Annotated in this window: 54 protein-coding genes and 1 tRNA gene (1 of these 55 running past the window's edge); 28 read left to right on the plus strand and 27 right to left on the minus strand. The window is 31.8% G+C overall.

The features are described from left to right. Positions 1-41: 41 nt before the first annotated feature. The 4 genes from yidD to folE all read right to left on the minus strand — a co-directional run bounded on the left by yidD (position 42) and on the right by folE (position 3,026). Positions 42-311: a membrane protein insertion efficiency factor YidD gene (gene yidD, locus K8Z87_RS07515; protein ID WP_227476879.1), complete on the minus strand. Its 270-nt coding sequence runs from the start codon at positions 309-311 to the stop codon at positions 42-44. 77 nt (positions 312-388) lie between these two features. Then, positions 389-1,864: a cysteine--tRNA ligase gene (gene cysS / locus K8Z87_RS07520; protein WP_227476880.1), complete on the minus strand. Its 1,476-nt coding sequence runs from the start codon at positions 1,862-1,864 to the stop codon at positions 389-391. A gap of 53 nt (positions 1,865-1,917) precedes the next feature. Further along, the gene (locus tag K8Z87_RS07525; RefSeq protein ID WP_227476881.1) at positions 1,918-2,277 is read right to left on the minus strand and encodes a four helix bundle protein; all 360 of its coding nucleotides are present in this window, start codon (positions 2,275-2,277) and stop codon (positions 1,918-1,920) included. Between the two features lie 71 nt (positions 2,278-2,348). After that, on the minus strand, positions 2,349-3,026 hold the full coding sequence (gene folE, locus K8Z87_RS07530; RefSeq protein WP_227476882.1) for a GTP cyclohydrolase I FolE: 678 nt from the start codon (positions 3,024-3,026) through the stop codon (positions 2,349-2,351). 258 nt (positions 3,027-3,284) lie between these two features. Here folE and K8Z87_RS07535 point away from each other — a divergent pair, with 258 nt between their 5' ends. Next, positions 3,285-7,970 (plus strand): T9SS type B sorting domain-containing protein, encoded by a 4,686-nt coding sequence (locus K8Z87_RS07535; RefSeq protein ID WP_227476883.1) that lies wholly within the window; start codon positions 3,285-3,287, stop codon positions 7,968-7,970. Between the two features lie 85 nt (positions 7,971-8,055). Here K8Z87_RS07535 and rho read toward each other — a convergent pair whose 3' ends face one another. Further along, positions 8,056-9,717: a transcription termination factor Rho gene (rho, locus tag K8Z87_RS07540; protein ID WP_227476884.1), complete on the minus strand. Its 1,662-nt coding sequence runs from the start codon at positions 9,715-9,717 to the stop codon at positions 8,056-8,058. A 220-nt stretch (positions 9,718-9,937) separates the two neighbouring features. Here rho and K8Z87_RS07545 point away from each other — a divergent pair, with 220 nt between their 5' ends. Further along, positions 9,938-10,348 carry a DUF4293 domain-containing protein gene (locus K8Z87_RS07545; protein ID WP_227476885.1) on the plus strand — a complete coding sequence of 137 codons (411 nt, stop codon included), beginning with the start codon at positions 9,938-9,940 and terminating at the stop codon, positions 10,346-10,348. Between the two features lie 56 nt (positions 10,349-10,404). Here the strand turns inward: K8Z87_RS07545 and K8Z87_RS07550 are convergent, their stop codons facing one another. Further along, positions 10,405-10,896 carry a metallophosphoesterase family protein gene (locus K8Z87_RS07550; protein ID WP_227476886.1) on the minus strand — a complete coding sequence of 164 codons (492 nt, stop codon included), beginning with the start codon at positions 10,894-10,896 and terminating at the stop codon, positions 10,405-10,407. Positions 10,897-11,058: 162 nt separating this feature from the next. Between K8Z87_RS07550 and truA the strand changes: the two genes are divergently transcribed. Both truA and K8Z87_RS07560 read left to right on the plus strand, forming a co-directional pair. Continuing rightward, positions 11,059-11,805 carry a tRNA pseudouridine(38-40) synthase TruA gene (truA, locus tag K8Z87_RS07555; RefSeq protein ID WP_227476887.1) on the plus strand — a complete coding sequence of 249 codons (747 nt, stop codon included), beginning with the start codon at positions 11,059-11,061 and terminating at the stop codon, positions 11,803-11,805. Between the two features lies 1 nt (position 11,806). Continuing rightward, positions 11,807-13,573, plus strand: a complete 1,767-nt coding sequence (locus tag K8Z87_RS07560) for an ABC transporter ATP-binding protein (RefSeq protein ID WP_227476888.1) — start codon at positions 11,807-11,809, stop codon at positions 13,571-13,573. Positions 13,574-13,581: 8 nt separating this feature from the next. Here K8Z87_RS07560 and K8Z87_RS07565 read toward each other — a convergent pair whose 3' ends face one another. From K8Z87_RS07565 to folP, 5 genes are read right to left on the minus strand one after another with little or no spacing between them, the layout of a single operon-like run. Beyond that, entirely contained in the window at positions 13,582-14,370 is a 789-nt protein-coding gene (locus K8Z87_RS07565) for a DUF3667 domain-containing protein (RefSeq protein ID WP_227476889.1), read from the minus strand. Between the two features lie 59 nt (positions 14,371-14,429). Continuing rightward, a complete protein-coding gene (locus K8Z87_RS07570) occupies positions 14,430-15,227 on the minus strand; it encodes a DUF3667 domain-containing protein (RefSeq protein ID WP_227476890.1) in 798 nt (265 codons plus the stop codon). A gap of 2 nt (positions 15,228-15,229) precedes the next feature. Next, complete coding sequence (locus K8Z87_RS07575; protein WP_227476891.1) at positions 15,230-15,997, minus strand: DUF3667 domain-containing protein; 768 nt, start codon at positions 15,995-15,997, stop codon at positions 15,230-15,232. Next, positions 15,997-16,779, minus strand: a complete 783-nt coding sequence (cdaA, locus tag K8Z87_RS07580; RefSeq protein ID WP_227476892.1) for a diadenylate cyclase CdaA — start codon at positions 16,777-16,779, stop codon at positions 15,997-15,999. Before cdaA ends, K8Z87_RS07575 begins: the two co-directional genes overlap by 1 nt. A gap of 46 nt (positions 16,780-16,825) precedes the next feature. Next, positions 16,826-17,650: a dihydropteroate synthase gene (gene folP, locus K8Z87_RS07585; RefSeq protein WP_227476893.1), complete on the minus strand. Its 825-nt coding sequence runs from the start codon at positions 17,648-17,650 to the stop codon at positions 16,826-16,828. Positions 17,651-17,856: 206 nt separating this feature from the next. Here folP and K8Z87_RS07590 point away from each other — a divergent pair, with 206 nt between their 5' ends. The 7 genes from K8Z87_RS07590 to K8Z87_RS07620 all read left to right on the plus strand — a co-directional run bounded on the left by K8Z87_RS07590 (position 17,857) and on the right by K8Z87_RS07620 (position 23,146). Further along, entirely contained in the window at positions 17,857-18,390 is a 534-nt protein-coding gene (locus K8Z87_RS07590) for a DUF1599 domain-containing protein (RefSeq protein WP_227476894.1), read from the plus strand. A 38-nt stretch (positions 18,391-18,428) separates the two neighbouring features. Next, positions 18,429-18,779: a four helix bundle protein gene (locus K8Z87_RS07595; protein ID WP_227476895.1), complete on the plus strand. Its 351-nt coding sequence runs from the start codon at positions 18,429-18,431 to the stop codon at positions 18,777-18,779. A 57-nt stretch (positions 18,780-18,836) separates the two neighbouring features. Further along, entirely contained in the window at positions 18,837-19,934 is a 1,098-nt protein-coding gene (locus K8Z87_RS07600) for a BT_3928 family protein (protein WP_227476896.1), read from the plus strand. Between the two features lie 94 nt (positions 19,935-20,028). Then, positions 20,029-21,105 carry an ABC transporter permease gene (locus K8Z87_RS07605; protein WP_227476997.1) on the plus strand — a complete coding sequence of 359 codons (1,077 nt, stop codon included), beginning with the start codon at positions 20,029-20,031 and terminating at the stop codon, positions 21,103-21,105. A gap of 108 nt (positions 21,106-21,213) precedes the next feature. Next, on the plus strand, positions 21,214-21,963 hold the full coding sequence (gene tpiA, locus K8Z87_RS07610; protein ID WP_227476897.1) for a triose-phosphate isomerase: 750 nt from the start codon (positions 21,214-21,216) through the stop codon (positions 21,961-21,963). 6 nt (positions 21,964-21,969) lie between these two features. Then, positions 21,970-22,812, plus strand: coding sequence for a 50S ribosomal protein L11 methyltransferase (prmA, locus tag K8Z87_RS07615; protein WP_227476898.1), 843 nt, complete (start codon positions 21,970-21,972; stop codon positions 22,810-22,812). Positions 22,813-22,870: 58 nt separating this feature from the next. Further along, a complete protein-coding gene (locus K8Z87_RS07620) occupies positions 22,871-23,146 on the plus strand; it encodes an ATP-dependent Clp protease adaptor ClpS (RefSeq protein WP_227476899.1) in 276 nt (91 codons plus the stop codon). 98 nt (positions 23,147-23,244) lie between these two features. Here K8Z87_RS07620 and K8Z87_RS07625 read toward each other — a convergent pair whose 3' ends face one another. From K8Z87_RS07625 to K8Z87_RS07640, 4 genes are all read right to left on the minus strand, one after another. After that, positions 23,245-24,651, minus strand: a complete 1,407-nt coding sequence (locus K8Z87_RS07625; RefSeq protein WP_227476900.1) for an MBL fold metallo-hydrolase — start codon at positions 24,649-24,651, stop codon at positions 23,245-23,247. 73 nt (positions 24,652-24,724) lie between these two features. Then, positions 24,725-25,522, minus strand: a complete 798-nt coding sequence (locus tag K8Z87_RS07630; RefSeq protein ID WP_227476901.1) for a sulfite exporter TauE/SafE family protein — start codon at positions 25,520-25,522, stop codon at positions 24,725-24,727. Continuing rightward, on the minus strand, positions 25,523-25,933 hold the full coding sequence (locus K8Z87_RS07635) for a DUF6691 family protein (RefSeq protein WP_227476902.1): 411 nt from the start codon (positions 25,931-25,933) through the stop codon (positions 25,523-25,525). Position 25,934: 1 nt separating this feature from the next. Beyond that, on the minus strand, positions 25,935-26,492 hold the full coding sequence (locus tag K8Z87_RS07640) for a YeeE/YedE family protein (protein WP_227476903.1): 558 nt from the start codon (positions 26,490-26,492) through the stop codon (positions 25,935-25,937). 143 nt (positions 26,493-26,635) lie between these two features. Between K8Z87_RS07640 and K8Z87_RS07645 the strand changes: the two genes are divergently transcribed. The 3 genes from K8Z87_RS07645 to K8Z87_RS07655 all read left to right on the plus strand — a co-directional run bounded on the left by K8Z87_RS07645 (position 26,636) and on the right by K8Z87_RS07655 (position 31,461). Next, positions 26,636-26,709: transfer RNA gene (locus tag K8Z87_RS07645), tRNA-Arg, on the plus strand. A 190-nt stretch (positions 26,710-26,899) separates the two neighbouring features. Continuing rightward, positions 26,900-30,754 carry a thrombospondin type 3 repeat-containing protein gene (locus K8Z87_RS07650; protein ID WP_227476904.1) on the plus strand — a complete coding sequence of 1,285 codons (3,855 nt, stop codon included), beginning with the start codon at positions 26,900-26,902 and terminating at the stop codon, positions 30,752-30,754. A gap of 8 nt (positions 30,755-30,762) precedes the next feature. Next, positions 30,763-31,461 carry a hypothetical protein gene (locus tag K8Z87_RS07655; protein WP_227476905.1) on the plus strand — a complete coding sequence of 233 codons (699 nt, stop codon included), beginning with the start codon at positions 30,763-30,765 and terminating at the stop codon, positions 31,459-31,461. Positions 31,462-31,545: 84 nt separating this feature from the next. On the opposite strand, the gene K8Z87_RS07660 is transcribed toward K8Z87_RS07655, so the two are convergent. Further along, complete coding sequence (locus K8Z87_RS07660; protein ID WP_227476906.1) at positions 31,546-32,367, minus strand: OmpA/MotB family protein; 822 nt, start codon at positions 32,365-32,367, stop codon at positions 31,546-31,548. 212 nt (positions 32,368-32,579) lie between these two features. Between K8Z87_RS07660 and K8Z87_RS07665 the strand changes: the two genes are divergently transcribed. Further along, the gene (locus K8Z87_RS07665) at positions 32,580-32,780 is read left to right on the plus strand and encodes a dodecin family protein (protein ID WP_227476907.1); all 201 of its coding nucleotides are present in this window, start codon (positions 32,580-32,582) and stop codon (positions 32,778-32,780) included. Positions 32,781-32,792: 12 nt separating this feature from the next. On the opposite strand, the gene K8Z87_RS07670 is transcribed toward K8Z87_RS07665, so the two are convergent. After that, positions 32,793-32,912 (minus strand): SsrA-binding protein, encoded by a 120-nt coding sequence (locus K8Z87_RS07670; RefSeq protein ID WP_407704200.1) that lies wholly within the window; start codon positions 32,910-32,912, stop codon positions 32,793-32,795. Positions 32,913-33,513: 601 nt separating this feature from the next. Between K8Z87_RS07670 and K8Z87_RS07675 the strand changes: the two genes are divergently transcribed. Then, complete coding sequence (locus K8Z87_RS07675; protein ID WP_227476909.1) at positions 33,514-35,484, plus strand: endonuclease; 1,971 nt, start codon at positions 33,514-33,516, stop codon at positions 35,482-35,484. Between the two features lie 68 nt (positions 35,485-35,552). On the opposite strand, the gene K8Z87_RS07680 is transcribed toward K8Z87_RS07675, so the two are convergent. Both K8Z87_RS07680 and K8Z87_RS07685 read right to left on the minus strand, forming a co-directional pair. Then, positions 35,553-37,781, minus strand: coding sequence for a M56 family metallopeptidase (locus K8Z87_RS07680; RefSeq protein WP_227476910.1), 2,229 nt, complete (start codon positions 37,779-37,781; stop codon positions 35,553-35,555). Between the two features lies 1 nt (position 37,782). Beyond that, a complete protein-coding gene (locus tag K8Z87_RS07685) occupies positions 37,783-38,142 on the minus strand; it encodes a BlaI/MecI/CopY family transcriptional regulator (protein WP_227476911.1) in 360 nt (119 codons plus the stop codon). A gap of 153 nt (positions 38,143-38,295) precedes the next feature. Here K8Z87_RS07685 and K8Z87_RS07690 point away from each other — a divergent pair, with 153 nt between their 5' ends. Continuing rightward, on the plus strand, positions 38,296-39,240 hold the full coding sequence (locus tag K8Z87_RS07690; RefSeq protein ID WP_227476912.1) for a calcium/sodium antiporter: 945 nt from the start codon (positions 38,296-38,298) through the stop codon (positions 39,238-39,240). Between the two features lie 64 nt (positions 39,241-39,304). On the opposite strand, the gene K8Z87_RS07695 is transcribed toward K8Z87_RS07690, so the two are convergent. Beyond that, positions 39,305-40,318, minus strand: a complete 1,014-nt coding sequence (locus K8Z87_RS07695; RefSeq protein WP_227476913.1) for a glutamine synthetase beta-grasp domain-containing protein — start codon at positions 40,316-40,318, stop codon at positions 39,305-39,307. A gap of 182 nt (positions 40,319-40,500) precedes the next feature. Between K8Z87_RS07695 and K8Z87_RS07700 the strand changes: the two genes are divergently transcribed. The 3 genes from K8Z87_RS07700 (at position 40,501) to K8Z87_RS07710 (ending at position 44,617) form a co-directional block, all read left to right on the plus strand. Beyond that, positions 40,501-42,687, plus strand: a complete 2,187-nt coding sequence (locus tag K8Z87_RS07700) for a glutamine synthetase III family protein (RefSeq protein ID WP_227476914.1) — start codon at positions 40,501-40,503, stop codon at positions 42,685-42,687. 263 nt (positions 42,688-42,950) lie between these two features. Beyond that, positions 42,951-44,129, plus strand: a complete 1,179-nt coding sequence (locus K8Z87_RS07705) for an AIR synthase related protein (RefSeq protein ID WP_227476915.1) — start codon at positions 42,951-42,953, stop codon at positions 44,127-44,129. A 74-nt stretch (positions 44,130-44,203) separates the two neighbouring features. Next, complete coding sequence (locus K8Z87_RS07710; RefSeq protein WP_227476916.1) at positions 44,204-44,617, plus strand: TIGR02922 family protein; 414 nt, start codon at positions 44,204-44,206, stop codon at positions 44,615-44,617. 74 nt (positions 44,618-44,691) lie between these two features. On the opposite strand, the gene K8Z87_RS07715 is transcribed toward K8Z87_RS07710, so the two are convergent. The 3 genes from K8Z87_RS07715 to K8Z87_RS07725 all read right to left on the minus strand — a co-directional run bounded on the left by K8Z87_RS07715 (position 44,692) and on the right by K8Z87_RS07725 (position 46,661). Continuing rightward, positions 44,692-45,447, minus strand: a complete 756-nt coding sequence (locus tag K8Z87_RS07715) for a DUF6090 family protein (protein WP_227476917.1) — start codon at positions 45,445-45,447, stop codon at positions 44,692-44,694. A gap of 95 nt (positions 45,448-45,542) precedes the next feature. Then, a complete protein-coding gene (locus K8Z87_RS07720; protein WP_227476918.1) occupies positions 45,543-46,205 on the minus strand; it encodes an ATP-binding cassette domain-containing protein in 663 nt (220 codons plus the stop codon). Between the two features lie 168 nt (positions 46,206-46,373). Beyond that, entirely contained in the window at positions 46,374-46,661 is a 288-nt protein-coding gene (locus K8Z87_RS07725) for a hypothetical protein (RefSeq protein WP_227476919.1), read from the minus strand. A 115-nt stretch (positions 46,662-46,776) separates the two neighbouring features. Here K8Z87_RS07725 and prfA point away from each other — a divergent pair, with 115 nt between their 5' ends. The 4 genes from prfA to K8Z87_RS07745 all read left to right on the plus strand — a co-directional run bounded on the left by prfA (position 46,777) and on the right by K8Z87_RS07745 (position 50,244). Beyond that, positions 46,777-47,853, plus strand: coding sequence for a peptide chain release factor 1 (gene prfA, locus K8Z87_RS07730; RefSeq protein ID WP_227476920.1), 1,077 nt, complete (start codon positions 46,777-46,779; stop codon positions 47,851-47,853). Positions 47,854-47,938: 85 nt separating this feature from the next. Further along, entirely contained in the window at positions 47,939-48,751 is an 813-nt protein-coding gene (gene pyrF / locus K8Z87_RS07735; protein ID WP_227476921.1) for an orotidine-5'-phosphate decarboxylase, read from the plus strand. Between the two features lie 18 nt (positions 48,752-48,769). After that, positions 48,770-49,564, plus strand: coding sequence for an ABC transporter substrate-binding protein (locus K8Z87_RS07740; RefSeq protein WP_227476922.1), 795 nt, complete (start codon positions 48,770-48,772; stop codon positions 49,562-49,564). A 173-nt stretch (positions 49,565-49,737) separates the two neighbouring features. Beyond that, positions 49,738-50,244 carry a hypothetical protein gene (locus tag K8Z87_RS07745; protein WP_227476923.1) on the plus strand — a complete coding sequence of 169 codons (507 nt, stop codon included), beginning with the start codon at positions 49,738-49,740 and terminating at the stop codon, positions 50,242-50,244. A 1-nt stretch (position 50,245) separates the two neighbouring features. Here K8Z87_RS07745 and K8Z87_RS14020 read toward each other — a convergent pair whose 3' ends face one another. Both K8Z87_RS14020 and K8Z87_RS07750 read right to left on the minus strand, forming a co-directional pair. After that, positions 50,246-50,407 carry a Lacal_2735 family protein gene (locus tag K8Z87_RS14020; RefSeq protein ID WP_227476998.1) on the minus strand — a complete coding sequence of 54 codons (162 nt, stop codon included), beginning with the start codon at positions 50,405-50,407 and terminating at the stop codon, positions 50,246-50,248. A 150-nt stretch (positions 50,408-50,557) separates the two neighbouring features. After that, a complete protein-coding gene (locus K8Z87_RS07750) occupies positions 50,558-51,265 on the minus strand; it encodes a DUF4197 domain-containing protein (protein ID WP_227476924.1) in 708 nt (235 codons plus the stop codon). Between the two features lie 261 nt (positions 51,266-51,526). On the opposite strand from K8Z87_RS07750, the gene K8Z87_RS07755 reads away from it, so the two are divergent. The 3 genes from K8Z87_RS07755 (at position 51,527) to K8Z87_RS07765 (ending at position 56,288) form a co-directional block, all read left to right on the plus strand. Beyond that, complete coding sequence (locus K8Z87_RS07755) at positions 51,527-54,967, plus strand: methylmalonyl-CoA mutase family protein (RefSeq protein ID WP_227476925.1); 3,441 nt, start codon at positions 51,527-51,529, stop codon at positions 54,965-54,967. A 160-nt stretch (positions 54,968-55,127) separates the two neighbouring features. Next, positions 55,128-55,595, plus strand: a complete 468-nt coding sequence (locus tag K8Z87_RS07760; protein WP_227476926.1) for a hypothetical protein — start codon at positions 55,128-55,130, stop codon at positions 55,593-55,595. 78 nt (positions 55,596-55,673) lie between these two features. After that, positions 55,674-56,288, plus strand: coding sequence for a DEAD/DEAH box helicase (locus K8Z87_RS07765; RefSeq protein ID WP_227476927.1), 615 nt, complete (start codon positions 55,674-55,676; stop codon positions 56,286-56,288). Here the strand turns inward: K8Z87_RS07765 and K8Z87_RS07770 are convergent. Continuing rightward, a complete protein-coding gene (locus K8Z87_RS07770; protein WP_227476928.1) occupies positions 56,285-56,680 on the minus strand; it encodes a hypothetical protein in 396 nt (131 codons plus the stop codon). The genes K8Z87_RS07765 and K8Z87_RS07770 overlap by 4 nt on opposite strands. A gap of 114 nt (positions 56,681-56,794) precedes the next feature. Here K8Z87_RS07770 and K8Z87_RS07775 point away from each other — a divergent pair, with 114 nt between their 5' ends. After that, positions 56,795-57,238 (plus strand): Lrp/AsnC family transcriptional regulator, encoded by a 444-nt coding sequence (locus K8Z87_RS07775; protein WP_227476929.1) that lies wholly within the window; start codon positions 56,795-56,797, stop codon positions 57,236-57,238. A 2-nt stretch (positions 57,239-57,240) separates the two neighbouring features. Here K8Z87_RS07775 and K8Z87_RS07780 read toward each other — a convergent pair whose 3' ends face one another. After that, positions 57,241-57,671, minus strand: partial view of an amidohydrolase family protein gene (locus K8Z87_RS07780; RefSeq protein WP_227476930.1) — the 3' portion only. Its footprint extends 1,153 nt past the window's final position; only the last 431 of its 1,584 coding nucleotides appear in the window; its start codon lies off the right edge, out of view — the gene reads right to left on this strand; it ends in the stop codon at positions 57,241-57,243.

A 57,671-nucleotide genomic window follows, 5' to 3' on the forward strand; every position in this document is an offset into this window, starting at 1 on the left:
CATTTTTAGTGAATGTGCGAGCATGCGCGTGAGGGAAATTTTTAGTTGTCATCCGTTTTTTTAGGCACAGGATCATGGCCAGAACCTCCCCAAGGATGACAACTAAAAATCCGTTTTATAGCCAATCGACCTCCTTTAAAAAAACCATGAGTCTCTAAAGCTTCTTTCGCATAATGCGAACAAGTTGGCTGGTACCGGCAAGTGGCAGGGGTTAATGGAGATATTAGAGTTTGATAAACCTTTATCAGTAATAGAAACGGGTATGTGAGTAGTTTTTTAATGGGTTTGTTTAGGTGTTTAGATGTAATCATAATTAATGACTACTAACTAGATGATACATTTATGGAAATAGACAACTAACGACAATACAACTTAACGATTTACAAAGTTAATTTGTGGTAAACGTAGTGCCTTCTCTACCATCTTTGAGTGTAATACCTACAGCAGCCAATTCATCTCTAATTTTATCTGATAAAACAAAATCTTTATTGATACGTGCTTCTTTTCTTAAGTTAATTAAAATTTCAACAGCTCCATTAAGTTTATCAGTGCCTGTTTCAGATTTGGCAGTGTCTTCTAATCCTAAAACATCAAATGTAAATGTATGTAATGTTGCTTTTAAAATTTCTAAATCTTCAGCTGTAATTGACGCACTTCCGTCTTTAATTTGATTAATAAATTTAGAGGCTTCAAATAATGTTGCAATTAAAATAGGTGTATTAAAATCATCATCCATAGCATCGTAACAACGTTGTTTCCAATCCAAAACATTAAATGAAGACGTATTACATACATTTAAATCATTACTATATTTTATGGCTTCCATTAAACGGTAGAATCCTTTTTCACTGGCTAATAGTCCATCATCTGTTAAGTCTAAAATACTTCTGTATGACGACTGCATCATAAAGAAACGTACCACACTTGGAGCATACGCTTTAGACATAATAGTGTTTTCGCCCGAAAGTAACTCAGCAGGATTAATAGTATTTCCTGTACTTTTAGACATGCGAGCTCCATTAAGTTCAAGCATATTGGCATGCATCCAATAGTTTACAGGGGATTTTCCTTTAGCAGCCTGGTTTTGTGCAATCTCACATTCGTGATGAGGAAATTTTAAGTCCATTCCGCCGCCGTGAATATCAAATTGTTCACCAAGATATTTAGTGCTCATCGCAGTACATTCTAAATGCCAACCTGGAAAACCATCACTCCATGGAGACGCCCAACGCATAATATGTGTAGGTTCTGCTTTTTTCCAAAGTGCAAAATCTTGTGGGTTACGTTTGTCACTTTGTCCGTCTAACGCACGTGTGTTATGAATTAAATCTTCGAGCTTACGCTTACTTAAAATACCGTAGTTATTAGTTTCATTGTATTTATGAACATCAAAATATACTGAACCATTCACTTCATAAGCAAAACCATTATCTATAATGGTACTAATAAGTTCAATCTGTTCAATAATATGTCCAGTAGCGGTAGGCTCTATACTTGGTGGCAGAAAATTAAATTGATCGAGTACATTATGAAAATCAACAGTATAACGTTGCACAATTTCCATAGGTTCTATCTCTTCTAATCGCGCTTTTTTAGTAATTTTATCTTCGCCAACATCTGCATCATTTTCTAGATGACCAGCATCAGTGATATTTCTTACGTATCGTACTTTATAACCTAAATGTTTAAGGTAACGAAAAATCATATCAAAAGACATAAACGTCCTTACATTACCTAGATGTACATTACTATAAACCGTAGGTCCACAAACATACATACCAATGTGTCCGGCATTAATAGGTTTAAAAACTTCCTTTTCGCCAGTAAGGCTATTGTATATTTTTATAGTATGATTTTGATACATTACTGCTTGTCTGTTTGTCTGTTTGTCTGTTGTTTGTATTTTGTAAAGTCGTTTTATTTTAGAAAATGATTTCTGAGTGCATTTATTTTATTGGTAATAGATTCTATATTTAATCTAATACTGTTGTAGTGATCTTCAGAAATAAACTTCAATTCATATGAAATTATAGCTTGATTTAATAATTCTATAGCTGAGCTATATGCAATAGTCATAAAATGAGCCTTGTCTTTTTTTGTTAGTCTAGATGTTCCCTCTGCAATATTTGAAGATACTGAAACAGAACATCTTCTCATTTGCGAAATTAAACCAAATTTTTCTTCATTTGGATATTGATTGGTTATTTTATATACAAAGATTGCTAATTGATTAGCTTCTTTCCAAACGTCTAATTTTTCAAATGAATATGTGTGCATAGTAGTAAACTCTTACTATATGATTAACGGCTCAACATCTCAACATCTCAACAACCTAACATCTCAACAACTTAAAATTGAGTATTTAATTTAATATAGTCTAAAAACTCACGACGCGTATCTTTATTTTTAAATTGACCACCAAATTCTGAAGTAATGGTGCTGCTTTCAATATCTCGGATGCCTCTAGAGTTAACACAAAGGTGTTTGGCATCTATAACACAAGCCACGTCTTCTGTGCCTAAAACTTCTTGAAGTGCTTTAACTACTTGTATTGTTAAACGTTCTTGTACTTGCGGACGTTTTGCATAATAATCTACAATACGGTTCATTTTAGAAAGGCCAACTACAGTGCCGTTAGAGATATAAGCAACATGTGCTTTACCTACAATTGGTAATAGGTGATGCTCACAAGTAGAATAAACCGTAATGTTTTTTTCTACAAGCATTTCTCCATACTTGTACTTATTATCAAATGTTGAAGCTTTTGGTTTTTTATCAGGATCTAATCCACCAAAAATCTCATTGACAAACATTTTAGCAACACGGTTAGGAGTTCCTTTTAGGCTATCATCGGTTAGATCTAAACCTAAGGTTTCCATAATGTGTTTTACATCTTCTTTTATACTTTCAATTTTTTCTGAATTTGATAATTCAAAAGCATCATCGCGCATTGGTGTTTCACTAGCAGAAGAGACATGGTCATCGCCAATAGTATCTATAACATTAAAATTGTTATCTAATTTCATAAGGTTTTGTTTTTAATTCAAAAGTCAAATAAGGTGCTAGTTTTACACAACATCTTATTTGCAAAAACGTTAATTATCTAAGGTAAACTTAGAGGGCAAAGATAGTTAATAAAAACAGCATATATAGGATAGGGGTTTTATAAATCTACTTGTTATAACGTTAAAAGTGTTATAATAATCGGATGTAGCGTTAAAATATATGCTATTCGTTAAAATTTTATTAATTTTCAAACCGCTCTAATATAGTATAAGTAGGTTATGGTAAAAAAGTATATCAGTTTTTTAGTAATGCTTTTCTTAATTGGTCTTCAGTTTATTGAAGCACAAGCATGTCAAACAATTACCTCCCAAATAGATTCTTTTTCTATTACTCCAAATGCAGATGGGTTTATACAAGTCTGCCCCGGAGATGAGATTACATTAACGGGTAGTGGTATCTTTTCTGATAATGGAACTGGCGCTACTTTTGAATGGGATTTAGGAGATGGTAACACAATTACTGGTCAAACGGCAACATTCTCTTATACACAACCAGGGATTTATTTAATTAATTTAAATATAAGAGATACTAACATTGCTAATGACCCTTTAGGTTGTCCTAATACAAATTTGCTTAACCAAGTAGTCCAGGTAAGCACTGATATAGATTTTACAGGAACACAGGCTCTAGAAAATGAAATATGTTTTGGGGATAGTGTTGAAATAGAAGGTGTTTTTAATACACAAGAAGTGATTTTTGATTGCACACCACCAGTCAGTGAAGTTACATTTTTACCAGATGGATTAGGGGCTTCTTATACATCTTCAATTACAGTAAATTGTTTTGGTTCAGGCCAAACATTAACTGATATTAGTCAGTTAACAAGTATCTGTTTAAATATGGAGCATTCTTGGGTAGCAGATTTAACTATAGAAATTATTTCACCCAACGGACAATCAGTTATTTTACATGATATGGGAGGAGGTTCAGCAAATTTAGGAATTCCATGGGCAACAGGAGTTTCTGATGGTGATAGTGAAAATACTACTCCAGGCACTGGATTTACATATTGCTTTGTGCCTAATAGTTCTAATCCAACTTTAGAAGGAGGAGTACAATCAGGTGGGACATTTCCTTTTGGTGATGGAGCAACAACTTATACTGATGATTTTATACCTGCAGGAGATTATAGTTCGATTAACCCATTGAGTGGTCTTGTAGGTTCCCCTTTAAATGGGGATTGGACGATAATGGTCACAGATAACTTTGAACGAGATAATGGTTACATCTTTGAATGGACGCTTGATTTTGATCCAAGTATATTACCGCAAGATGCTACCTTTACACCTGTTGTTGTATCTGCAGCTTGGGATACTGATCCTTCGATTATCTCAACTTCTGGAAATAATATTACAGTGCAACCGACAACTAGTGGACAAAACTGTTATACTCTTAGAGTGATCAATGACTTTGGATGTGAATATACAGAACAAGTTTGTATAGAAGTTAGACCAGAAATAGTTGCCAATCCAATTCCTGATCAATTCGTATGCGATGATGACAATGACGGTTTTTCTACTTTTAATTTAACGTCGTTTAATGCTACTGTTTTAGGTGGGCAATCTACTGCAGATTTTGTGGTCAGTTATCACAATACTATGGCAGATGCGGAAGCCAATACCAACCCTATTACAGGAAATTACACTAATGCTGTTGCATTTACACTAGAAACTATTTTTGTAAGGGTAGAAAATATTAATAATCCAGATTGTTTTGCAACCACAAGTTTTGATATTAATGTGCTTGCTACGCCAGTGGCCAATACGGTTAACGATCAATTGCTTTGTGATGATGATAATGATGGCTTTTGGGATTTTGATTTAGATGCACTAAGAGCTACGGTTTTTGGAGGACAATCAACGACCGATTTCACCATAACATTTCATGGTTCTACGGCTGATGCTGATGCAAATTTAAATCCTTTGCCAGATGTTTATACCAACCAAGTGGCAAACACTCAGGAAACCATTTTTGTACGTATAGAAAATAACAGTAATACCGATTGTTTTTCTACCATAAGTTTTAATATTAATGTGTTTGATTCACCTATAGCAAATACGGTCAATGATCAATTGATTTGCGATGATAATAACGATGGCTTTTGGGATTTTGATTTAGCAGCATTACAAACGGCAGTACTAGGTACACAAGCCCAAGCAGATTTTACCATTACCTATCATAGAACACAAGCCGATGCGGATAATTCTCAGAATGCTTTACCTGCAGTTTATACCAATGAAATCGCTTTTCAAGAAGAAACTATTTTTGCACGTATAGAGAACAATCTAAATGCTACATGCTTTGATGCCACTAGTTTTTTAATTGATGTTTTTGATCAGCCTACGGCAACAGCATTCACTTTTGAATTATGTGATGACGCTGTTGATGGAGATGACACCAATGGTTTTGTGGTTTTTGATTTAGCGTCTATTAATGCACAAATATTAGGGGCACAAGACCCTACACAATTTACGGTAACCTATCATACAGATCAAGCCAATGCAGATGCTAATACAGGAGCGTTACCAAATTTATATACAAATGTTACAACCAATGCAGATCAAATAGTGGTTCGGGTAGAAAATAATGACAATACCAATTGTTTTGAAACTGCTTTAATCGATTTGGTAGTAAATCCATTACCAGTAATTACAGCATCCGTAGAGTTATTTCAGTGTGATGATGATACCGATGGTTTTACCGATTTTAACCTTACTGAAGCTAATATTTTAATCTCTGCAAATGCAGCAAATGAAACGTTTAGTTATTACTTAAGCATGGCAGACGCGACTAATGCCAACAATCCTATTCCAAACCCTATAGCATACACCAATACGGATCCGTCATCTAACCCAGATATAGTGTTTGTTCGTGTTGAAACGAATAATGGATGTTTTAGAATTGCACAACTCGATTTATTAGTTTCTACTACACAAATTCCTGCGAATTTTGAATTATTATTTGAGGCCTGTGATGACGATTTAATAGATGGAGATAATACCAATGGCATTACTGCTTTTGATTTTAGCACCGCTACAACTCAAATCTTGGCTTTATTTCCAGCAAATCAAAATATTACAATTAGCTATTATGAAACCGAAGCAGATGCTTTAGCGGAAACCAATGCAATTTCTGATATATCAAATCATAGAAACGACACTTCACCTTTTGATCAAGGCATTTATGTTAGGGTAGATAGCGATTTGGATAACGCGTGTTTAGGTTTAGGAGTGCATGTGCGTTTGCAAACTATTAACCCTACACCTAATTTAAATCCAGCAGATATTATACTATGTGATGATACCAATCCAGGAGATTTGATAGAAACTTTCAATTTAACACAGAATGAAGCTTTTATCTTTAACGGAGATCCTAATGTTAGCGCAACCTATCATTTAACTTTCGCTGATGCAGATGCAGGTACAGCTGCAATTACTAATCCTGCAGCATATATAAATACAGATCCAACGGAAACGATTTATGTTAGAGTCGAAAACATAACGACAGGATGTTTTGCAACGGTTGATTTTGATATTATGGTAAATCCATTGCCAGATGCCAATATTACTATTACCGATTTCTTTGAATGCGAAAACAATACCGATTTTATTTTCGATTTTGATTTATCTACAAAAACGAATGAAATATTAAATGGACAAGATCCTTCCGTCTTTGCAGTAACCTATCATGAAACGCAAGCAGAAGCAGATAATTTAACAGGCATATTGCCATTGACGTATACCAATACCAGTAATCCTCAACAGATTTTTGTAGCGATTACCAATACAGTAACGGGTTGCTCTATAAGTACATTAACATTTAACATAGAAGTTACCGAAGGCGCCAATGCAAATCCTGATGGTGAGCCTTTAATATTTGAAATTTGTGATAACGTTGCAGATAATGATGGTTTTGGACAGTTTGATTTAGCCACACAAGATGCCGAAATTTTAGACGGACAAGATCCTATGATGTTTACCTTAACCTATCATGACGATCTTAATGAAGCAATGAATGGAACAGATGAAATTCCTACATTATATGAGAATACATCTAATCCTCAAATTATCTATGCACGTGTCAGTAATAATATTGCAGCGCAAGATTGTTTTGAAGTTGTAGAAATAATGCTGCAAGTTAATTTGTTTCCAGAGTTTGAGTTAGATCCACTTTATGTATTATGTGTAGATCTCAATGGAACAGAAGTTGTGGATGTACCACCAGTGATAGATACAGGGTTATCGGCAACAGATTTTAGTTTTCTATGGACGTTAAATGGAGCTATTTTACCAACAGAAACAGGTCCAAGTCTTGTCCCTACACAAGGAGGTACTTACGAAGTTACCGTAACAGACATTACAACATCTACGTTAACGATGTGTGAAACTATTGCAACAACTCAAGTTATTGAAAGCGGAATACCAATAGTAACTGCAGAAGTCACCTCTGAAGCATTTTCGGGAAATAATACCATTAGAGTTACGGCCACTGGTATAGGAGATTATGGATATAGTTTAGATAATGGCCCATACCAAGATAGCAATGTTTTTGAAGATGTATCTGCAGGAGACCATTTGGTTTTAGCAAGAGATATTAATGGTTGTGGTATTGCATCGACAACAATAACCGTTATCGACTATCCAAGGTTTTTCACTCCTAATGGAGATGGCAATAACGATCAGTGGAATATTGAAGGTATAGATTCTCAACCTGGAGCACGGATTTTTATCTTTGACCGTTATGGGAAGCTATTAAAACAAATAAGCCCTACTAGCTCAGGCTGGGACGGAACTTTTAATGGCAATCTTATGCCTACTAACGATTATTGGTTTAGCCTCGAATATCAAGAACCTATAACTGGAGAAACCAGAACGTTTAGAGCACATTTTACGTTGAAGCGATAAACTCTTTTTCTATAAAATAAGAATAAATAAAAATGCCTTGAATTTCTTCAAGGCATTTTTTATAGTCTAAAATTTTAATGTCTAATTAACTATTCATAGAAATTAAAAACTCTTCGTTATTACGAGTTTGTTTAAAACGATCGTTAATAAACTCCATAGCTTCAACAGGGTTCATGTCTGCTAAATATTTACGCATTACCCACATGCGTTGAATGGTATTTTGATCTAATAATAAATCATCACGTCTTGTACTTGATGATGTTAAATCTATAGCAGGGAAAATTCTACGGTTAGAAATCTTACGATCTAATTGAAGCTCCATATTACCTGTTCCTTTAAATTCTTCAAAAATCACTTCGTCCATTTTAGAACCTGTTTCCGTTAATGCTGTAGCAATAATGGTTAATGAACCACCATTTTCAATGTTACGTGCTGCACCAAAGAAACGTTTTGGTTTATGTAACGCATTAGCATCAACACCACCAGATAATATTTTACCAGAAGCAGGTTGTACTGTATTATAAGCTCTTGCCAAACGTGTAATAGAATCTAAAAGAATAACAACATCGTGTCCACATTCTACTAGGCGTTTTGCTTTTTCTAATACAATATTAGCAATTTTAACATGCTCGTGTGCCTCTTTATCAAAGGTAGAAGCAATAACTTCTCCACGAACATTACGTTGCATATCTGTAACTTCTTCAGGGCGCTCATCAATTAAAAGAATCATCTGATATACTTCAGGATGATTTGCAGCAATCGCATTAGCCACATCTTTTAAAAGCATGGTTTTACCCGTTTTTGGTTGCGATACAATCATACCACGTTGTCCTTTTCCTATCGGAGAGAACAAATCCATAATACGTGTAGAAATGGTACTTTGCTTTTCGGCAATATTAAATTTCTCTTTAGGAAATAACGGAGTTAAATGTTCAAAAGCCACACGGTCTCTAACCACTTGCGGACTTAAACCGTTAATTTTACTTACTTTAATTAAAGGGAAATATTTTTCACCTTCTTTTGGTGGACGAACATGTCCCAGAACCGTATCTCCAGTTTTTAAACCAAACAAACGAATTTGCGATTGTGATACATAAATATCATCAGGAGAGGTTAAGTAATTATAATCCGAAGATCTTAAAAACCCATAACCGTCTTGCATAATATCTAAAACGCCTTCACTTTCAATAATAGCATCGAATTCAAAATCGGGCTCACGGTAACGGTTTCGGTTATCCTTATTGCCGTTATTTTTAGAGTTTTGGTTGTTGTGGTTTTTGTTGTTATTATGATTGTTGTCTTTAGAACGTTGTTGACGATTGTCATTATTTTGGTTCTGCGGACGACGATTATCATCTTTATTATTTTGAGGCTTTTTTTGCTCTTGTTTTTGATCTTTATTAGAATCAGAATTTTGTTGAGGAGCTTTAGCTGTATTCTCTTTTTTAGGTTCTTCTTTTTTATCCTCAAACTTCATGGTTTGCTGTTCTTTCTTTTCTTGAGGTTTTTGAACACGAGCACGTTTTTGACGTTGCTGTTGCTGTTGCGGTTGTTGAGTACTCTTTTCTTGAGGCGCTTCAGATTTTGCAACGGCCTTTACAGCATTAGGGTTTGCAGCTTGATAGTCTAAAATCTGATATACAAGGTCTAATTTTTTTAAACTGCGGTACTTTGGGACATTAAGTTGTTTCGCTATTTCCTGTAGTTCAGGAAGTTTCTGAGCTTTTAACTGTGAAATTTCAAACATTATGTATGTATTGTTGTATAGTATTATAATTATGACAAAGATTAATTCAGGATTTTCTAAAAAATAAATAAGAAGAAAAAGTGAAATTAAATCGGAAGATAGTTAAGAGCAATCCTTAGATTGATATATAACCACTGCAATAATACAATATTTTATTTAAAAATATAGACATCAATTAAAAATAAACTGTTAATTTTGTTGCTCAAATTTTTAGAATTTAATGATTCAGAGAATACAAACCTTATACTTATTAGTTGCTGCCATTATATCTGGCGGACTTATATTTGTATTTCATTTATGGACTGATGGCTCCGAAGCTTTAGTCTATGCAAAAGAAGATTACACATTTTTAGGATTGTTTTTGGGCTCAGCTTTACTATCATTAATTTCTATTTTTAAATATAAAGCTAGAAAATCCCAATTTATATTGGGACGACTTAATATAATATTAAACTTTATTTTACTAGGAGTATTCGTTTATCAATCTCTAAATTTATCTGGAGAAACTAACGTTTCTGAGAAAGGTATTGGGATGATTCTTCCTGTTTTTTCTATCGTGTGTTTGGCCTTAGCAAATAAGGCAATTAAAAAGGACGAAGATCTCGTAAAATCTGTAGATCGATTACGATAAACCTAACATCTTAGTAGTATTAGTGTGAAAAACCCAGAGTGAAAACTTTGGGTTTTTTATTTTTTAAATTCAATAACTTCTAAGTTTTCAATTTTAGAACCATCAATAGTAAAACGAAGCATAGTACGCACTTTATGAAATCCATGTTTGCCAACAGCACCAGGATTCATATGTATAAGGTTTAATTTTTTATCTGGCATTACTTTTAATATGTGAGAATGTCCGCAGATAAATAAGCGTGGTGGATTTATCTGTAAAGCTTCTTTGGTTCGGGTATTGTATTTTGGTGGATAACCACCGATATGCGTTATCCACACATCAACATCTTCGCACATAAAGCGATTATGTTCAGGGAATTCTACACGAACTTTAGCATCATCAATATTACCATAAACACCGCGTAATGGTTTTATCTTTTTTATAGCATCCGTAACTCTTAGATCTCCGATATCACCAGCATGCCATACTTCGTCTGCCTGTTCAACATATTTTAAAATATCAGCATCGATGTAACTATGAGTGTCAGATAATAATAGTATGCGTTTCATTGAGTTAAAATGCTTTGTTTATGTGTAAAAGACAGTTCATTAATACTTTAGTTTTTATGGGTTATTTTAATGAATGAGATTCTTGCCTTGCTGAAATAAACACAGTACAAATCGCAGGAATAAAACTATCTTTGTGGTTTAAAACAAAAGTAAAGGTTTAGATTGAGATATTTTATCCAATTATCATATAATGGAGCAGCGTATCATGGCTGGCAAATTCAGCCTAATGCAAATACAGTTCAGGCGACTATTGAGAATGCTTTGTCCACATTATTAAATAGTAAAATAAGCATAGTTGGTGCTGGTAGAACGGATGCAGGTGTGCATGCTTCTGAGATGATTGCACATTTTAATTTTGATGCAAAAATTGATACTACAGATCTTAGATACAAGCTTAATTCGTTTTTACCAAAAGATATAGCTATTGCTTCAATATATAAAGTTAACCCAGATGCTCACGCTCGTTTTAATGCAATACAACGCACATATAATTATAGAGTTTCTACATTAAAAAATGTATTTGAATATGATTACGCCTACTATATGCATTTGCCTTTAAATATAGAAAAGATGAATGCTGCTAGTGAAATTCTATTAACCTATAGAGATTTTCAATGTTTTTCTAAAGTTAATACAGATGTAAAGACGTATAATTGCGCTATAAAAAAAGCGTTTTGGGTAAAAGAAAAAGATCAACTTATTTTTACCATTAGTGCAGATCGCTTTTTAAGAAATATGGTAAGAGCTATTGTTGGAACGCTAATTAATATTGGTTTAGGTAAAATAGAGGTAGAAGAGATGCATATTATTATTGCTTCAAAAAAACGAAGTGAAGCCGGATATTCTGTGCCAGCACAAGGCTTATATTTAACAGAAGTGAAATATCCCGAAGATATACGAATACACTAGAATGGCAGAAAAAGGAAGAGAAATATTTGATGTAACGTTGTTTAAAAGGTTATTAACCTTTATTAAACCCTACCGATTAATATTTATTGTCTCTATACTCTGCGTTGTAGGTTTGGCTGTTTTTGGTGCATTAAAACCAAGGGTTTTACAAGAAGCTATAGATACCCAAGTGGCACTTAAAAAGTATGATGGGTTTGTTTTCTATATAGGCATTATGCTTGGCTTATTAGTGTTAGAAGTGATTTGTCAGCTCTTTTTTATTTACTATGCAAGTTGGTTAGGCCAATCTGTTGTAAGAGATATTAGAGTGAAGTTATTTAAGCACATGCTTAAATTTAAAATGACATATTACGATAAGTCTTCAGTAGGTGTTTTAATTACAAGAGCAGTGACTGATATGGAGCGTATTGCAGATATATTTGGTCAAGGACTTTTTATGATTTTCAGTGATATACTGAAAATGGCAGTTGTTGCAGGTTTTATGATTGCTATGAATCTAAAATTAAGTTTAATCGTATTTATAACATTACCGTTAGTAGTTGTAGCTACTAAAATTTTTCAGCGTTATATGAAGCAAGCGTTTGAAGATGTACGTACTGAGGTTTCTAATTTAAACTCTTTTGTACAAGAACGAGTTACAGGTATGAAAATCCTTCAATTATTTACAAGAGAAGCTACTGAATACAGAAATTTTAAAACCATTAACGAACGTCATAAAAAAGGATGGTTAAAAACAGTATGGTATAATTCTATTTTCTTTCCTATTGCAGAATTTTTGTCTTCTCTAACAATGGGAGTAATTATTTGGATAGGAGGACTTAACGTGGTAAGTACACAAACAGCATCTGTTGGTGAGTTAATGGCTTTTATAATGTTTATACCAATGTTGTTTAGACCATTAAATCAAATTGCTAATAAGTTTAATACACTACAAATGGGTATGGTTGCTGCAGATCGTGTATTTAAAGTATTAGATACGGAATCTCAACTTGACGATACGGGTACTGTTGAAGCCACGCATTTTAAAGGAGACATAACGTTTAATAACGTATATTTTTCATACATAGAAGATGAAGAAGTACTTAAAGGAATATCTTTAAACATAAAAGCAGGTGAAACTGTTGCTATTGTTGGAGCTACAGGAGCAGGCAAATCGACGATTATAAATTTGTTAAACCGTTTTTACGATATTAATTCTGGTGTTATAAAAATTGATGACATTGATATTAAAGATATGCGATTAGCAGCTTTAAGAAGTCAAATAGCAGTAGTATTACAAGATGTTTTTTTGTTTGCAGATACGATTTTAAATAATATCACTTTAAACAACCCAGAAATATCTGAAGATGATGTTATAGAAGCAGCGAAAGCAATCGGGATACATAAATTTATATCTAGCCTTCCTAACGGTTATCATTACAATGTAAAGGAACGAGGTGTAATGTTGTCTTCTGGTCAACGTCAACTCATTTCGTTTTTAAGAGCCTATGTCACCAATCCAAGTATTTTAATTTTAGATGAAGCTACTTCTTCTGTAGATTCGTATTCAGAACAGCTTATTCAAGATGCTACAGATACCATTACAAAAGGCAGAACATCTATTGTTATTGCGCATCGTTTAGCTACCATTCAACAAGCAGATAAAATCATTGTTATGGATGCAGGTAAAATTGTAGAACAAGGCACACATCAATCACTTCTAGAAAAAGACAATGGGTATTATAAAAACCTATATGAAGTTCAGTTTTTAAAGGCTGAAGCAGTTTAAGAATGTTATTATGGAGCTAAACTTTTAAACATGTTTATAATAGCCTCCTTACCTTCAATAAAATAAATTAGAACTAAGACGATAATAGCTATTATAATGTATAATACCATATACACTACAAAGGATAAAAAAGTTCGTCCTATAATCTCAGCGATATTGAGTTTGTATAAACGCTTAAAACAATACGAGATATATAAAACTTGAATAAATGAATTTATGTAGGTTACTGCACCAATATCATAGCCAAGTGAAACACAAATTATATTTAAAACAGCACCTATTAATGATATTACGGCTAACATGTATGTGAAAGCAGCAATATGTTCCGTGTAATTATACTTTTTATTGTCAAAAAACACGATTCTAGATATAATAGCGTATATAGGAACAAATAACATCATTATTATAGAACTGTATTTTTGAAAAAGGTCAATAAAGTCTTCTAGAAATGTCTCATCTCCATTTAATGAAATAGAAGACATATTTATTAAATTAGGAAAAAACTTCTGAAGAATTAGCCACTCTAAACCTATAACTGTTAGTGTTAATCCAAAAAAACTAATAGGATTTACATAACGTTTTCTAACACCATTAATATATCCTCCAATGACAACTTCAGGTTTTTTAAACAGATCTATAAATGTTCTTAATAGCTTATTATCATAATTAAAAAAAGTTTCAGAAAGATGCGAAAACAGGTTTCCAAAAGTCAATCGATTTCTAATTATACGACCACCACAAGCACTACAATAACTGTTGTGTTCTTCTAATTTTTGATTACAATTTTTACAATTCATAATTACTTAAAAAAAGCTAAAAAAAAAAGAATATTAAATAATAGCATTACTATTATAGGTTAAAATTTCCCTGTTGCAAAAGCATAGATAACTATAACTAGAACTATTAATATTGAAATAATACTAAAGGCAATTAAATATATAAAGAATGCTCCTAAAAACCGTATAAGAGCATTAAAGTACGATATTTTATGAATTCTTTTAAAAATATAACTTGTGTAGCCAATAACTAAAGGAGTAGTAAGTAATGATGCTGTTAAAAAGTCAGAGAATCCTATAATAGCAAATAATATTATTAGAACAAATGTTATAAGAAGTATTTGAGCATTAGCATATAAATTAATAACTAGATGTTCGGTATAATTGTGCTTGCTTTTATCTATAAATGTTAACCAAGTACCAAGGGCCCAAAAAGGAACAGTTATAGAGGTGACGATACTAATATAATCGTTCATTTTATCCATAGATTCCACAAGTAGGTTGTTGAAATTAGGAATTTCTTGATTTTCAGGGAGATTTTCTAATAATGCATTAGTTTGTGATGTAAAAAAATCGACAAACACATTTTGCAATAAAAAGTATTGAAACCCTAAAACGGTAAGTGCTAAAGCATAATAAGGGATAACACCAATATAGCGTTTTCTTGTGCCATTGATGTAACCATTAATAACAGATTCAGGTTTTTTAAATAAAGCTATAAAAGTTAATGCAAATTTATTATCCACAGTCCAAAACTCTTCATTCACTTGTTGAATAAGAATCTTAGGAGTAAGTCTGTTTCTTATAATTTTAGCACCACACTTATTACAGTAATCACTTTCTTCTAAGAGTTCTTTTTTACAATTTTTACAATTCATAATCATTTAAAAAAACTAAAATATATTAGAGCTATAATGCCAATAATAGGCACTAAAATGATAAAACACATAAAGGAATATAGTGTAATGCTAACAATTAGCCGCCAAAATGTTTCCCAAACAGATAATTTATATAGACGTTTAAAACCATACCCAATGTATCCGTAGCTTAATATAGTCATTAAAGTAAAACTAATATTTACATTAATATTAAAAAGCATTAAAAAGAAGAAAGAAAACACAAAAAGTATAGTGTATTGAGCTGTTATAAATATATTTATAACAATATGTTCTGCGAAATTATGCTGTCTATTATTAGAAAATAAAAGATAAGTGGAAATAGCAAGAAGAGGTATAGTTGCTATGCTTATAAAGCCTATATAATCACCTATGTTTTCAGTACTTGTTTGAATTAGTTCATCAAATTCTTTAAGACCTGTAGATTCAATATCATTGTTAAATCCTTTAGAATAAAATTTTTGAATGAGATAGAACTGAAATCCAAATAAAGATAAAGAAAGCATTAAATAACTAATAACATTTACATAGCGTTTTCGGATGCCAGATAGATAAGACTCTATAACTATTTCGGGTCTTATTAATAAATCCTTAAAAGTGCGTAGTAATTTATTATCAAGACTAAAAAATTCTTCATTGAATCTCGCAAAAATTCGTTTTATTGTAACTCTACTTGTTTGTGTCTTTTCTCCACAAATAGAACAAAAGACACTGTGATCTAAAATTTTGGATTCACAATTTTTGCAAACCATTACACCAAATCTTTTTTAATTTTATTGATGAGCTCTTCCATGTCTTTATACATTATAAATTCACCATTTTTTATATAAGATATTTGCCCCGTTTCTTCACTTACAGCTAATGCTAGAGCATCTGTTTTTTCCGTAATACCAATAGCAGCCCTATGCCTTAACCCAAAACGATTAGGAATGTTTTTTTCGTTATTTACAGGCAATATTACACGCGTTGCCTTCACTATATTATTATCTATAATTATAGCGCCATCATGCAAAGGACTATTTTTAAAAAAGATACTTTCAATAATAGGTTGCGATACCGAAATATTCATTTCATCACCAGTATTGGTTAAAAAATCGAGATTATTATTGCGCTCAATAACAATTAAAGCTCCAGTGTTGTTTCTTCCCATTTGTACACAAGCTTTAATAATAACATCAATATCGGTAGTTGTTTCGCTATCGCTTTTTAAGAATTTAAAATTTTTAAAAATCCGCTTTTTGCCTCCTAAATTAGTTGAACCTACCATGAGCAAAAACTTTCTAATTTCTGGTTGAAAGACAACAATTAAGGCAATAATTCCAACCTTCATAAACCCATCAAAAATACGATGGAGGAGATGCATGTTTAAATAATCTGTAACTAACCAAACAATATATATAACAAGAATACCTATAAAGATATTAATGGCAACAGTACCTTTTACGAGTTTGTATACATAATAGAGTAGGATAGCAACGAGGAAGACGTCAACAAAATCTATAAATCTAAAATTCCAAAATTGTAAATTATCCAAGGTGGTTGCTTTTTGCTAATTTAATAATTTAGTATTAATAAACACATTAAGCTTTAAGTTGATTATGAAGAGTAATACATTCCATAGCTTCTTTAACATCGTGTACTCTTAAAATAGAAGCTCCATGCTGTAAAGCAATCATGTTTAAGGCTGTTGTTCCATTTAAAGCAGATTTAGCGGATATATTTAAAGTTTTATAAATCATAGACTTTCGAGAAACCCCTGCCGATACGGGTTTGTTAGCTATATCTAAAAGATTTAAATTATTCAACAACTGGTAATTCTGTTCTAAAGTTTTAGAAAATCCAAACCCAGGATCTATGATGATGTCTTTAATTTGGACTTTATGAGCAGCAGCTATACGTTCTGAAAAATAAAACAAAATATCTTTTACTAAATCGTCATAACCTGTGTGTTGATTCATGGTTTGTGGTGTGCCTTTTAAATGCATCATTATATAAGGAACGGATAGTTGACCGATAGTAGTAAGCATATTTTCATCTAAATGTCCTGCGGAAATATCATTAACTATAGCAGCACCAGCAACAATACTTTTTTTTGCAACTTCACTTCTAAAGGTGTCAACAGAGATTATAGTGTCAGGGAAATGTTTAATAATTAATTCTACAATAGGAACGACACGTTTTAATTCTTCATCTAAAGAGACTTCGTCAGCACCAGGTCTAGAGCTATAACCACCAACATCAATAAAAGTTGCACCTTCATTAAGCATTGTTTCAACTTGTCTTAATAATTCAGATTCGTTTTTATAGATGCCACCATCATAAAATGAATCTGGAGTTACATTTAAAATCCCCATTACTTTAGGTGTAGATAGATCTATAAGTTGCCCTTTGCAATTAATTGTCATGCTATAATTTTATGTTACATCTATTGGTGAAAAGTGCTGTGTAAAACTTTAAACCTTAAACTTTGAACTTCTAATTTATTTATGCGAAATTTACGCAAATTTTACTCGATAATCGAGATTTAAATATATCGAAATCCATTTCAGAAATCATATATTTAATAACTATAATCATGTAAGTGTGCTTGCATGATGTTAATTTTGAATAGATGCAAGATACCTCAAAACAATATGATGCTATTGTTACAAAATGCAGAACGCTTTTTGTGAATAAAATGAGTGATTATGGAAGCGCGTGGCGTATATTAAGATTGCCTTCGCTTACCGATCAAATATTTATAAAAGCACAACGTATTAGAAGTTTACAACAAAATAGTGTACGTAAAGTTGATGAAGGTGAAGTAAGTGAATTTATAGGCATAATAAATTATTGTGTTATGGCATTGATTCAACTAGAGCATGGAGTGGTTGAACAGCCAGATATGGATACAAAAAAAGCTACAACATATTATGATGAAAAAATTGCAATAACCAAACAGTTAATGCTCGATAAAAATCATGATTATGGTGAAGCATGGAGAGATATGCGCGTGAGTTCGTTAACAGATTTAATTTTACAAAAATTGCTTCGTGTAAAACAAATTGAAGATAATGCAGGTAAAACTATTGTTAGCGAAGGTATTGATGCCAATTATCAAGATATGATTAATTACGCTGTTTTTGCTTTAATTCATTTAGATTAATATACAAATAACAAAAACTAAATTCCAAAAAAAGGAGAATGCCAAATTCAAAATCGTATAACTTAGAAGAGAGGACGTTTGAATTTGCTAGAGATTGTAGGTTATTTGTAAAGAAATTGAAGAAAACGGTTTCAAATATTGAAGATGTAAAACAATTAGTTAGATCTTCGGGTTCTGTAGGAGCAAATTACATAGAAGCTAATGAAAAACTTGGAGAAAAAGATTTAAAATTTAGATTAAAAATCTCAAGAAAAGAAGCAAAAGAAAGTAGATATTGGTTGCGGTTATTAAAAGCACTTAATAAAGAACATGAAGAGGAGATAGAGTCATTAATTATTGAAGCTGATGAGCTTAGAAAAATTTTGTCAGCAATTATTAATAAAATATAATTTTGAATTCTTTATTTGGAATTTGGAATTTAAAAATTGAAATTTATAGTATAAATTATGAAATATTTAGTTGCAATAAGTAGGCTATTAGTAGGTGTATTATTTATCATTTCTGGTTTAATAAAGCTTAATGATCCGCTTGGGTTTTCGTATAAACTACAAGAATATTTTAGTACAGATGTTTTAAATATTCCTTTTCTAGAACCATATGCATTAGGTATTTCAGTATTAGTTGTTGTCTTTGAGGTTGTGCTTGGAGTTTTTCTGCTTATAGGTTATAAACCAAAATTTACGGTTTGGAGTTTATTAGGGATGATTGTCTTTTTTACTTTTTTAACCTTTTATTCAGCTTATTTCGATAAGGTAAAAGATTGTGGTTGTTTTGGGGATGCTTTAAAATTAACACCATGGGAAAGCTTTACTAAAGATGTTGTATTACTTTTCTTTATTCTAATATTGTTTTTTGGACTAAAGCACATTAAACCCATATTAGCAAAAATGCCAAATGCTATCGTGGCTGTGTTAAGCTTATTACTTTCATTGTGGTTTGGGTATCATGTATTAATGCATTTGCCAACTAAAGATTTTAGAGCGTACAAAATTGGAGATAACCTCCAAAAGAATATGGAAATTCCTGCTAATGCAGCTAAACCAATTGTACAGCACACATGGACATTTAATATTAATGGTGAAGAAAAGGAATTTATAACTAACGGGAGTTATCCTTCTGTAGATAATGGTGAATATGTAGGAGTAGAAACGAAAGAAATTGATCCAGGGTTTATTCCTAAAATTCAAGATTTTAGTATAGAATCTAATGACGAAGATTTAACCACATACTTTTTAGAGAAAGATAGATTGGTTATTGTAGCGATGTATAATATTTTAAACTCTGAAGCAGATGGTCTAGCAAAGCTAAAGCGTTTTACTGATAATGCTATTGATAAAGGATATACAGTAATTGGTTTATCTGCATCTGGCGATGTGGCAAAACAACAATTAAAAACAGATTATAATTTAAGCTTTGATACGTACCTGTGTGATGAAAAAGTGGTAAAGACTATAGTAAGAGCAAATCCTGGTATTGTTATTTTAGAGAAAGGAACAGTAGTTAACAAAGCTCACTGGAACGATATAGAAGATATAGAGTTGTAAACTAAAAACTCGATTTCTCTCTATAAATTAAATAATTTGATGTTTAGAATTACATGAATAATTCACCTAACACCTAACACCTAACACCTAACACCTGATAAAATATATACTACATAAAGTTTTTTACGCGTTTCTTACTTTAATAGGTGTAGTTACTGTAATTTTCTTTTTGTTTACTATTCTTCCGGGTGATCCTGCTAAAATGATGCTGGGCCAAAATCAAACGGCAGAACAGGTGGATGCCGTGAAAAAAAAGTACGGGTTTGATAAGCCTATAAGCACACAGTATGCCTATTATATTAATGATTTATCACCTATTTCTTTTCACTCAATATTAGAAAATGATTATACGTTTCTATCCGAAAATAAATACAAGGTATCAAAACTTTTTACCGTTGGTAAAACGACAATAGTTATAAAATTACCTTATTTAAGAGAGTCTTTTACTAAACAAGGTAAAAAAGTAAGTCAGGTGATAAAAGAGACTTTACCCAATACATTTGTACTTGCAGTTTCGGCAATATTAATTGCTATCGTTTTAGGTGTTATTTTTGGAATTGTATCGGCATTATATAAAGATAAATGGATAGATAAAAGTATTCAGATATTAAGTACTTTGGGTATGAGTGTACCTTCCTTTTTTAGTGCTATTTTATTTGCTTGGTTATTTGGTTTTGTATTGCATAAATACACAAATTTAGAAATGACAGGCAGTTTATATGAGTTAGATGATTTTGGCGAAAAGGTAAATGTAAAATGGAAAAATCTTATACTGCCAGCAATAGTTTTAGGAATAAGACCTCTAGCAGTTGTTATACAGTTGATGCGTAATTCACTTCTAGAAGTAATGAACCAAGATTATATTAGAACGGCTAGAGCTAAAGGACTTAGTGAATTTCAAGTCATAAAAAACCATGCGGTTAAAAATGCTTTAAATCCTGTGATTACAGCAATTTCTGGTTGGTTTGCTTCTATGTTGGCAGGAGCTGTTTTTGTCGAATATATCTTTGGGTGGAATGGACTTGGGAAAGAAATTGTAAATGCATTAAACACATTAGACCTTCCAGTAATTATGGGTTCTGTATTAATTATAGCCACAAGTTTTATTATAATTAATATTGGTGTAGATTTAATTTATGCGTGGTTAGATCCTAGAGTGAAATTAGATTAATTTATAAAGTTCCATCTTCAATAATACCTTATTTTTGTATAACATTAAAGCTTTTGCTTTGTAGAGATTTAGATTAATAAAACATTCCGTTTTAGCGGATTATATACTATGAGAAAACATATCGTTGCAGGGAATTGGAAAATGAATAACAATTTATCAAAAACCGAAAACCTATTAAATGAACTAAAAAAACAAACCAAATCTTCTGATGCTGAAGTTATGGTAGCACCAACATTTGTTAATTTATCCCATGCTTTTAAAACTTTAAAACAAACAGATATAGAAGCTGTTGCACAGAACATGCATTTTGCAGAAAATGGCGCCTATACTGGTGAAATTAGTGCAGACATGCTTAAAAGTATCGGAATAAATACAGTTATTTTAGGGCATAGCGAACGCCGTGCGTATTACAATGAAACAGATGCTTCATTAGCGAAAAAAATAGATGCGGCATTAGCCAATAACATGCGTAGTATTTTTTGTTTTGGAGAAGAATTAGCAGATAGAAAATCGGGGAATCAAGAAACGATTGTAGCTTCTCAAATTAAAAATGCATTATTTCATTTAAAAGCTGATGCTTTTACAAACATTGTTTTAGCTTATGAGCCTGTTTGGGCTATAGGAACAGGCGAAACCGCAAGCCCAGAACAAGCTCAAGAAATGCATGCATTTATAAGACAGTTGTTGTCTGATAAGTATGGAGATGCTGTAGCTAACTCGGTTTCTATTTTGTATGGAGGAAGCGTAAAGCCTAATAATGCTAGAGAAATTTTCTCAAAACCTGATGTTGATGGAGGTTTAATTGGTGGAGCTTCGCTTAAAGCAGAAGATTTTTATGCCATTGTTAATGCGTTTTAATTAAACATGTCAGATAATATATATATAGGTTATACATTTGAGGTAGAACCTTTGCAGCCTGCTACAGAAATTCTTATTGCAGAACTTGGTTATGCAGGGTTTGAAAGTTTTGTAGAAAATGACAAAGGAGTTATTGCTTATATACAAAAAGAAGAATGGTACGATGCTATTTTAGAAGATATTCAAATATTGAATTCATCTGAATTTCATATTTCATATAACGTTGAAGAAATTGCACAAACCAATTGGAATGCCGAATGGGAAAAGAATTTTCAACCTATTGTAGTTGATGATATTTGTACGGTTCGTGCTCCATTTCATAAAAAACCAACAACAAAATTTGATTTGGTTATAGAACCCAAAATGAGTTTTGGAACAGGTCATCATGAAACCACACACATGATGATTCAGCATATTCTAAAAAACGATTTCCAAGACAAATCAGTTTTAGATATGGGTTGTGGCACAGGTGTTTTAGCCATTTTAGCTGAGAAAGTTGGAGCAAAAAATATAGATGCTATAGATATAGATCATTGGTGCTATTTAAATAGTTTAGAAAATGTAGAAAGGAATTTCTGTAAAAATGTTTCGGTTTATCAAGGTGATGCTACTTTATTACATGGAAAAGCATATGATATTATTATTGCTAATATTAATAGAAACATATTATTAAATGATATGGCAACTTATGCTAAGTGCTTGAATAAAAATGGTATTTTATTTTTAAGTGGATTTTATGAAAACGATATCTCTATAATTGAGGAAGAATGTCAACGGCATATGTTAAAATTGAAAGAAACCATAAAAAGAGGATCTTGGGTTTCATTAAATTTTTTTACATTAGATTAAAATTGAATGGCTAAGAACAACCTAATAGGAAAAAAGGTTGTAAAAGCAAAAGTATAATATGAGTACTAAAGAAAAAGTATTAGAAGATTTACTTGTCGAAGAAGAGACTATTAAACAAAATGAAATTGTATTGTTTAATGACGATGTTAATACATTCGATCATGTTATCGAATGCCTAATGCATGCCTGTGATCATACACCAGAGCAAGCTGAACAATGCTCGATAATTGTACATTATAAAGGAAAGTGTACGGTTAAAACTGGCGCATACGACGATTTAAAACCACGTTGCTCTAAATTATTACAAGCCGGACTAAGTGCCGAAATTGTTTAAATTATTTGTAGCTAGATCTACGCTTCTCTCAATAGTACATCAATTAGAATAAGTTAATAGAACTTACATTTATTAATACACCAGCAATACCATTGAAATTATAAGGTACTTGGGCAAATAAAATCTGTTGTCTTTAAATTTGTTTTTTTAATAGCCCCGAAACCACCAGCAACATCAACTAATTTATCAAAACCTCTTGCTTTTAGTATAGAAGCAGCTATGACAGAACGATAACCACCAGCACAATGTATGTGATACATTTTATCTTTGCTAACAGCATCCATATTGTTGTTAATATAATCTAAAGCAAAATGCTGAGCATTTTCTAAATGCATTGTTTTATACTCGCCATCTTTTCTAACATCTAATATGTTTACCTCTCCATTATTAATTCGTGTTTCAAAAACTTCAGCAGAAATAGATTCTAAAGTGTCTGTTTCTCTTCCAGAAGATTTCCAAGCCTCAATTCCTCCTTCTAAATATCCTAAAGTGTTATCATAGCCCACACGAGAAAGCCGTGTTACTGCTTCTTTAGATTTGCCTTCAGGCACAACAAGAATAATAGGCTGTTTTAAATCTGTAATTAAAGCACCAACCCACGGAGCAAATGATCCATTTAAACCAATAAATATAGAATTAGGAATATGACTTTCTATAAAATCGGATTGTGGTCTAACATCTAAAACTAGAGCAGATTCATGATTTGCCATTGCTTCAAAAGCATCAGAACTTAGTGGTATATCTCCTTTTTCTAAAACAGCTTCAAAATCGTCATATCCCATTTTATTAAGCATAGCATTTTTAGCAAAATATTGAGGTGGCGGCGCTATACCATCGAGCACTTCTTTAACAAATTCTATTTTGGTCATGTCAGCCCTTAACGCATAGTTGGTTTCTTTTTGTTCTCCTAAAATACCTACAGTTTCTTTACTTAAGTTTTTTCCGCAAGCAGAGCCAGCTCCATGCGCAGGATAAACAACAACATCGTTAGATAAAGGCATAATTTTGTTACGTAAGGAGTCATAGAGCATACCTGCTAAATCTTCGCGCGTTAAGTCAGATTTTATAGCTAAATCTGGTCGACCAACATCTCCTAAAAATAAAGTATCACCCGAAAAAATAGCGTGATCTTTTCCTGTTTCATCAATAAGCAGATAAGTTGTAGATTCTAAGGTATGACCAGGAGTATGTAACACTTTAAAAGTAAGTTTGCCTAATGAAAAAGTTTCATTGTCGACAGCAGAATGGATATTGTATTCTGTTTTAGCTTCTGGACCGTAAATAATAGTTGCTCCAGTTTTTTTAGCTAAATCTACATGGCCAGAAACAAAATCTGCATGGAAATGCGTTTCAAAAATATACTTAATCTTTGCATTGTTTGCTTCAGCTTTATCAATGTATTGTTGAGTTTCACGTAAAGGGTCAATAATTGCAACTTCTCCTTCAGACTCAATATAATATGCTCCTTGTGCTAAGCATCCTGTATATAATTGTTCAATCTTCATAATCGTTTATTTTTATTTTTCATTTCAAATTTACAAAACTTCGTTTTTAGTCAATGCCAAATTTTTCATATAATTATATGAGCTCTTTACATATAATATAAAACGCCATAACTAAAATAAAATAACCAAAGCCTTTCTTTAATTTTTTACCACTAATGTATCTTGATAAGTAAACACCAAGGATTATACCTATAATGGATAACGCTGTAAAGCTTAATAAAAAGACCCAATCAATATCAATATTATTAAGATCTCCTAAAAAGCCTATTAAAGATTTTATGGCAATGATAAAAAGAGAAGTTCCTATCGCTTTTTTCATAGGTAGTTTTGCTAGTAATACTAAAGCAGGAATAATTAAAAATCCACCACCAGCACCAACAAGTCCTGTGAGTAAACCCACAAGAATACCTTCTAATGCTATTAAAGGAAAATTATAAGTAACTTTAGATACAGTGTTATTATTATCTTTTCTGCCTCGTATCATAGATAGACTTGCAAGTAGCATAACTATTGCAAATAATAACATTATAAAAATGGTATTAGTGACTTTAAAATTACCGATACTAAATACTACATCAGGTATTATAGGAACAAGAAAACGTCGAGTTAGGTAGACAGCAATAAATGCAGGAATTGCAAAAATAATTGCTGTTTTAAGATCTATAAATCCTTTTTTAAAATTTTGAAAAGCTCCTATTGCAGAAGTAACACCTACAACAAATAAAGAATATGCTGTAGCAACCAGTGGGTTTAAACCAAATAAGTAAACTAAAATAGGAACAGATAGTATGGAACCACCGCCACCAATTAAACCTAGAACGAGACCCGCTATGACAGCTCCAAAATATCCTAAAATAGTAGCTATATCCATTTAATGAGGTAGTTTATTTTTTAATAGACCATATACAAAAGTACCAAGTATTGCAGATGCTATCATTATAAGTACTGAAAATGATCCTGTGCCTACTAATATGTACATTGGTCCAGGACATGCACCAGAAAGCGCCCATCCGAGTCCAAAAATTGAACCTCCAATAATATAGCGAAAAACTCCTTTTTCTTTAAGCGGAATGTTAATGGTTTTGCCTTCTATATTTTTTGTTTTCTTACCAATCAGTAGTAGTAAAATACCTGTGCCTACTGCAGTGCCGATAATTCCATACATATGAAAAGATTGAAATTTAAACATCTCAAAGATACGATACCAAGACACAGCTTCAGATTTCACTAATACAATTCCAAAGAAGATACCGACGACTAAAAATTTTAGATACTTTGCCATGTTAAAATAGTATTGGAAAAATTAAATGAATCATAATTAGACCTCCAATAAAAAAACCAATAACAGCGATTAATGAAGGTAACTGTAAACTACTTAAGCCTGTTATAGCATGCCCCGAAGTACAACCTCCAGCATAACGTGTGCCAAAACCGACAAGAAAACCGCCAATAATAAGGATTAAAAACCCTCTAATGCTTAATACAGCATCACAACTATAAATTTCGTTAGGGACTAAGGTTTTACCAGCATTTTCAAAGCCTAAAACACTTAAATCTGAAACGGTCTGTTGACTTAAATTAATGTCTGTAGGACTTGATAAGAAATGGTGTGCTATAAATCCTCCAATAACAGCTCCTAATACAACAGTAAGATTCCAACGTTGTGCTCTCCAATCGAACTTAAAAAAATCTGAATATTTAGAAGCTCCCCCAATGGCACAAAGTGTTTTTAAATTAGAAGACATGCCAAAGGTCTTTCCAAAATAAATTAAAATAAACATAATGCCTGCTATAAGTGGGCCAGAGATATACCATGGCCAAGGCTGAAGAATATATTCCATAATTAAATTGTTTAATACAAAAATAGAAGATTAGAATTTAGTTTATATTACAAATGTTATTAAAACACAGATATTTCAATTTTTGAAATAAATAGTTTGGCTGGTTTTTAATATTTGTGTTATATTTGCACCCACTTAAAAACGGCCATGTGGCGCAACTGAATAGCGCACTTGATTACGGCTCAAGAGGTTCCAGGTTTGAATCCTGGCATGGTCACAAAAAGCTTACCAATTTGGTAAGCTTTTCTGTTTTATAAAATCTGATGAAACGTGCTAGATTTTGTTTTTTATATGTTTATAGATTATCATGAATAATAAAGATAATTAGTTTTCTGAATTAGCACCACTTACAAAATTTTGTGTTGCATGATAATAATTTAATTGCATATATTTACAAAAAAAAAAGAATGAAAAGAAAAACGCTTCTTGTACCTCTAGTACTTCTAATATTAGTGACTTTCTCTGTTATGTTTACTAATAAAAATAGTGAAGAAGAAATTAAAAATCAAGAAATCACAAAGCTTAGAGAAAAACACAAACAATTTTTAAAGAATACAGCTTATAAAAAAAACAGAAAGCTTTCAAGGACAGAACGTAAAGCTAAAGCTTTACCACCTAATGCTTTTTATGAACAATTATGGGAGAGAACAATGGATCCTAATTTGGGTTATCCAGATTTAAAAGAAGGGTTGAGAGTTCAGCATGAATTAATTAAAGCTAGAAAAGATCAAAATATAGTAGCTAGAGTTCCAGGGCAAGATGAAGATAATGCTTGGGTAGAGCGTGGGCCTAGTAATTTTGGTGGAAGAACAAGAGGAGTTTTGTTTGATCCTAATGATTCTAATAATCGACGTGTTTTTGCAGGCGGTGTAAGTGGTGGTGTATGGGTCAATGATGATATTACTGATGCTAATTCTGTTTGGCAATTGGTGCCTGGTGTTCCTGAGAATATAGCAGTTAATGTTTTTGCTGTAGACCCTAATAATACTAATATAATATATATAGCTTCCGGGGAAGAATATACAAATAACGCATCTGTAGGAAATGGAGTATATCGTTCTGTTGATGGAGGCGAAAATTGGGAAATGATTTTTGGTGGACCTGAAGGTACATCTACGCCAAATGGTAATAATATTTTATTAGATGGAATATTTCAAGTCAATGATATTATTACAAGAAATGTGGGCGGAGCAACAGAAGTGTATTTTGCTGCAACAAATGGTGCATTCACTCAAGGTGGGTCGCCAGTAGCACTTCTCGGGGTAGAACAAAGAGGAGTATATAGGTCATTAGATAATGGAGATACTTGGGAGCAATTAGATATTATAGATTCTTCTGCGAACGTACAAATTAATCCTAATGATATAGAATTAGACGCTAATAATAATATATGGGTTGCTACGGCAAATTCAAGTAGCGGTGGTACTTCTGTTACAAATGGAGGGCAAATCTATATGTCATCAAACGGAGTAGATTTCTCATTTGTTAATAGTATAGGTAATAATATTAATAGAACTGAAATAGCAGCTTCATCTCAAGATTCTAATTTATTTTATATGGCTGTAAATCAGGGTGGCCAGGCTAACTTATTTATAACCACAGATGCTTTTGAAACTATAGAACCATTGAATGAACCAGAAGATGCTGATGGTGGTATTCCAGCTAATGACTATACTAGAGGGCAAGCATTTTACGATTTACCTATTGAAGTTGACCCAAATAATGACGGCATATTATATGTTGGAGGGATTAATTGGTTTAGAGGTGTTATGGATCAATCTACTGGGGATATTGATTGGGATCAAATCTCAAGATGGAATACAGGTATAAATATTAATGTTCCTTTAGTTCATGCAGATATGCATGCACTTACATTTCGACCAGGAAGTTCAAATCAAGCTATTATAGGAACAGATGGCGGAGTGTATTATGCAAATAATTTACTTTTGAGTTCTTTTACTACTAACGCTATAACTCCTAGAAATAATGGTTACGCAGTAACACAGTTTTACTTTGGAGATATTAATGATGTAGATGGTACTGTAGGTGGTGGCACTCAAGATAATGGTACACCGTTTAATTTAACAGGAGATGCAAGTAATGGTGTAGAACCATTTTTTGCAGTTAGAGGAGGAGATGGAGCCTACGGTCAATTTGATGATGATGGGGATTATTTCATTCATTCTATACAGAATATCAGTTATACTTTTACAAATACACCTATTAGTGGTGGAACTAATGCTTTTGGAGGTGCTGCTATTCCAACAGTTGGCAATACTGGATATGGTATAACGAGTAGGGCACAAAATTCTGGCGAAGGTAATTTTATTAATGAAGCAGATGTAGATACTAATTTAGATATTCTTTATATAAATTCAAGTGTTCCAGGTGGTCAATTTAGAATAGGTGTATATGGTAATTTAGAAGGTGGGTCTAGTGCAGCTATTACTGAAGATTTCTTAACCAATGGTATTTTTGGTAGTGAGCCTTCTGCATTACAAGTGTCTCGTTTTACAACTGACGCTACATTGTTGATGATAGGGACGGATACAGGTCAACTATTGCGAGTAGAAAATGCAAATGAGGGTTCTGATGATTCTCAATTTACAGATATTAGGGGTTCTGATTTTGTTGGCTCGATTTCCGATATTGAGTTTGGGGAAAATGAAAATTCAATAATGGTCACTATGTCTAATTATGGTGTAGATAGTGTGTTTTTTACAGAAGATGGAGGAGCAACTTGGGCATCTAAAGAAGGGAATTTACCAAACATTCCAGTATATGCAATATTACCAAGTCCATTTAATCCTAACGAGGTTATTTTAGGAACACAGTTTGGAGTGTTTAGAACAGATAACTTTTTAGATGCAAACCCAATATGGCAACCTTCTTTTAATGGTATGAGTAATGTGCCAGTAAGAGATTTAGATTTACGTCCGTCTACTAATGAAGTTTTAGCAACTACTCATGGTCGAGGAATGTTTGTGGGTCAATTTATAGATTCTTTTGATCCTAATGGTGATGATGATGGCGATGGCATATTAAATGGCGTAGATAATTGCCCTGATAATGCTAACCCAGATCAAGAAGATATAGATGGTGATGGTATAGGAGATGTATGTGATAACTGCATGAATAATGCAAACCCTAACCAAGAGGATTTCGATAATGATGGAATAGGTGATGCTTGTGATGATAGTGATGGTGATGGAATTAATGATGATGTGGATAATTGTCGAAATAATGCAAATCCAGGACAAGAAGATGCCGATGGTGATGGCATAGGTGATGCATGTTCTGATAGTGATGGTGATGGTGTAATAGATGTAGAAGATAACTGCCCCGATAACGCTAATCCTGAGCAAGAAGATTTTGATGGTGATGGTATAGGTGACGTGTGTGAAGATAGCGATGGTGATGGAATTAATGATGATATAGATAACTGTCCAGAGAATTCAAATGCAGACCAAGCAGATACAAATGGAAATGGCATTGGTGATGTATGCGATCCAGCACCAGAAGCTCCAGATAATATATCTATTCAAACAATATCAGAATCCTGTCCAGGTTTAGATAATGGAGATATATTAGTTACCGTAAATGAAACATTTGTAAATTATACGGCAATCTTAACGGATAATTCAGGTACACAGATTGGTGATTCAATAAGTTTCAATACTACTGCAAGTTTTGAAGAATTGCCAGTAGGTACGTATACATTGTGTGTAGCAATAGATGGTAGAAATTTTGAAAATTGTTTTGAAATTAATATAGAAGCTGCACCTGAATTAGATATTGATTTTAATTCACTTCCAATACTAAATAGAGTTATAAATAATACATATACCTTTAATATAAATACTGGAACTAGTCCATTTGAAATTCGTTTAAATGGTGATTTATTACGTACTACAAGTGAGAGAAATATAGAAATTGAAATAGAAGATTCAGGAGTATTAGAAATTATATCATCTAGATTGTGTGAAGGTATATTTTCAATAAATATTGAGCCAACAATACAAGATGTACGGGCATTTCCTAATCCAGTAATTAATAATCTTTTAGTGACAATACCTGGGAATGTAGATACTGTTCCAGTTAGCGTTTTTAGCATAACAGGGCAATTAGTATATCAATCTAATAGTGTTGTGTCTTCAAATAGAATAAGTATACCATTTGTTAATATGTCTGAAGGTGTGTATTTTGTAAGATTGGATATGCAAGGACAAGATGAACCAGTAGTATTAAGAATAATAAAATAAAAATAGCAATGAATAGATTAAATAATAAATATATAGGACTATTAATAACAGTAATATTATTCTCCTGTGGAGGTGGTGATGATGGACCACCACCAAATCAATTACCTGGACTTATTGGTACGGTACAATTTCCAACAGCTAATTTGTTATGCATAGATAATAATATAACGTTTGATTGGAATGATGCTACAGACGCTGAAGATGGTAATAATGTTACATATAGAATTACTATTGCAAGAGATAGAGATTTAACAGATATAGTTGAAACACGTATAGTAGCAACAAGTCAAGTTACAATTTTGTTAGATCGTAATATGGCTTTTTATTGGAATGTAGTAACAAGAGATAGTGAAGGTTTAGAGAGCGAACCATCCCCAACATTAGCCTTTTTTACAATGGGAGATGGTGAAACTAATAGTGTGCCGTTTACAGCGGCATTAGTTGCGCCTGGCGATGATGCTAATGTACCTTCAGGTACGGTGACGCTATCATGGTTAGGTGGTGATGCTAATCCAAATGATATATTAATGTATGATGTATTTTTTGGAACAAATCCTAATCCACCAATGATCTCGTCAGATATAACGGATGAAACTTTTGATGTTATGGCGCCAGACGCAGCAACGACATATTATTGGAGAATTAATACAACTGATGGTTCTGGCTCAAGAAGTATAGGTAGAGTATGGCAGTTTATAACAAATTAGAATTTGTAAACAAAATCAAAAAAAGCGATTACAATTAGTAATCGCTTTTTTTGATTGCATGTCTCGTCCTGAAATAGCGTTACACTAAAATTTATTCTTCATGTACTCACTAACCAAAGTGTAAAAGGCACTATAGTTAGGATCGATAATAATCCGAGTTACTGTATCTACACCTGTAGTGGCATATTCACTTTTACCCATTGCATTCATACGTTTAGGGTCGATAGAATACTGGTTTTGTAAAACTCTAACAACAGAGGCAGCTTGCCTAGAGCTGAGATCCCAATTATCGATTGATGTTTTGTCTTCAAACTTTATAGCATTACTGTTGCCCTGAACAGTAATTTTTATTTCAGGGTTATTATTCATTAATTTTGAGAGTTGTTCTAATGCTTTTTTTCCATTTTCATTAACTTCAAAATTTTTATCAGTATTTTCAAAAAGTAATGTGTTTGGAATACTTAAAGTTATAGTTTCATTGTTAAGTTTTACGGAAATACTGCTGTTAATTAATTCTTTTTTTAATTGAGTAAGTGTTATTAGTTTTAAAGAATCTCTTTGCGCTAATGCTTCCCCTATATATTTTATTTGATTCTCTTTTTCTTTTAAACTTTGTAAAGTATTACTAACATTTTCAGACTTCTTTTTAGAAGCTTCAGTTAGTAAAGTTATATTTTTTAAAAAAGAAGCATTGGTTTCTTTTAATTGAGAATTTTGTTCTTTGAGCGTTAATAATTTAGCTTCATTTACTTTTTCATTTCTTTGAGAAACTGCCAAATTTTCTTGCATTTCATTTAATTCTGATTTAAGCATTTCAATTTTTAATAGTAAATCTTTTTTCTTTTGGGCAATAGCAATCATTCCGATTAAAGAAAACGTAATAGTAAAAAAAGTAACTTTCTTCATAAGATGTATTTTTGTGCTTAATATATGAAATCACTTAGTAGTGAAGTACTGTGTTATTTTAAGATCAAAAATAAAACAATTAGAAATAAGAATCTACATTGAAAACAAATTGTGCATAAAGAGTGGAATTGTACAACTCACTTTTTAAAATTATGTGACTTTTATAATTATTTTGTATCTTAATACTATATAACTTATTAAAATTTAAAGATATGTCAGTAATGAAAGTCATTGAAGTATTAGCAAACTCAGAAAAGAGCTGGGAAGATGCTACTAGAAAAGCAGTAAAACAAGCTTCAAAAAGTGTGAAAAATATTAAATCCGTTTATGTGCAATCGCAAAGTGCAGTTGTTAATGACGATGAAGTAACTGAGTTTAGAGTAAATATAAAACTTACTTTTGAAGTTAATTAAAATACTTAACATTTACCCTAAAGCATTTTTAGTAACATAAGTGCGCCAACCAATAATAGCTAATTGAATTTTAGAAGCTTTAGAGAGATCTAATTGTCTTTTAGAATAGCAAGGGAAGATAACTTTATTCATCTTAGCTAAAATTTTAAATAAAGATTGCCTCATAAATATTAGTTGTATTGATGGTATAAAAATAACAAAACCTAATCGTTTCCGATTAGGTTTTTATTATTTTGATTGGTTGGTGTTATTTTTTTAGAATAAAGCAAAAATAAATTCAACAATAATTTTTACGACTGTCAGCATAATTTTTCGGTTTAATAAGGTTAATATTTTATAACGTTTTTTAGATTGAGTTTTCAATATATGTTAAGCTTTAACCTATTGCCAAATGATTTTATATAAATCAATGATATTGAATTCTATTTTGTAAGTGAAAAAATGAATAATATTACATATTAAAACGCAATGTCTTCAAAAAAGTTTTTATATATAACTATAAAGTGAATTTATGATTTCAATTAATAATAATTGTAGAGTGTTTTAATAAGGAGTTTTAAAAACCAAGGGGAAGAAATCGTTAAAAAACAACTTTTTTTAGCATTTCATCTTTTATAATAAAATGATAATTGATTATTAGACTTTAATTATTTGAAATGTTTTTCAGCAATTTTATGGCAATTTATTAATTACACATCCTAAGTTATTAATGTATATTTACTAAAAAAAAGCAATGTTGAGATACTTTCTTTTAATTATACTATTATTTTCAACCTTAATAAGTATAGATGCTCAAGATTTGATAATTAATGAGCTAGATGCAGATACACCGGGAGTGGATAATCAAGAGTTTATAGAGCTTAAGTCAATAACTCCAAACTTTTCTACAGATGGGTTTGTGCTTGTTTTTTTTAATGGCTCTACCAGCGGTGGTGACACTAGTTACTTGGCTTATGATTTATCTGGTTTTACAACGGATAGTAATGGATTATTAGTTTTAGGAAGTACTGGTGTATCTCCATTTCCACAGATAGTTATTAACGAAAGTGTAATACAAAACGGAGCTGACGCTGTTGCTATATATAGCGGTACATTAGATATGTTTCCTGGAGGAACTTTAGCTACGCAAACTAATTTAATAGATGCATTGGTCTATGGTACTAATGATGCAACAGATGATGGCTTGCTAGCGCTTCTTGGGAAAACTATTCAACATAATGATAATGGAACCAATGCAAACCCTAAGTCGATACAACGATTTGTAGATGATATGGGAGATGTTATATTTTCTGCAGAACTTCCAACACCTAGGATGCCTAACGATGGAAGTGGTATTGTTTTTAACCCAGTTTCAATAACGGTAGACCAATCTGACTATAATGAAGGAGATAGTTTTACAATCACTTTTACATCAGAGACTAATGTAACCTCAGATTTGAACTTTAATATAAATTTAGATAATGGTACTTTTAACATCTCCGATTTTTCGGGAGATACAAATTTAACTATCCCTAATGGTCAAAATACAATCAGTACTACAATTACACTTACAGACGATACCATTGATGAAGGAGATGAGGTATTGCGTATTCAATTTATTGACCTTGTTGAACCAATAATAGCATCTAATAATTTAGTAGAAGTAAGAGTTGTTGATAATGATTTTACAACTGCAGCATGGGGAACACCTGTAAATCCAACTTTTGGTTTGGTGACTAGCACACAACCTAATGGTTATTACAATAGCTTAGATGGATTAGCTGATTTAGATTTGCGGCAAGCGATACAAGATATTATTGCAGATCCAAATGTGGTAAGAGCTCAGACTTATGCAGATGTTATAGATATTTTAAAGTTGGCAGATCAAAACCCAGAAAATAGTAATGAGGTTTGGTTGGTATATACCGAAGAAGGGCGCTCCAAATTAGATTTTCAAACCTCATCAAGTAATGTGGGAAAATGGAATAGAGAACATACGTTTCCTTTGTCTAGAGCTGGTTACAATGGTATAGACGCGGATGATATAGCCGATGGTATAGATGTATTTTTCCTAACAGAAGCTGATTCTTTACGACATGGTTATTCAGATGCACATGCATTAAGAGCTGTTGATGGTTCAGAGAATAGTTCTAGAGGAAGTAGACATTATGGTGCTGGAGAATATATTGGACCGTCTGGTACATTAGGCAGTTTTAGAGGTGATGTGGCTCGAGGAGTTCTATTTTTAGAATTACGTTATAATGGATTGGAGGTAATAGATGGATTTACAACATCTACGGGACAAATGGGTGATTTGGCAACTTTATTAGATTGGCATAGAAATGATCCGCCAGACGATTTTGAAATGAATAGAAATAATATAGTCTTTGAATGGCAAAAAAATAGAAATCCTTTAATAGATCAACCGCTTTTAGTGGAATTTATCTGGGGAAATAGAGTAGGAGATGTTTGGCAACAAACGCTGAGTGCAAATGAAAATAATACATTAAATATAGATGTTTATCCAAACCCAACAGATGACCGTATTTTTATAAAAGGCTTAAATGAACCAGCAGAAATAAAAGTGTTTTCCGTTGAAGGAAAAGAACTGCTCTCTGAAACAGTTAGCAATAATACTATGGATTTAAAATTGAGTTCAGGTTTATATCTTATAGAAATAGTGACGGACAAAGGCTCTGCTATAAAACGAATAATTGTAAAATAACGATATAGCATAATAAAAAACTCGAAGAATTGTCTTCGAGTTTTTTGAAACCTATTTAGCTTTAATGCTTATTGTCTAATAAATTTATTACGGATTTTTTGTTCTCCATCGTTTAATTCAACGATATATGTACCTCCTTTTAGTTTAGAGACATTAATACGTTTAGAGGCTTTACCAGAAGATACTTCTTTGCCTGTAATATCAAATATTCTGTAAGATATCCGTTTGTTTTTTATAGATTGAAAGTTTAAAAAATCTCCTTTAACAGGGTTTGGATATATCTTTAAATCTGAAACATTATTTAATTTCTGAGTTTCGTCATTATTTAGATACTCTATAATGGATTCTTCTAAATCATCCTTTACTTTAATCTTTTTCTTATTGACTTTAGTAAATATAACTATAGCACCATCTTTAGCATCATCTCCATAGAGTTCTATAGCTTTTTCACCTTTAATAACATTTACAGATAAAATATCATTAGGATTTAAAGTTTTAAACGTTTTCTTTTTTATTTTTTTACCATCTAATATAAATAATAGATTAGTAGTGAACTCTGAACGTACAACTACTTTGCTGTCATCATTTTCACGAATTTCTATTTTACCATCGCTGTCTATAGTTTCAATAACAACAACACCATTTTTGCCTTCATTTCCATATAGTTCTACGGCTTTAGTGTTTTTTATAACATCTACTGATTTAATTTTGTCAGCATTTGTTTTTTTTAACTCACTTTCTTCAACTTTTTTACCATCTAAAATATATAATGGCTGTGTATTAATCTGCACATTACTAGCTTTAACTGTTTCTTTATTTGGTATAGTTTCAATATATATACTATCTCCAGAAGTGTAAGTGTAGTTTCCTCTAATGACTACATTGTTTTTGATACTATCATAGTTATATTTATAAGCATCTTTAACAATCTTAGCGCTATCTGCATAAATTACATTATTTGTACCTATTGTATATGGGTGCTTTAAAACTATAGTGTCTTTAATTTTTTTATAGTTATTGGAATAAGCTGATGTAATGGTCAAGACATCTTTAATTTTATCACTCTTTTCCTTTTTGGATTTATCGTTCTTGGATTCATACGCTTTAGCAAAATCTTTGACAAATTTATCATAAACAGGAGTGCTATTTAATGGTCCTACAGCAATGCTACTTTCATCATTCTTGAAATAAAAAGAATTTATACCATCTTCTTTTTTATCGGAATTAAAGCTGACAAAGCCTGTTTTAGTTTCAAATTTAACGCTGATTGTAGTGATTTTACCTTTGCTATTCCTATCAATATTATTAATAGTCATAGTAATACCTTTAGCTTTTAAATCAGCTTTTATTTTATTTAACTCTTCATCAGTCATATCTTTATTAAATGCGACTTCGGTTAGCTCTGGAGTATCAATGCTATTAACGACATTAAAACTTTCTATTGGTTTTTCAATGAAAACCTCTTTGGTATTAGCACTCATTAAAAATAGAGCAAGCAAAGGAAGAATAATGGCAAACTTCCATTTGCTATTCGATTTTGATCTTGATTTGTGTAACATAAGGATTCGTTTTTTGATTAATGAATTGTAAAAGTTATTAGCCAAGTCAATATGTTGATTAGCAATACTTGTCTTTAATAACAACCGTTGGTAGTCTTTTTCACTGTTTGTTTCTCTCTGTGTTTTGTAATCTGCAATGTATTCTAGATTTTGTTGAATGTCTTTTTTGTAAAACCAGATAAAAGGGTTAAACCAAAAGATGACGCAGGCTAAGCGAGTAAGTATAATGTCTACAGAATGGTACTGCCGTACATGTACTTTTTCGTGATTAATAATAAGGTTTAATTCGTCATTATTATATAAATCAGGGTTATATACTATCCATTTAAAAAATGAAAAAGGAGACACCTTGTTTTTTACGATAATGTATGTATATATGCCTTCTTTGTTTTTTGGGTTTTTTAGTAATAATAGAATTAATGACCCAAATTGAAGTATAAATTGAATGAAGAAAAGTATAAATCCAATACTATAAACAATAGGTAAAAGGTCTAACCATTGAAATGTTTTTTTAGGTTGCGTCGTAATAGTATCAGCTATTAGTAGATTTTCAGGAATTATAATAGGTTCTACTTCTATATATATAGGAATAATAATGTTAGGTAAAACTAAAGCAGTTATTAATCCTATAAGTAGAAACCAACGGTTATGCTGAAAAAAAGTGTCGCGTTTTAAAAATATAATATAGCACAGATAGAATATAACCAGTACTACACTAGCTTTTAATAAATACTCCATGTTATTTTTTTTGTTCTATTAATGTAATAATTTCTTTAAGTTCTTCGATACTTATCTTTTCTTCTTTGGCAAAAAATGAAACCACATTTTTGTAAGAACTATTAAAATAATTATCTATAGCATTATTAAAAAAACGTTTACGATAAATTTCTTTTTCTATAATAGGAAAGTATTGATGTGTTTTTCCGTAAGCATTATAACTAACATAACCTTTGTCTTCCAAATTTCTAATAATTGTAGATAATGTATTGTAATGTGGCTTATCTTCTTTTATCTCAGCTAATACATCTTTTACAAAAGCTTTTTCTAGCTTCCATAATATGTGCATTATCTCTTCTTCTTTGTTTGTTAATTTTTGCATAATAAAAACGGTTTTAAAACTTAAAAACAAACATATAACTATTTTTGTAGTTATACAACTATTTTGATAGTTATTTAACGAAATTTTAGTTTTTGGTTTCTATAGAAAGGTTGTGTTATCTTCGCATTTAAATAAATTAGAAGCTGAGTTTTAATGAGTGTATTGTTAATAATTATTGGATTGCTATTGCTAGTTGTAGGTGGTGAGTTTTTGGTAAGAGCATCGGTTGCTTTATCCTTTAAGTTTAAAATTTCTAAATTGGTTATTGGTATGACGGTGGTTTCTTTTGCTACATCGGCACCAGAACTTTTAGTAAGTATACAAGCTGCTTTAGAAGGAGTTAGTGATATTGCCTTAGGTAATGTAATAGGGTCTAATATTGCTAATATAGGATTGGTTTTGGGCATAACAGCTTTAATTTCTCCATTGGCAATCGATAGAGAATTTTACCGATTAAATTGGCCAATGCTAATGTTAATGTCCTTTGGGTTGTACTTCTTTTTAAAGAACGATAAAGTGTTGTCCGCTGTAGAAGGCTTAATATTATTTGTGTCGTTAATCATCTTTTTAATCGTTTTAATTAAAGATTCAAGGAAGAAAACAAAATTAAATTTAGCGGAAGTAGATGATAGTTTAGCTGTAACTTCTAACTTCAAGGTTTTTATTTGGTTACTTATAGGTGCTTTAGGATTGTATTACGGTTCTTTATGGTTGGTAGATGGAGCAAAAGACTTGGCAACGTCTATAGGAATCAGTGATTATGCAATTTCTGTAACTGTTATTGCTATTGGTACTAGTGTGCCAGAATTGGCGGCATCAGTCATGGCAGCATTACGAAGAGAGAAAGCAATTTCTCTGGGAAATCTTATAGGTTCAAATATTTTTAATATTGCTTCTGTATTAGGATTAACCGCTATTATAAAACCAATAACTGTTGAGTCATCAAAAATATTATCAACTAATATTTTTTGGATGATTTGTTTTGCAGCCATTTTAATTCCTCTTGTATTTATTCCTAAACGTTTTCAAATAACTAGATATAAAGGGCTTTTGCTTTTTGGGGCTTATATAGTATTTGTTATAATGGCGTTGGTATAAAAAAACGCCTACTTATAAAAGTAGACGTTTTCCAATTTTTAATAATTTATAAAATGATTAGTGCTTAAGATATATTTGCACTTTTTACAGTTTTAACAATTCGTCCTGCAATTTTATAAGGATCACCATTAGAAGCAGGTCTACGATCTTCTAACCAACCTTTCCAGCCTTTTTCTACTGTGATAATTGGAATACGAATAGATGCACCTCTATCAGAGATACCATAACTAAAATCGTGGATTGAAGCGGTTTCGTGTAAACCAGTTAAACGTTGATCATTAAATTCTCCATATACAGCAATATGTTCAGCAGTTACAGGTCTAAATGCTTCACAAATTTTCTCATATACTTCTTGACTTCCGCAAGTACGTAGTGTTGTGTTAGAGAAATTAGCATGCATACCAGAACCATTCCAATCTCCTTTTACAGGTTTTGGATGATATTCAATATAATAACCGTATTGTTCTGTTAAACGATCAAGTAAATAACGTGCAATCCATATTTCATCACCTGCTATTTTTGCTCCTTTAGCAAATAATTGAAACTCCCATTGTCCAGAAGCCACTTCTTGATTAATGCCTTCAAAATTCAAGCCAGCTGCTATGCATAAATCAGCATGTTCTTCTACAAAGTCACGACCATGAGTATTTCGTCCACCAACTGAACAATAGTACATACCTTGTGGGCCAGGATAACCTCCAATAGGGAATCCTAAAGGCAGTTGTGTCTCTCTATCCATAATAAAATACTCTTGCTCAAAACCAAACCAAAAATCATTATCTTCATCTTCAATCGTTGCTCTCGCGTTAGATTCGTGTGGAGTACCATCAGCATTTAGAACTTCGGTCATCACCAAATAACCATCTTTACGTGCTGGATCTGGATATATGGCTACAGGTTTTAATAAACAATCAGAAGAACCACCTACAGCTTGTCTTGTAGAAGAACCATCAAAAGACCATATTGGGCAATCCTCTAATTTTCCGCTAAAATCTATTTCAACTTTAGTTTTACTTCTCATGTTTTGGGTTGGTTTGTAACCGTCTAGCCAAATGTATTCTAGTTTAGATTTACTCATTACTTTGTAATTTTTAATTTTAAAGTGCAAATATTAATATTTTTATTCAATACTCAAAAAAAATAGGGGTATAACTCAATATTTATTATTAACAATTGTTAATACCCCTAAAATTTATAGGGTATATTAATTTATATTACAATTATTGATTATTTTTGCCATACAATTTATAATGTATAGATATGTCTACACTTAGATTTCATGCTGTAAAAGCATCTTTAGAAAGAACTCCTATAAAAATTAAAGAACCCAACCGCCGATCTTCGATATTTGGAACTAATGTTTTTAACGAAACAGCAATGCGCCAGTATTTAACTAAAGATGCATTTGTAAGTGTTTTAGAAGCGATTGAAAAAGGAGCGAAAATAGATCGTGTTATCGCAGATCATATTTCTACAGGGATGAAAGAATGGGCGCTTTCTAAAGGAGCAACGCATTATACCCATTGGTTTCAACCCTTAACAGGAGCAACAGCTGAAAAACACGATGCTTTTTTTGAAACCATAAGTGGAGGAGTAGCTATTGAAAAGTTTGATGGAGGACAATTAGTACAGCAAGAACCTGATGCGTCTAGTTTTCCTAATGGAGGAATTAGAAATACGTTTGAAGCTCGTGGTTATACCGCCTGGGACCCAACGTCTCCTGCATTTATATATGGCACTACACTTTGTATACCTACAGTTTTTGTAGCATATACAGGTGAGGCTTTAGATTACAAAACCCCATTATTAAGAGCTTTACAAGCGGTTGATAATGCAGCAGTGGCAGTTTGTAAATATTTCGATAAAAATGTAAAAAAAGTTAACGCATCATTGGGTTGGGAACAAGAGTATTTTTTAATCGATAGTGCTTTGGCTGCATCACGACCAGATATTTCTTTAACAGGGAGAACATTATTAGGACACTCATCAGCTAAAGGACAACAATTAGACGATCATTACTTTGGTACCATTCCTAACCGAGCTATGGCTTATATGCGCGATTTAGAAACCGAATGTATGTTACTTGGTATTCCTGTGAAGACAAGACATAATGAAGTCGCACCCAATCAATTTGAATTAGCACCTATATACGAAGAAGCTAATTTAGCTGTTGATCATAATTCATTATTAATGGATGTGATGCATAAAGTTGCTATACGTCATAATTTTAAAGTACTGTTGCATGAAAAACCTTTTGCAGGTGTTAATGGCTCAGGAAAGCACAATAATTGGAGTTTAAGTACTGATACAGGAGTAAATTTATTATCTCCAGGAAAAACACCAATGAGTAATCTGCAATTTTTAACCTTTTTTATTAATACTATTAAAGCGGTAAGAGAGAATGAAGAATTGCTGAGAGCAGCTATTGCGTCAGCGAGTAATGATCATCGATTAGGTGCTAATGAAGCTCCGCCGGCTATTATATCTGTATTTATAGGCGATCAGTTGACTAAAGTTTTAGAAGAATTAGAAACAGTAACTAAAGGAAAACTGTCACCACAAGAAAAAACGGATTTAAAGTTGAATGTGGTTGGTAAAATTCCAGAAATACTCTTAGATAATACGGATCGTAATAGAACGTCTCCATTTGCATTTACAGGTAACAAATTTGAATTTAGAGCAGTAGGCTCAACAGCAAACTGTGCAAATCCTATGACAGTATTAAATACAATTGTAGCCAAGCAATTGATTGATTTTAAAGAGGAAGTAGATGCGTTGATCGATAAAAAATCCATGAAGAAGGATGATGCTGTTTTTAATGTATTGAGGGAATACATTAAACAATCTAAAGCGATTCTGTTTGAAGGAAATGGATATGGAGATGCATGGGAAAAAGAAGCGAAAAAACGTGGGCTAAGTAATAATAAAACGACACCCGAAGCTTTAAAAGTAAAAATATCAAAAGCATCTATTGCACTTTTTGAAGGATTAGGTGTGATGAATAAAGTAGAATCTGAGGCACGTTACGAAATTGAAATGGAAGAATACATTCTTCATGTGCAGATAGAGAGTCGTGTTTTAGGTGATATTGCTCGTAACCATGTAGTGCCTACAGCTGTACGTTATCAGAATGTGTTGATAGAAAATGTAAAAGGACTCAAAGAAATTTATGGAACAGGTTTTAAAAAATTAGCGAAAGAGCAATTGACTTTAATTGAGGAGATTTCAGAACATATTGAAGCTATAAATTCAGCCGTTACTAATATGACTGCGGAGCGTAAAACAGCAAATAACTTATCAACTTTAGAAAATAAGGCATCAAATTATTGCGATAAAGTAAAACCATTTTTTGAAGTCATCCGTTACCATTGCGATAAATTAGAATTACTTATTGATGACGAACTTTGGCCGTTAACAAAATATAGAGAGTTGCTCTTTACTAAATAAAGTGAGTTCTGTATAATTAATTTAATAAAATGTTATTTGTCAGTTAATTATTAGATTACTGTCAGGTTGAGCGCAGTCGAAACCTATTAAAATATAGTTATACAGAGACCTTTCGACTGCGTTCAAGGTGACATGTATTCATTTTATTGATAATTTTTGCATGTAATGTATAAGCTTATATTTAAACTCACGTAAAATAGAAAAAGTCATTATGAGTTCAATAACTATTGTTACTTTTGCAACATCATTTTTAAGTCGTACCAATGAGTAAACCAGTTAGTGATAGATATGCGCAGCGCGGAGTATCTGCTTCAAAAGAAGATGTACATAATGCTATCAAAAATATAGACAAAGGCTTGTTTCCTAAAGCGTTTTGTAAAATAGTGCCAGATTACCTTACTAACGATGACGATTACTGTTTAATTATGCATGCAGATGGTGCAGGTACTAAATCAGCATTAGCCTATATGTATTGGAAAGAAACAGGTGATATCTCTGTATGGAAAGGCATTGCGCAAGATGCCTTAATAATGAATATAGACGATTTACTTTGTGTCGGTGCTACGGATAACATTATGCTATCATCTACAATTGGTAGAAATAAAAATTTAATTCCAGGAGAAGTTATTTCGGCAATTATTAATGGTACTGAAGGACTTATAGAAGATTTAAAATCGTTTGGGGTTACTATACATTCCACAGGAGGCGAAACCGCAGATGTTGGTGATTTAGTGCGTACAATAATCGTAGATTCTACAGTTACGGCACGTATGAAACGTAGTAATGTTATAGATAATGCCAATATACAAGCAGGTGATATTATTGTAGGATTAGAATCGTTTGGCCAAGCCACTTATGAAACCGAATATAATGGCGGAATGGGAAGTAATGGATTAACCTCTGCGCGTCATGATGTGTTTAGTAAATATTTAGCCAATAAATATCCGGAAAGTTTTGATGCAGCTGTACCTAGTGATTTGGTATATTCGGGACAAACAAAACTCACAGATACAATAGAAGACTCACCAATAGATGCGGGTAAATTGGTGTTATCTCCAACACGGACATACGCACCAATTATTAAAGCTATTTTAAAAGAATATACTAGTGATTCTATTCATGGCATGGTTCATTGTAGTGGAGGTGCGCAAACAAAAATTTTGCATTTTATAGATAATGGACATATTATAAAAGATAATTTGTTTCCAATTCCACCTTTATTCAAATTAATACAAGAACAATCTAAAACAGATTGGAAAGAAATGTATCAAGTTTTTAATTGTGGGCATCGTATGGAGCTTTATGTTAAGCCAGAAGTTGCTGAATCTATTATAGCTATTTCTAAATCATTTAATGTTAATGCTCAAATCGTTGGTCGTGTTGAGGAGTCATCAAATAAAAAACTGACGATAAAGAGTGAATATGGTCATTTTGAATATTAATTATTATGAGATATCTTAAATATACCTATTTTATAATTTTTCTTTTTACACTTAATTTAACATTTAGTCAAAGTATGAAACAGGATAAAATGAAGGTGTTAAATTATATGGTTGGCGAATGGATTGGAATATCTAAATCTTATAAAAATGGTGTTGTAGATAAACAAGTATCGGCTTTTGAAAAGATTAAATACGATTTAGATAAACACATTATTGTTATTGATTTAAATTCTGAGTCTCTTCAACTACATACTATTATCTATTACGATGATGAAGATAATACCTATTACTACAATCCGTATTCTAAATCAGGTTCACGTCGATTGCCAGCTAGCTTTAAAGATGGTAAATTTATTGTCGCAGCCAATGCAACCACGAGGTATGTGTTTACAACGGATGAAGAAGGTAATTTTAAAGAATATGGAGAACGTCTTCAAAATGGAAAATGGACAAAGTTTTTTGAGGATACTTTTAAAAAGTCTAAGTGATTTTTGCCAAAATATAGATAAGGTATTTTAATACTTTTACTTTCTGTAAATTGCTAATAATACTCAAGAAGAAATCAAAGAGATTTCTGTTCTTCAGCAATCATTTTTTTTAATTCTTCAGATTTTTTAATAATGCCCTTTAACTTATTTAAGATTAACTCGCTATGAATTTTGACATAATTTACAAATTGCCTAAAATAAATATAATCTTTAGCTCTCGGGTTAAATAACCACTGGTGATATTTTATAGCATTCTCAGGATTTTGCCTATACATATATTTAAAATCATACCAACCTTCATTACATTTATCTAAAAGACTATTCGCTCTATCACTATAATTTAAATTATAAAACGATTCTCTATCACATAATTGATAGTAGCGTTGAATTTCGGTGACTAGATGATCTGATCCTATAGAATAAAGGCTTGCAGTATTTTTTAATTCTTCAAATACAGAGGTGTTTAAATTAAAGGTATTAACATAGAAAATAAGCTGACTCTGCATATAATCTAAGTCCTCTATTCGAATGCCTCTATCTAAAATATTAAGTAAACTGTCAGAAAAGATTAGTCGATCTCCAAAACTATCGCCGGTAGTATCTAATAATATTGCACGTTCTATGTTTAGATCTAATTCCTTAGATAGCTTTATTAAAAGCTCATTATTACGCTTGTCATTTATTCTTTGAGTATTCCAATTATTTATAGCAAGTGCTATAAGAATACCAATGACAACTAGAATAACTTCTCCAATGGCATATTTAAAGTATTTACCGCTTTTATTTTCAGAAATGAGCTTTTGACGAATTTTACGGAAGAATTTTATCATTGTTAATTGGTTAGTAATCAAAGATAGTTAAAAAAGAAAAGTACTATTATAAAACTCACTTTTAGCAGTTTTATAAAAATTGATGTGTTTTAATATTATGAAAGACTTCCAACACTCAAATACTTATAATCTTCAAGCTCTTTAATATTATCAATTAATTTTGTTGTGCTATTTTTAAGAAGATATATAGCATCAGATAAATCTATAATATGCCGATACATATGATCGCTAATAATAATAGCTTTGTGTTGTTTTTCTTCAATAATTAATTGCTTAATGCTTTCAATATGTAATGGTGCTAAATGAGAAAAAGGTTCATCTAATAATACTATTTTACTTTCGCTTTTTAAGATAATGTAGGTTTCTATAAGCCGTCGTTCACCACCAGATAGGTTTATGAATTTTTGATTTTCAAAACCAGTAAAGATTTCAAATTTAGATATAAAATCTTTCCAATTTAATTGAAACAATTGAAAGGCTTTTTTAAGTTTCATACCATTTGGTATAAAATGATGTTGAGGTAAAAATTTTACTAATCCTGTATTATATAATGGTTTTATAATGGGTTTGCTGTCTAATCTAATAAGTTGATATTTTGCTTTAAGATTGCCAAATGCAATATTTAATAAACAACTTTTTCCGCAGCCATTACTTCCTAAAATACCAGTAACCATGCCAGTTTCTGCCTTTAGGTAAATGCCATTTAAAATGCGTTTGCTTTTAAAGTAAAGTTCTACATTATCGAGTTCAAATATCATTATGAGTTTGAGTTTTTTCTAGAGAAAAACTACAGATTTTGGTTTTAGGCGAAAAAGAAAAATTAATCATAGCTAAGTTATGGTTTATTTTTATTTTGAAGCATCAAATAAATAGATGCATTTTTTAACAGAAAATAATTTAAACTCATAATGATGAGTATTTATTAATTAAGTAAATTCCTTAAAAACTAATAGAAAGCTAATCGTTAAGATAATATCCACTAAAAATAAGGAAGAAAATAGCTTAAAAGTAGAAATTCCTAAATTTTTATAAAACGTAAGCTTGCGTTTGGCGTTAGTTTCACTTACATAATACCATACAAAAACCGTAAGGAACAATTTAGTCACTATAGCTGGTGCAAGATGCGGATTAAAAAATCCCATTAGTGCATTAACAGCAAATGACCAAACTACAAATGGTTTGTAAAATGCAAGTATAGTTAGGAGTCTCTGCATATACATGTGTTAACGCTTATTCTTTATAATTATTTTTCACTGTTGATATGTGCTTAAAACAGGCAATTTAAAATTGATAAATTATCGTACTTTTGCGTAACAATTTTGTAGATAAATGTTAGAGAAAATTCAGATCGTAAAGCAACGTTTCGATGAGGTTAATGACCTAATTATACAACCAGATATAATTTCGGATCAAAAACGATATATAAAACTTAATAAAGAGTATAAAGACCTTAAGATTATTGTAGATAAAGGCATTATATATAAAGAGTTATTAGATAACATTACAGAAGCTGAAGAAATTATTGCCGATGGATCTGATGCTGAAATGACAGAAATGGCAAAGATGCAGCTAGAAGACTCTAAAGCACAATTGCCAAAAATAGAAGAAGATATTCGCTTTTTGCTAATTCCTAAAGATCCAGATGATGCTAAAAACGTTGTAGTAGAGGTACGTGCAGGAACAGGTGGTGATGAAGCAAGTATTTTTGCAGGGGATTTATACCGTATGTATTCTAAATATTGCAGTGATAAAAAGTGGAGTGTAGATGTGGTAAATATGAGTGAAGGTACTTCTGGTGGATTTAAAGAAATTATTTTCGAAGTTTCAGGAGAAGATGTCTATGGAACTATGAAGTTTGAAGCTGGTGTGCATCGTGTACAACGTGTACCACAGACTGAAACTCAAGGTCGTGTGCATACTAGTGCGGCAACGGTTATGGTTTTGCCAGAAGCTGAAGAAATCGATTTTGAATTAGATATGACCGAAGTTCGTATAGAGCGTACAACATCAACAGGCCCAGGAGGTCAGTCAGTAAACACTACATATTCGGCTATTAAGTTACATCATGAACCTACGGGAATGATTGTAAGTTGTCAAGATCAAAAATCATCGCATAAAAACTTAGAAAAAGCACTTAAGGTATTACGTTCTCGTTTATATGAGCGTGAGTTAGAAAAACAACGTGCAGCAGATTCTGAGAAACGTAAAAGTATGGTGTCTTCTGGAGACCGTAGTGCAAAGATTAGAACCTATAATTATCCCCAAGGACGTGTTACAGATCATAGAATAGGGTTAACTCTATATGATTTGTCTAATATTATAAATGGGGATATTCAAAAAATAATAGACGAATTAATGTTAGCTGAAAACACAGAGTTGTTGAAGGCTAATGATGATGTGATATAGATCTGTCATTCCTGCGAATGCAGGAATCTCATAATAGTATTAAGTTTTAAATAATTAGATTCCTGCATTTGCAGGAATGACAAAAATGACAACAAACCAACTCATAGAACAAATCCAAAAAAAACAATCCTTTCTCTGTATAGGGTTAGATGTAGATTTAAATAAAATCCCAAAACACTTATTAAAAGAAGACGATCCCATTTTTGCTTTTAATAAAGCGATTATAGATGCAACACATCATTTATGCGTAGCCTATAAACCAAATACAGCATTTTATGAAGCTTATGGCATTAAAGGTTGGAAAGCTTTAGAGAAAACTATAAATTATCTTAACAAAAATCATCCTGAAATCTTTACTATAGCAGATGCCAAACGTGGCGATATAGGTAATACAAGTACGATGTATGCAAAAGCCTTTTTTGAAGATTTAAGTTTTGATAGTGTTACCGTTGCGCCCTATATGGGAAAAGATTCCGTAGAACCTTTTTTAGCTTTTAAAAATAAGCATACCATTCTTTTAGCATTAACATCTAATGCGGGTGCTTTTGACTTTCAGACCAAAATGGTTAATGACATGGAAGTCTATAAACAAGTTTTAGAAACGTCTAAAACCTGGCAGAATTCAGAAAATTTAATGTATGTTGTTGGTGCAACCAAAGCAGAATATTTAGCAGATATTCGCAAAATTGTACCAGATTCTTTTTTGTTAGTACCAGGAGTTGGAGCTCAAGGAGGTAATCTTCAAGACGTTTGTAAATACGGAATGAATGATTCTGTTGGATTGTTGATTAACTCTTCGAGAGGAATTATCTATGCATCAAATGACCAAGATTTTGCAGAAGCTGCTGCTAAAAAAGCTGAAGATTTACAACTTCAAATGAAACAAATAATATCATAATAAAGGTTTCTACGTTCTATGGTATTTAAAGATCAACTTAATAGAACGATTAATTTGGTTAACACTCCAAAACGTATTGTTAGTTTAGTACCAAGTCAAACAGAATTATTGGTTGATTTGGGCTTAGAATCTAATATTTTGGGCATTACTAAATTCTGTGTACATCCCAGTCATTTATTGAAATCTAAAACTATAGTCGGCGGTACAAAGCAAGTTCATGTTGAAAAGGTAAAAGCATTGAATCCAGATATTATACTATGTAATAAAGAGGAAAATTCTTTAGAAATTCTTCAGCAAATGGAGCAAATAGCTCCAGTACATATGAGTGATATCTATACTTTAGATGATGGTTTAGATTTAATTAAAGTCTATGGTGAGATATTTGATTGTAAAAACAATGCAACAGACATTGTATCTCAAATTAAAATTCAATTGGAAAGTTTTAAAACATACATAGCAAATAAACCAGAATTAAAAGTCGCTTACTTTATTTGGAAAACCCCATGGATGGTAGCTGCAAAACACACGTTTATTAATCATTTATTAGAGATCAATAAATTTAAAAATGTATATGGACATTTAGAGCGTTATCCAGAAATAGATATAAATATTATGTCTTCTCAAATAAAACCAGATTTGGTTTTATTATCTAGTGAACCATTTCCATTTAAAGAAAAACATAAAGAAGAGTTAGAATTGCTATCTAGTAATTTAAAAGTAGTATTAGTCGATGGAGAATATTTTTCATGGTATGGCTCTCGACTAATTGAGGCCTTTAATTACTTTAAAACATTGAGATTGAATTTATATTAAAAAAAGTCGATATTGGTATATCGACTTTTGTACTAACTAACAACTAACTTAACTAAAGGAGTGTGTTTCTCTTTTATGGTACAAATATCAAAAGATTTATTGGTAATAATGTTAACACAATGTTAGTAGATGATTAAGTATAAGTTTAATAATTTTATGGAAACTAGTCAATTATGAAACGCATATATTTAACTTCAATGCTTCTGTTATTGGTAATGTATACTTTCTCTCAGAATAATACTTGTAAGTGTTGTACAGAAAATCATAATCAATTCAATTTTTGGGAAGGAGAATGGAGTGTAACTAACGCCGATGGATCTTTGGCAGGCACAAATACAATAACTAAAATACAAGGTAATTGTATACTTCAAGAAAATTGGATAAGTAATACGCCGGGTTATACAGGTACAAGTAATAACTTTTATAATGCTAAATTAAAACGCTGGGAGCAAATATGGATTGATAACCAAGGTGGAAGTCTTCACCTCAAAGGAAATAAAATTGGGAATCAAATGATTTTAAGAACCGATGATGAGATTAATAAAACGGGAGACACATTTTATCATCAGATTACTTGGACAAAAAATGATGATGGTACGGTGCGTCAATTATGGGAAACATTTACAAAAGGAAAACCTGTTGTAGTAGCTTTTGATGGTTTGTATAAAAGAAAACGATAACTTAATTATATTGTGTGTCTTTGACAACAAATTTAAGTTCATTAATTCTGTTTAAAATTTTAATAGATCGATATTCAGCAATATCGCTCAGGCTATGATCTATTTGTCTATAATTATAAGCATCTTCTATAAGCAAAAGGTATTTTTGCCTTAGTTTATGCATTCTTTGGAGTAATTTATCTTCGCCTGACAAAACGGTTATTGATTTTAATAGAATAAAGGTATACCAAAAAAACTATATAAAACTATATTTTGTTTAATATTTTGTCTAATAAATCGAAATATTGATAAAAAAGTTAAACAAAATAGATTTCTAATCTTGTAAAGCAAATACTTTTCTTAATAAATCTGTTGTTCTAGAAGATACTTTATTACGTATTTCTTTTTCCTCAAGAGCTATCATTGTATATACACCTTTTAAAGCTTCACCAGTGACATAATCTGTTAAATTAGGATTAACATTATTAGTTAGAGGAATAGCATTATACTTGGTAATAAGATTAGTCCATATCTTATCCGCACCGACTTTACTAAAAGATTGTTGAATGACAGGCTTAAATTTATTGTATAAATCTGTTTCTGTTCTAGAATTTAGATATAGAGTTGCCGCATTATCTTCACCTAATAAAATATTTTTAGCATCATTAAACGTAATGCCTTTAACCGCATTTACAAATATAGGAGTAGCTTCTTTTACGGCATCTTCAGCAGCTCTGTTTAATATCTTTAATCCATCATCAGCTAATGAACTTAATCCTATTTTTCGTAACGCTTTATCTACTTTTTGTAATTCTTCTGGTAATAAAATTTTAACTAATTCGTTTTTAAAAAAACCATCTTTTTGTGTCAATTTGCTAACTTGTTTGTCTATACCTAAGTCTAATGCTTGTCTTAGTCCAGTAGCAATATCTGTATTGCTTAACACGCTACTATCTTGGGGTAATTGATTGACAACTTGTTGTAATTCTGCACATGCAGTTAGACTTAAAATAAAGAATAGTACAATAGTTCTTTTAATCATGGTTTTTGAGATTTTTTATAAAGTAAAGATATATGTTATAGATGAAAATATCTTAATATAATTAAGAAACTAATGTTTTAAAAAAGTCACTTTAATAGTGAAAAATAATTGTTCAATACTATTTTTATTATAAACTTCAAGTTTAATATTTCAAAAAAAAGAATATTCTTAGATTGTAACTCCTTATAATATTCTTAATAGATGCAATATGTTTTTCAATATTCCGTAAATTTGCAGCTCAATTAAGCAACCTCATTACGAATGATACAAGTCGCACCATATAAACCAAAATATAAAGTACGTATAGTAACCGCAGCATCACTCTTTGATGGGCATGATGCAGCGATAAACATTATGCGCCGCATTATACAATCTACTGGTGTAGAGGTGATTCATCTTGGCCATGATAGAAGTGTTGAAGAAGTTGTTAATACAGCAATTCAAGAAGATGCTAATGCCATTGCGATGACGTCTTATCAAGGAGGTCATAATGAGTATTTTAAATATATGTATGACTTGCTGAATGAAAAAGGTGCAGGTCATATAAAAATCTTTGGAGGTGGAGGAGGAGTTATTCTACCTGAAGAAATCAAAGATTTAATGGATTATGGTATTACCAGAATCTATTCGCCAGATGATGGAAGAGAACTTGGTTTGCAAGGGATGATTAACGATTTGGTAAAACAATCGGATTATGCAATAGGTGATAGTTTAAATGCTGAAGTTAAAATTCTTCAAGATAAAAACCCTAAAGCAATTGCTAGAGTCATTTCCGCAGCAGAGAATTTTCCAGAAGTTGCAAAAGATGCTTTAGAAACGATTCATAATAAAAATAAGACGTCAAAGACACCAGTTCTTGGTATAACAGGAACAGGTGGTGCAGGAAAATCGTCTTTAGTAGATGAATTAGTGCGACGCTTTCTAATTGATTTTCCTGAGAAAACAATAGGTCTTGTTTCTGTTGATCCTTCAAAACGAAAAACAGGAGGTGCGTTATTAGGAGATCGTATTCGTATGAATGCAATTAACTCACCACGTGTTTATATGCGTAGTTTGGCAACACGTCAATCTAACTTAGCATTATCTAAATATGTTAATGAAGCTATTGAGGTTTTAAAAGCCGCAGAATACGATTTAATTATATTAGAAACTTCTGGTATTGGTCAGTCAGATACTGAGATCATGGAGCACAGTGATGTGGCTTTATATGTAATGACACCAGAATTTGGTGCAGCAACTCAGTTAGAGAAAATCGATATGTTAGATTTTGCTGACTTGGTAGCGATTAACAAGTTTGATAAACGTGGTTCTTTAGATGCGTTACGCGATGTGAAAAAACAATATATGCGTAATAATAACCTTTGGGATATTCCGCAAGATCAATTACCAGTATATGGCACAATAGCTTCGCAATTTAATGATCCAGGAATGAATACGCTTTACAAAGCCATTATGGATAAATTGGTTGAAAAAGCAGACTCAGAGTTAAAATCGACTTTCGAGATTTCGAAGGAAATGAGCGAGAAGATTTTTGTGATTCCACCGAGTAGAACACGTTATTTATCTGAGATAGCAGAGAACAATCGTGCTTATGATAAGAAAGCAAATGAACAAGTTGAGGTTGCTCAGAAATTATATGGTATTTATAAAACGATTTGTTCTGTAGGGAATGTCTCCTTGAGCGCAGTCGAAAGGTCTTTTATTGGGAAATTAGGGTTAAATGAAGATGAGATCCTGAATCAAGTTCAGGATGACACCACAAGAGAGTTTTTAAATCTTTTAATTAAAGAATTCGATCGTGTAAAACTAAACTTAGACCCATACAATTGGGAAGTGATTACAGGTTGGGATGAAAAAGTAAATAAATATAAAAACCCAATCTATTCTTTTAAAGTAAGAGATAAAGAAATAAAAATAGAAACGCATACCGAGTCATTATCGCATACGCAAATACCAAAAGTAGCTTTACCTAAGTATCAAGCTTGGGGAGATATTTTAAGATGGTGCTTGCAAGAAAATGTTCCAGGAGAATTTCCGTATGCTTCAGGATTATATCCTTTTAAGAGAACAGGAGAAGATCCAGCACGTATGTTTGCTGGTGAAGGTGGACCAGAACGTACAAACAAACGTTTTCATTACGTAAGTATGGGTTTACCAGCAAAACGTTTATCAACTGCTTTTGATAGTGTAACGCTATATGGTAACGATCCAGATTTAAGACCAGATATTTATGGTAAAATTGGTAATGCAGGAGTCTCTATTTGTTGTTTAGACGATGCTAAGAAACTTTATTCAGGTTTTGATTTAGCAAACGTGATGACCTCTGTGAGTATGACCATTAATGGGCCAGCACCAATGTTGTTAGGTTTCTTTATGAATGCTGCCATAGATCAACAATGTGAGATTTACATTAAAGAGAATGGTTTAGAAAAAGAAGTAGAAAATAAGATTGCTAAACTCTACAAAGGTAAAGAACGCCCAAGATATAATGGGGAACTTCCAGAAGGTAATAATGGTTTAGGTTTAATGCTTTTAGGTGTTACAGGTGATCAAGTATTACCAGCAGATGTCTATTTAGATATTAAAACTAAAACAATTGCTCAGGTTAGGGGTACAGTACAAGCAGATATATTAAAAGAAGATCAAGCGCAAAACACCTGTATATTTTCAACGGAATTTGCGTTGCGATTAATGGGAGATGTGCAAGAGTATTTTATTGAGAATAATGTTCGTAATTTTTATTCGGTTTCTATTTCTGGGTATCATATTGCCGAAGCAGGTGCCAACCCAATTACGCAATTAGCATTAACCTTATCAAATGGATTTACTTATGTAGAATACTATTTGAGTAGAGGTATGGATATCAATAAATTTGGTCCAAATTTATCGTTCTTTTTCTCAAACGGAATAGATCCAGAATATGCAGTAATTGGTCGTGTAGCTCGTAAAATATGGGCAAAAGCATTAAAACATAAATATGGCGCAAATTCTAGAGCGCAGATGTTAAAATATCACATCCAGACTTCTGGACGTAGTTTGCATGCACAAGAAATTGACTTTAACGATATACGTACTACGCTTCAAGCCTTATATGCTATTTATGACAATTGTAATTCGTTACATACAAATGCATATGATGAAGCGATTACAACGCCAACAGAAGAGTCTGTACGTCGCGCCATGGCAATTCAACTAATTATTAATAAGGAATTAGGTTTAGCGAAGAATGAAAATCCTATTCAAGGATCTTTCATTATTGAAGAATTAACAGACTTAGTTGAAGAAGCTGTTTTAACAGAATTCGATCGTATTACAGAACGTGGTGGAGTATTAGGTGCTATGGAAACCATGTACCAACGTTCTAAAATACAAGAAGAAAGTTTGTATTATGAAACGTTGAAACATAACGGAGAGTTTCCAATTATAGGTGTAAATACATTTTTAAGTAGCAAGGGTTCACCAACAGTTGTACCTAAAGAAGTCATTAGAGCTACTGAAGATGAAAAACAATATCAAATTAAGATATTAGAAAACCTTCATAGTGCGCATAAGACAGATGATTTATTGCATGAATTGCAACAAAAAGCAATAAGTAATCAAAATATTTTTGAAGCTTTAATGGAAGTTTGTAAAGTGTGTTCTTTAGGGCAGATTACATCGGCTTTATTTGAGGTTGGCGGTCAGTATCGTAGGAATATGTAAGTAGAGAACCACTTTTTGTTTTCATAAAAATTGTGTGAATTGTATATGCTGAGCACGGTCGAGGTATGTCATAATATAACGACTTGATTTGAACGATAATTTATGCTTTATTAATTTTTCACTTATCTTACCCGACAAGTATTAACTTAGAAGTGATGTTATGGATAGTAAAATTGTAAAATCGATTCTTTTAGAAGCAATTAAATCAGCAGAAAAAACTTTAGAGAGAGATATTAAAAAAGACGAACAATCAAAAAAGATTATTCATTATTTATTACAGTTTTTTAAAAACTTAGGTTTAGATACAATAAACAGATTACTTTTAGAAGGTAAGCTTTATGTAAAAGACCAAATTAAAAGCGGGTTAAGAACCGTTGTACTTTCTTTATCTAACATTATATATTCAATAGTAAAATTAATTACAGGGTTTTTAATTATTAGTATTGGATTAGTGTTTGGTGCTATTGCCTTTTCATTATGGTTGGGAGAAATTGTAGGCAGTTCAGCATTAGGTTTTGTAATAGGTGGTATTTCCTGGGTATTAATAATGTTTATCGTTATTAGATTTTTTATTAATAAGAATAGAATAGAAAAAATGATTAAATCTAAGATCAATATTAATTTTTAAGCTAAATAAGTAAATCTAATAAGTTATAAAACAATAGGATTACCTATATACGTTCATTGTACCACTTACAAACATAAAATGTCATTAAAAAAATTACATCCATTATTAAAAGAAGCGATAGATAATATAGGTATTAAAGATTCTAATACACTTCAAAAAAAAGTCTTACCTGTTTTAAAAGGTGGAGCAGATGCTTATGTTATTGCTCCAACGGGAAGTGGTAAAACCACAGCACTAATTATTAATACCATTCATAAACTGAAAGCTGAAGCTTTTGAAGATTCTCCTCGAGCATTAATTTTTGTTGAAACCAAACAAAAAGCATTAGACTTAAAGGAGCAATTTGTAACATTTACTAAGCATACAAACTTGAGGGCTTATACAGTTTACGATGCATATGATATAGAAAAACAGCGTGATGAAATATATGTAGGTACAGACATTTTAATTGCTACTCCTGCACGTTTAAGTAAATTATATTTTAAAAATTGGGTACACTTGGGGCAAATAAAATTATTAGCGGTTGAAGATGCAGGTTATATAGTGAGAAACAATATTCATAATATAATTTTGCGTTTGACTGAAAGTGTAGATAAGTGTCAGTTTATAATTATTTCTGATACTATGAATTCCAAAATGGCAAATTATCAAAATTCATTTATGAGTAATGCCAGAATTTTAAAAGAAGATTAAAGTGTTAACATCCAATTGTTTTTAAGTAATCTGAATGTTTTTAATTCAGTTCTTAAAATAGATAAGTAATCTTTACCATTACTATTTGCTTTTTCTAGACGTTTGCAATTTTTATATAAAAGCGAAGTTAAACGATCTATACGCTCAATGTGCTTGTATTTCTTTTCAGAAAATTTTTCACGTTCAGCATTCATAATTTCTGGTGCAAGAGAATTCGATTGTTGAACAATATCTCCAGAAAAATAAATATTTGGATCTTCACGGCCATCATCATCGATATAATTCAAGTCCTGATTTAGATATGTAGAAATATTTTGCGATAACACAATAATATCCATAGCCTTATTATAAAGCGGCATATCAGAAAAATAAGATGGTATAGTGTTAATCATTTTCTATTAAACTGATACAAATTTAATGACAAGAAGTGAACTTCTGAATTTGATATTAAATCAAATCGCTATATTTGATTTAAATATTAAAGTATTTCACGTAAAAAACATTAAATGAATATAGATCCGCTGAATTGGCAAATTTTAAAATGCTTACAACGTAATGCACGCATGTCTAACGTAGAGATAGGTAAGATTATAGGCTTGAGCTCACCAGCAGTTTCAGAACGTATAAAAAAAATGGAGGACATAGGTATTATTCAAGGTTATCATGCTGTTGTGTCTCCTGCAGAAGCAGGCTATCAACTAAAAGCTATAATAACGTTGCGTGCTTTTATGGGGATGTTAAAACCATTCCTTGAAAAAGTAAAAATTTATAACGAAGTCATTAATTGCTACAGAATCACGGGCAACGAAAACATTGTAATGGAAGTGGTTTTAAAAAACCAAAAACACCTCGAAGATTTTATCGATCAGCTTATTGTATATGGAGAAACTAAAACTCAGATAGTATTATCTCATGTTGTAGATTATAATGATATTACTCCTTTAAAATAAGTTTAATCTTTAACTCCAGGTTGTTTTAATGTCCAATTGGTTTTTGCTTTCTCAGCATCGACCATATCCTTTACATCTTTAAGTAAGCGTTTTGCATCATAAATAACACCATCTTTAATGGTATACTTTACGCCTCCAACACGAACAACTTCGTTGTCGTCTGTCAATTTGATAGCTCCAGTACCATAAAGCACTTTTAAATTTGCTAAAGGGTTTTCTTCTACGATTACAAAATCTGCTAATTTTCCTATTTGTATAGATCCAATTTTATCATCCATACCTAATGCTTCAGCTCCATTAAACGTTGCTGATTTAATGACTTCTAATGGATGAAAACCTGCTTCACGTAATAATTCTAACTCACGTATGTATGCAAACCCATAGAGTTGATAAATAAACCCAGAGTCAGAACCTGTTGTCACACGACCACCAC

Origin of the sequence: Winogradskyella immobilis, assembly GCF_021887715.1 — a bacterium.
Classification (GTDB): domain Bacteria; phylum Bacteroidota; class Bacteroidia; order Flavobacteriales; family Flavobacteriaceae; genus Winogradskyella; species Winogradskyella immobilis.

Excerpts from the sequence above, each read along its gene's own strand:
- yidD (WP_227476879.1), bottom strand. The coding sequence starts at position 311 with ATGATTACATCTAAACACCTAAACAAACCCATTAAAAAACTACTCACA.
- cysS (WP_227476880.1), bottom strand. The coding sequence starts at position 1,864 with ATGTATCAAAATCATACTATAAAAATATACAATAGCCTTACTGGCGAA.
- K8Z87_RS07525 (WP_227476881.1), bottom strand. The coding sequence starts at position 2,277 with ATGCACACATATTCATTTGAAAAATTAGACGTTTGGAAAGAAGCTAAT.
- folE (WP_227476882.1), bottom strand. The coding sequence starts at position 3,026 with ATGAAATTAGATAACAATTTTAATGTTATAGATACTATTGGCGATGAC.
- K8Z87_RS07535 (WP_227476883.1), top strand. The coding sequence starts at position 3,285 with ATGGTAAAAAAGTATATCAGTTTTTTAGTAATGCTTTTCTTAATTGGT.
- rho (WP_227476884.1), bottom strand. The coding sequence starts at position 9,717 with ATGTTTGAAATTTCACAGTTAAAAGCTCAGAAACTTCCTGAACTACAG.
- K8Z87_RS07545 (WP_227476885.1), top strand. The coding sequence starts at position 9,938 with ATGATTCAGAGAATACAAACCTTATACTTATTAGTTGCTGCCATTATA.
- K8Z87_RS07550 (WP_227476886.1), bottom strand. The coding sequence starts at position 10,896 with ATGAAACGCATACTATTATTATCTGACACTCATAGTTACATCGATGCT.
- K8Z87_RS07560 (WP_227476888.1), top strand. The coding sequence starts at position 11,807 with ATGGCAGAAAAAGGAAGAGAAATATTTGATGTAACGTTGTTTAAAAGG.
- K8Z87_RS07565 (WP_227476889.1), bottom strand. The coding sequence starts at position 14,370 with ATGAATTGTAAAAATTGTAATCAAAAATTAGAAGAACACAACAGTTAT.
- K8Z87_RS07570 (WP_227476890.1), bottom strand. The coding sequence starts at position 15,227 with ATGAATTGTAAAAATTGTAAAAAAGAACTCTTAGAAGAAAGTGATTAC.
- K8Z87_RS07575 (WP_227476891.1), bottom strand. The coding sequence starts at position 15,997 with ATGGTTTGCAAAAATTGTGAATCCAAAATTTTAGATCACAGTGTCTTT.
- folP (WP_227476893.1), bottom strand. The coding sequence starts at position 17,650 with ATGACAATTAATTGCAAAGGGCAACTTATAGATCTATCTACACCTAAA.
- K8Z87_RS07590 (WP_227476894.1), top strand. The coding sequence starts at position 17,857 with ATGCAAGATACCTCAAAACAATATGATGCTATTGTTACAAAATGCAGA.
- K8Z87_RS07595 (WP_227476895.1), top strand. The coding sequence starts at position 18,429 with ATGCCAAATTCAAAATCGTATAACTTAGAAGAGAGGACGTTTGAATTT.
- K8Z87_RS07600 (WP_227476896.1), top strand. The coding sequence starts at position 18,837 with ATGAAATATTTAGTTGCAATAAGTAGGCTATTAGTAGGTGTATTATTT.
- tpiA (WP_227476897.1), top strand. The coding sequence starts at position 21,214 with ATGAGAAAACATATCGTTGCAGGGAATTGGAAAATGAATAACAATTTA.
- prmA (WP_227476898.1), top strand. The coding sequence starts at position 21,970 with ATGTCAGATAATATATATATAGGTTATACATTTGAGGTAGAACCTTTG.
- K8Z87_RS07620 (WP_227476899.1), top strand. The coding sequence starts at position 22,871 with ATGAGTACTAAAGAAAAAGTATTAGAAGATTTACTTGTCGAAGAAGAG.
- K8Z87_RS07625 (WP_227476900.1), bottom strand. The coding sequence starts at position 24,651 with ATGAAGATTGAACAATTATATACAGGATGCTTAGCACAAGGAGCATAT.
- K8Z87_RS07630 (WP_227476901.1), bottom strand. The coding sequence starts at position 25,522 with ATGGATATAGCTACTATTTTAGGATATTTTGGAGCTGTCATAGCGGGT.
- K8Z87_RS07635 (WP_227476902.1), bottom strand. The coding sequence starts at position 25,933 with ATGGCAAAGTATCTAAAATTTTTAGTCGTCGGTATCTTCTTTGGAATT.
- K8Z87_RS07640 (WP_227476903.1), bottom strand. The coding sequence starts at position 26,492 with ATGGAATATATTCTTCAGCCTTGGCCATGGTATATCTCTGGCCCACTT.
- K8Z87_RS07650 (WP_227476904.1), top strand. The coding sequence starts at position 26,900 with ATGAAAAGAAAAACGCTTCTTGTACCTCTAGTACTTCTAATATTAGTG.
- K8Z87_RS07655 (WP_227476905.1), top strand. The coding sequence starts at position 30,763 with ATGAATAGATTAAATAATAAATATATAGGACTATTAATAACAGTAATA.
- K8Z87_RS07660 (WP_227476906.1), bottom strand. The coding sequence starts at position 32,367 with ATGAAGAAAGTTACTTTTTTTACTATTACGTTTTCTTTAATCGGAATG.
- K8Z87_RS07665 (WP_227476907.1), top strand. The coding sequence starts at position 32,580 with ATGTCAGTAATGAAAGTCATTGAAGTATTAGCAAACTCAGAAAAGAGC.
- K8Z87_RS07670 (WP_407704200.1), bottom strand. The coding sequence starts at position 32,912 with ATGAATAAAGTTATCTTCCCTTGCTATTCTAAAAGACAATTAGATCTC.
- K8Z87_RS07675 (WP_227476909.1), top strand. The coding sequence starts at position 33,514 with ATGTTGAGATACTTTCTTTTAATTATACTATTATTTTCAACCTTAATA.
- K8Z87_RS07680 (WP_227476910.1), bottom strand. The coding sequence starts at position 37,781 with ATGGAGTATTTATTAAAAGCTAGTGTAGTACTGGTTATATTCTATCTG.
- K8Z87_RS07685 (WP_227476911.1), bottom strand. The coding sequence starts at position 38,142 with ATGCAAAAATTAACAAACAAAGAAGAAGAGATAATGCACATATTATGG.
- K8Z87_RS07690 (WP_227476912.1), top strand. The coding sequence starts at position 38,296 with ATGAGTGTATTGTTAATAATTATTGGATTGCTATTGCTAGTTGTAGGT.
- K8Z87_RS07695 (WP_227476913.1), bottom strand. The coding sequence starts at position 40,318 with ATGAGTAAATCTAAACTAGAATACATTTGGCTAGACGGTTACAAACCA.
- K8Z87_RS07700 (WP_227476914.1), top strand. The coding sequence starts at position 40,501 with ATGTCTACACTTAGATTTCATGCTGTAAAAGCATCTTTAGAAAGAACT.
- K8Z87_RS07705 (WP_227476915.1), top strand. The coding sequence starts at position 42,951 with ATGAGTAAACCAGTTAGTGATAGATATGCGCAGCGCGGAGTATCTGCT.
- K8Z87_RS07710 (WP_227476916.1), top strand. The coding sequence starts at position 44,204 with ATGAAACAGGATAAAATGAAGGTGTTAAATTATATGGTTGGCGAATGG.
- K8Z87_RS07715 (WP_227476917.1), bottom strand. The coding sequence starts at position 45,447 with ATGATAAAATTCTTCCGTAAAATTCGTCAAAAGCTCATTTCTGAAAAT.
- K8Z87_RS07720 (WP_227476918.1), bottom strand. The coding sequence starts at position 46,205 with ATGATATTTGAACTCGATAATGTAGAACTTTACTTTAAAAGCAAACGC.
- K8Z87_RS07725 (WP_227476919.1), bottom strand. The coding sequence starts at position 46,661 with ATGCAGAGACTCCTAACTATACTTGCATTTTACAAACCATTTGTAGTT.
- prfA (WP_227476920.1), top strand. The coding sequence starts at position 46,777 with ATGTTAGAGAAAATTCAGATCGTAAAGCAACGTTTCGATGAGGTTAAT.
- pyrF (WP_227476921.1), top strand. The coding sequence starts at position 47,939 with ATGACAACAAACCAACTCATAGAACAAATCCAAAAAAAACAATCCTTT.
- K8Z87_RS07740 (WP_227476922.1), top strand. The coding sequence starts at position 48,770 with ATGGTATTTAAAGATCAACTTAATAGAACGATTAATTTGGTTAACACT.
- K8Z87_RS07745 (WP_227476923.1), top strand. The coding sequence starts at position 49,738 with ATGAAACGCATATATTTAACTTCAATGCTTCTGTTATTGGTAATGTAT.
- K8Z87_RS14020 (WP_227476998.1), bottom strand. The coding sequence starts at position 50,407 with ATGCATAAACTAAGGCAAAAATACCTTTTGCTTATAGAAGATGCTTAT.
- K8Z87_RS07750 (WP_227476924.1), bottom strand. The coding sequence starts at position 51,265 with ATGATTAAAAGAACTATTGTACTATTCTTTATTTTAAGTCTAACTGCA.
- K8Z87_RS07755 (WP_227476925.1), top strand. The coding sequence starts at position 51,527 with ATGATACAAGTCGCACCATATAAACCAAAATATAAAGTACGTATAGTA.
- K8Z87_RS07760 (WP_227476926.1), top strand. The coding sequence starts at position 55,128 with ATGGATAGTAAAATTGTAAAATCGATTCTTTTAGAAGCAATTAAATCA.
- K8Z87_RS07765 (WP_227476927.1), top strand. The coding sequence starts at position 55,674 with ATGTCATTAAAAAAATTACATCCATTATTAAAAGAAGCGATAGATAAT.
- K8Z87_RS07770 (WP_227476928.1), bottom strand. The coding sequence starts at position 56,680 with ATGATTAACACTATACCATCTTATTTTTCTGATATGCCGCTTTATAAT.
- K8Z87_RS07775 (WP_227476929.1), top strand. The coding sequence starts at position 56,795 with ATGAATATAGATCCGCTGAATTGGCAAATTTTAAAATGCTTACAACGT.